Genomic DNA, 56583 nt, shown 5'->3' on the forward strand with positions numbered 1-56583 from the left:
CGAACAAGAGGCCGCCCACTACCTCGCGGCCGAACCTCCTGCGTCACTCCAGAAAGCCAGCTAACTCAGTCTCCACGAAACCCAGGGCTTGACACTTGGTGAGGTATCCGGACAGCAGGGTGCTGAAGGCGGGCTCGTCCCCTCACCCACCGCCTGCCACGGGCGACGGATCATCGATGCTTCGTCATGTTCGGGGCCGTCGACGGAGTTCCGTCTCGACGAAGTGGTTCATGTGGCGGCGGGCGTCCTGAGTGGTGAGCGGCGGGGCCTGGCGCAGCCGCTGCAGAGCCAGGCCGTCGGAGAGGGCGGCGAAGCGGACCGTGAAGCCGTCCAGGTCGTCGCAGCTGAACTCGCCGTCGGCGACGCCTCGTGCGGCCAGCGTGCGGATCTGCCGGTGCCAGCTCTCGTAGCGCCGGTCCTGACCGCGGGCGAACGCCGGATCGGGGTGGTGCTCGCCCGCGTTCCAGTACTCGAACCACATCCGCCAATGCCGGTCGGTATCCTCGGTGAACAGCGCGTCGACGAGCAGCCGCAGCCCCTCGGCACCGCTGGTCGCCCGGTCCGCGGCCTCGCTGAGGGCCGCGTAGTACCGCTCGATCTGCAGCACCATCGCCTCGGAGAGGATCTCCTGGACGCTGCCGAAGTGGTAGGTGACCGTGCCGACGGACACCCCGGCCGCGGCCGCGACGTCCCGCACACCGACCGAGGCGTAGCCCCGCTCGGCGATCAGCGGCACCGCGGCCTCGACGATGAGGCGGCGGCGCACCTCGGTGGGCTGCCGGGTGCGGTCGGCGGCGGCGACGGCGCGGCGCGGGCTCCGCTCGGCCTTCATCCCGACGTCCTCGGGGTGGTGCGGTGCCATGCGCGTTTGGCCACTGTCCCTCCGTTCGCCCGTGCTTCGAGGTGACTGTCCATCACGAACTCCGCTGCCGTGGCCCGAAGTTCCGTCCGCGCGACGATCTCCGCGTCCCAGTGCCGGCCTTCTTCCTGCTCGCCTGCTTCGCCGCGGGTCAGCCGGATCGTCCACGCGGAGACGGCCGAGGCGGACAGCGGGTCGTCGCTGCGGACACGGTAGGTCTCCCGGGCGTTCTCCTCGTAGCGCAGCCCGTCCGGGTAGGTGCGGGATCCGCCGTAGCGGGGGTCGACCTCCAGGGTCCACTCCCCCGCCGCGACGTCGTGGGTGACGAGCCGCTCGGGACGCGGCTCGGCCGGGACGTCGTACGTCACCGGGAGCGGTGGCGCCTGTTCGGGCTCCTCGAAGCGGACCGGCGGCTCCTCCCCGGCCGCCCGCACGGGCAGCAGGAGGGTGCTGTCGGCGGGCAGCAGGGTCAGTTCCCCGCGTTCGCCGTGCGGCCACACCCACGGCCAGTAGGCGTCGGAGACGGCGAGGCGGATGCGGTGGCCGGGCGGGAAGGCGTACCCGATGGCACTCAGCTCGAACTCGACGTCCTCGTACGTTCCCGGGCTCCATTCGACGGCCTTGTCCCGTCCGTGCCGGGCGAGCAGGTTCAGCACGCCCCGGGTGACGAGGGTGGACGAGCCGTCCGGGGCCACGTCGCACAGGCGGGCGATCACATGGGCGCGCGGGGTGGCGCTGTCCAGACGGAGCCGGACCTTCGGGCGGCCGAGGATCTCGACGCGTTCGGTCAGCGGTGCCGAGTCGAGGCACACCGCGCGGCCGTCCTCCTCCCGCTGGTCGGGCGGCAGATCGCTCGCGTTGCCGAAGGGGAAGAAGCGGCCGGCGTCGATGCCGGTGTGCTGCGGGGAGCGGACCAGGACGGGGGGTGTGCCGTCCGTGCCCAGCGGGCGCTCCTGCCAGGTGACCCGCGGCGAGGGCCAGACCGGGTCGCCGACCCAGCGGCCTGGCATGACGTCGTACGACGTGGCGGGCGGGACCGGGTCGTTGATCCAGGCCCGCAGCAGCGGCTCCCGCATCACCCCGGTGTCGGCGCCCTTGAGGTGCTGGTCCCACCAGCGCAGGGTCTCCTGGAGGAAGCCGATGGCGGGACCGGGGGGCAGCCCGCGGTCGGGGTACTGGTGGGACCACGGGCCGATCAGTCCTCGCACGCGGTCGTGCGGCAGGTGTTCGACCAACCGCAGCACCGCGTCGCGGTACGGGTCGTGCCAGCCGCCGACCGCGAGCACCGCCGCGTCGATCGCGCCGTAGTCCTCGCACACGCTGCCGTGCCGCCAGTAGTGGTCGCGCTGCTGGTGAGCCAGCCAGGTGTGCAGGAAGGGTTCGAGGGCGTCGAGGCGTTCACGCCACATCGGCAGCCAGCGGTCGGCGCCGACGTTCACCGGGTCCGGGGGGCGGGCGGCGAAGGCGAGCATGGTGCCGGCCCAGGCGAGCATGTCGATGCCGAGGACGGCGCCGCCGGTGTAGTGCACGTCGTTGTCGTAGCGGTCGTCGGTGGAGCAGACCGTCACGATCGCCTTGAGGGGTTCGGGGGCGAGGGCGGCGATCTGCAGGGAGTTGAAGCCGCCCCAGGAGATCCCGAACATGCCGACCTTGCCCGTGCACCAGGGCTGCGCGGCCAGCCAGTTGACGACGTCCACGCCGTCCGCGAGTTCGGTCGCGTCGTACTCGTCGCCGGGGACGCCCTCGCTGTCGCCGTGGCCGCGGATGTCGACGCGGACGGAGGCGTAGCCGTGGCCCGCGTACCAGGGGTGGCGCTGGGCGTCGCGGGGTGCGGTCCAGTCGCTCTTGCGGTACGGGAGGTATTCGAGCAGCGCCGGCACCGGGTCGTCCGCGGCGTCGGCCGGGCGCCAGACGCGTGCGTGCAGGCGGGTTCTGCCGTCCCGGGTGGGGATCCAGACGTCCTCGCGCACGACCTGGCGTTCGAACCGCTCGCGGTACTTCACGAGACTCCTTCGGTGACGGCGGTGACGGCGGTGACGGCGGTGACGGCGGTGTCGGCGGTGTCGGCGGGGCGCCAGCGGCGTACGCGGTGACCGCCGCCGTGGTCGGTCCATGTGTCGTCCGGCTGCGCCGCGTCGGTCCAGTCGGGTACGTCCTCCGCCAACGGGCGGGCGTCGGGGTCGGGTTCGAGGGCCGCCGCCATCAGCTCACGGGTGTAGGGGTGTCCGGGGTCGGCGAAGACGGCTTCGGTCGGGCCCTCCTCCACCACCACGCCGTGGCGCAGGACGAGCACACGGTCGGCGATGCCCTGTACGACAGCCAGGTCGTGGCTGATGAACAGGCAGGCCAACTGCCGTTCCCTGCGCAGGTCGTCGAGGAGTCGCAGTACCTCGGCCTGCACCGAGACGTCCAGGGCGGTGGTGATCTCGTCGGCGATCAGCACGTCCGGCTCGCCGGCCAGCGCCCGTGCGATGCCGATGCGCTGGCGCTGGCCGCCGGAGAGTTGTGCGGGCAGCCGGTCGGCGAGCGCCGGGTCGAGCCGTACGTCCCGCACGAGGTCGAGGGCGCGGGCGTGGGCCGACCGGCGGTCGGGGACGGTGCCGAAGAAGCGCAGGGGGCGGCGGATCGCGTCGCCGACCGTGCGGCGCGGGTTGAGCGAGGTGTCGGCGTTCTGGAACACCAGCTGCACCAGGCGCCGCAGCGCCGCGGGACGGCGGCGGGCGGGCCGGGCCAGATCGCCGGAGCCGTGGGTCATCGTGCCGCCCGAGGGGGCGCGCAGCCCGGCGAGGGACCAGGCGAGGGTGGACTTCCCGCTGCCCGACTCCCCCACCAGGGCGACGATCTCGCCCCGGCGGACGTCGAAGGTGACGCCGTGCACGGCGCGGGCCGACCCGTAGTCGACGGTGACGTCCTGCGCCGAGACGGCCACGGGAGCGTCCGCGTCCACCACGGCCCGCGCCCGCACCTCCCGCTCGCCGCTGTCCCCCACGAGCGCGAGCCCGTCGTCGGTCAGCCGTGGCACACTCGCCAACAGCCGCTTGGTGTACGGCTGTTCGGCCCCGGCGAAGAGCGCCCGGGTGGGCGCCGACTCCACGACCCGGCCCGAGCGCAGCACGCTCACCTGGTCGGCCATCCGGGCGACGACCCCGAGGTCGTGGCTCACCAGGACGGCGGCCAGGCCGAGTTCGTCGCGCAGGGCGGCGACGAGGTCGAGGATGCCGCGCTGGGTGACGACGTCGAGGCCGGTCGTGGGCTCGTCGAGGACGAGGACCTTGGGGCGGGCGGCGAGGGCCATGGCGATGGCGACGCGCTGCTGCTGGCCGCCGGAGAGTTCGTGCGGGTAGCGGCGCGCGAGGTCGGCGGGGCGCGGCAGCCGGACCTGCTCCAGCAGGTCGAGTACCGGGACGTCGCCGCCGGCCTCGGCGATCTGCCGGCCGACGCGCATGGACGGGGTGAGCGCGTGGCCGGCGTTCTGCGCGACCATGGCCACGGTCCCGCCGCGCAGCCGCCGCAACTCCCGGGCCGGCAGGGCGAAGACGTCGTGACCCGCCACCCGCACGACCCCGCCGTCCAGGCGCGAGCCGTGCCGCAGGTGACCGAGCAGGGTGGCGGCAACGGTCGACTTGCCGCTGCCGGACTCGCCGACGAGGGCGTGCGTGCGTCCCTCGGCGAGTTCGAAGGACACGTCGTGCACGACCGGCAGGTCACGCCCGCCCGAACGGTAGGAGACGGAAAGGGACTCGACGGAGACGACGGGGGTCGTCGGGGGCTCTCCCTGCCTCGAGGTCATCGGGGGCCCTCCCTGGGTCGAGGTCATCAGGAGCCCTCCCTGATCCGGTCCACGCCCCAGGCCTTGGACAGGCCGTCGGCCGCGAGGTTGAGCCCGACGACGAGCGTGGCCAGGGCGATGATCGGCGCGAGGCTCGCCATCGGGACGACGGTGATGGCGGTGCGGTTCTCGGCGACCATGAGCCCCCAGTCGGGGGTCGGCGGGTCGGCGCCGAAGCCGAGGAAGGACAGCGAGGAGATCAGCAGCACGACCCAGGAGGCCCGCATCGCGAACTCCACACCGACCACGTCGACGATGTTGGGCAGGATCTCCCGCCGCAGGATCGACCAGGTGCCCTCGCCGCGGGCGCGGGCCGCGGTGACGTAGTCGGCGGGCACGACGGCGAGCGCCGCGCCGCGCACCACCCGTACGACCTGGGGCACGAACACGACGGCGACGGCGCAGACGATGACCGCGGAACCGGTGCCCAGAGCGGTCACGACGACGAGGAGCGCGAGGATGGCCGGCACCGAGAGCACCGCGTCGAGCACCCGGCCCAGGACGTCGTCGAACCAGCCGCCGCGCAGGGCCGCCGCGCAGCCGATCACCGTGCCGAGGGCGACCGCCAGGACGGTGGAGACGACGGACACGCCGAGTGCGTACCGGCCGCCGTAGAGCACCCGGGCCAGGACGTCCCGGCCGTACTGGTCGGTGCCCGCCCAGTGCTCCCGGCTCGGTCCGAGGAGTACGTGCGAGGGGTCGTTGGCCACGGGGTCGTACGAGGTGAGCAGCGGGGCGAGCAGGGCGAGCAGCACGTGGAGCCCGACGACGGCGAGGCCGACGAGCGCGGTGCGTGAGGAGCGTAGGGTGCGCCAGGCCCGGGCGGTGCGGGCCCGGACGTCCGCGGCCGCGGGTGTGGCGGGCGGGACGGTGTCGAGGGTGGTCATCGGGTCCTCCCGCGCGTACGGAGCTTGGGGTTGAGGGCCATGGCGCCGAGGTCGGCGGCGAGGTTGCAGACGACGTAGACGACCGCGCTGATCAGCGCGACGGCCTGGACCACGGGCAGGTCGCGGTTCTGCACGGAGGTGAGCATCAGCTTGCCGATGCCCGGGTAGTTGAAGACGTTCTCGACGACGGCGACGCCGCCGACGAGCCAGGCCACGTTCAGGGCGATCACGTGCAGGGTGGGCAGCAGGGCGCTGGGCAGTGCGTGGCGGGTGACGACGCGCCATGTGGACAGGCCCTTGAGCCGGGCCGTGGTGACGTACTCGCCGGCCATCACGTCGATGACCGACGTACGGGCCATGCGGACGATGTAGGCGGCCATGACGACCGCCAGCGCGAGCGCGGGCAGCCAGACGGCGGGCAGCAGCTGACCGACGCTCGCGTCGGGGCCGTACAGGACGACGGCGGGGAACCACGGCAGCGCGACCGAGAAGCACAGCACCAGCACGGTGGCGACCACGAACTCGGGGACGCTCATGCCGACGAGGCTGACGGTGGAGATCAGGTGGTCGGCCCAGCGGTCGCGGTACAGGCCGGCGAGGATGCCCAGCACCAGCGAGCCGGTCACCGCGAACAGGATGGTGACGACGGCGATGAGGGCGGAGTTGGCGAGGTACTGCGCCACCTCGCCGCCCACGGGCTTCCCGGAGACCAGCGAGGTGCCGAAGTCCCCGTGCAGGGCGCCCTTGATCCAGTCGGCGTAGCGTTCCCAGGCGGGTTGGTCGAGTCCCAGCTGCTTCCGCAGGGCGGCCACGGCATCGGGCGTGGCGTCCTTGCCCAGGATCTGGGTGGCCACGTCGCCGGGCAGGGCCTGGAGGGCCAGGAAGACGAGCACGGACGACAGGAACAGGGTGCCGATGGCCGCCGCGACGCGGCGGGCGACGAACACGAGCATGCTCAGGCTCCCTTCAGGCCGATGCCGAGGTAGTCGAACTCGAAGCCGTGCTCGGCGTATCCGCGGACCTTGCGGGAGAGCCCGACGAGCCGGTCGGCGAACATGGGTGTCATCGCCCCGCCCTTCTCGATCACCAGGTTCTGTGCCTGGCCGTAGAGCTCGCGGCGCCGCGTGGCGTCGGTCTCGGCGCGGGCGCGGTCGAGGACGGCGTCGAAGTCCTTGTCGGACCACGCGGTCTCGTTGTACGAGGAGCCGCTGCGGAAGATCTGGGTGAAGAGCTGGTCGACGGGCCGGCCCGTGTACCAGTAGGTCGCCATCAGCGGTTTCTTCATCCAGATCTGCGTGTAGTACGAGTCCGCGGCGGCCGTCTTGACCCGGATGCGGATGCCCGCCCGCTTGGCGGACTCCTGGTAGGCGAGAGCCATGGGGGTGAGCAGCGGGTCGTAGGCGGAGGTGTAGAGGTCGACGGCCAGCCCCTCCTGCCCCGCCTGCTTCAGCAGGTGACGGGCCTGGTCGGGGTCGTGCGCGGGGTGCCCGGAGATGTGCAGTGGGTCGTCGGGCGGCACCGGGTTGTCCCAGCCGGGGGTGCCGGCGCCCTGGAGGGCGACCTTCACCACGTGCTCGGGGTCGTAGGCGAGCTTCATCGCCTGCCGCACGCGTACGTCGGTGAAGGGTTTGTCGGTGGTGAGCATCGGCAGCACGTACCACTGGGCGTTCTTCACCCGGGCGACGGTGGCGCGGTCCGAGGCGGCGACCACGCGGGCCGTCGCGAAGTCGAGGTTGGTCTGCGAGAGCAGGTCGACCTGGCCCGCCAGCAGGGCGTTGGCGCGGGCCGACATGTCGGCCACGGAGTAGAAGGAGACGGCGTCGAGCACGGGACGCCCGGCCCAGTGGTCCGCGTACGCGGTGACGCGGCCGGGGCCGGCGGGCGCGAAGGACTCCAGTCTGAAGGGGCCGGTGCCGATGCCGGTACGGCCGACCGACTTCGCGCTGCCGTCCGGGACGACGTAGCAGTTGTAGTGCGTGAGGAGGCTGGGGAACTCGGCGTTCGGGGACTTGAGCGGGACGACGAGCGTGTGGGCGTCCGGGGTGCGCAGGGTCTTGGGGTCGACGAGCGGGGCGAGGACGGCCGCCTGCGGGGACGCGGTCGCCTTGTCGAGGATGTGACGCAGGGTGTAGGCGGCGTCGGCGGAGGTGAAGGCGCGGCCGTCGTGGAAGGTGACGCCCTTGCGGAGGCGGAAGGTCCAGGTGCGGGCCTTGGGGTCCGTCTCCCAGGACTCGGCGAGATCGGGGGCGAGTTCGCCGTCGCTGCCGACGCGGACCAGGCGGTTGTAGAGGGCGCCGAGGTATTCGTACGCCGACAGGGAGCTCGCGGGGTCGAGGGTCTCGGCGTCCGACGCGGGCGGGCGGGCGATCCGCAGGGTGCCGCCGCGGTCCGGTTCGCCCTGGGGCGCCGACACGGGCAGGACGGCGGTCGAGGACGCCGTGCCCGAGCATCCGGACAGCAGCCAGGACGCACCGAGACCGGCGGCACCGGCGGCGAGGAACGACCGCCGTCCTGGGTGGTGGGTGTCGGTCATGGGCCGACCGTCCTTCTCGCTATTCGTTCAGTGGAACGATTGAGTGGAGTGCGTGAACGATAGCCATACGGCGGTTTCCCGCCAAGCCTCGGGCGCGGAAATTAACCGCGGAAACGGATCCGTAACCGGCCCGGCGGGGGCGCCGGGCCCCCGGGAGGGCGGCCGTCCGGCTGGCTATCCTTGCGCCATGACCGGCAACGGGAGGCCTCGCGACACCTCGGTGCAGTCCGTCGACCGCGCGGTGTCGATCCTCCAGTCGCTGTCCCGGCACGGCCCGTCCGGCGTCACCGAGATCGCCGAGGCGCTGGGCCTGCACAAGGCGACGGTCTTCCGGCTCCTCGCCACGCTGGAGTCGCGCGGCCTCGTCGAGCAGGACGCCGAGCGCGGCCGCTACCGCCTGGGCTTCGGCATGGTCGAACTGGCCGCGGGCGCCGGCCGGCAGAGCGACCTGTCGCTGCTGAGCAGGCCGGTCTGCCGGGAACTGGCCGCCGCCGTCGGCGAGACGGTGAACCTCGCGATCCACGATGGCATCGAAGTGATCACCATCGACCAGGAGATCGGCGGCGCGACCATCGCCAGCATCGACTGGGTCGGCAAGCGCAGCCCCCTGCACGCCACCGCCGCGGGCAAGGTCTTCCTGGCGTACCTGCCCGAGAAGGAGACCGACGAGGTGCTGGGGCGGGGGCTCGCGCAGTACACCCCGCACACGATCGTCGAACCGGCGCGCCTGAAGGAGCAGTTGCGGACGGTCCGCGAGCGCGGGTACGCCACCACGTCGGAGGAACACGAGATCGGGCTGGCCGCCGTCGCCGCGCCGGTCCGTTCCCCGGACGGCCGGGTCGTCGCTGCCGTCGCCGTCTCCGGTCCGGCCTTCCGCGTCAACGACGACACCGTGCCGGCCCTCGCGGAGCGGGTGCGGGAGGCGGGCGCCCGGATCTCCTGGCGCCAGGGCCACCGCAAGCACGGCTGACCGACGACACCTGGACCAGCCCTTGACGGCCGCGGGCCGACGCCCTCACCATTTGTCTCGCATCGCGAGTCTGTTTCGCAATGCGATACGCCGTCGCTGCCGCGCAGCCACCGACGCTCTGACGCGGCCGTCGGCCCCCCGCTTCCCGAGGAGTGGTCATGCCCTCCCAGAGTGTCGATCCCCTGCTCCAGCCCTTCCGCCTCAAGCACCTCACCCTGCGCAACAGGGTGGTCAGCACCTCCCACGAGCCGGCCTTCGGCGAGGACGGTCTGCCCAAGGACCGCTACCGCGCCTACCACGTCGAGAAGGCACGCGGCGGCGTCGGCCTGACCATGATCGGCGGCTCCGCCGTGGTCTCGCCGGACAGCCCGCCCGCCTTCGGCAACCTGCTGCTGTACCGGGACGACATCGTGCCGTGGCTGCGCCGGCTGGCCGACGAGGTGCACGACGCCGGAGCGGCGGTCATGTGCCAGGTCACCCACCTGGGCCGCCGTACGAGCAACTACTCCGGCGACTGGCTGCCGGTGCTCTCCGCGTCCCCGCTGCGCGAGCCCGCGCACAGGGCGTTCCCCAAGGCCGCCGAGGCCTGGGACCTCGACCGCGTCACGGCCGACTACGTCGCCGCGGCACAGCGCTGCCGGGAGGCCGGCCTCGACGGTATCGAGCTGGAGGCCTATGGCCACTTGCTGGACAGCTTCCTCTCCCCCACGACCAACCACCGCGACGACGCCCTCGGCGGCAGCCTGGACCGGCGCATGTCCTTCCCGCGACGGGTGATCCGGGCGGTACGGGAGGCGGTCGGCCCGGACTTCGTGGTCGGGATCCGGCTGATGCTGGACGAGGACCGCCCGGGGGGACTGACCTTCGACGACGCCCTGGTGGCCGCGCAGCGTTTCACCGACGACGGCATCGACTTCGTCAGCACCATCCGCGGCTCCATCGAGAGCGATGCCTCCCTGGTACGCACGATCCCGCCGATCGGCACCCCGCTGGGCCCCTTCCTGGAGTTCACCGGCGAGGTCCGGCGCCGGCTGCGGGTGCCCGTGATGCACGCGGCCCGGATCGCCGATCCCGCCACCGCGCGGTACGCCCTGCGCGAGGGGCTGCTCGACCTGGTCGGCATGACCCGCGCCCAGATCGCCGATCCCCATCTGGTCGCCAAGATCGCAGGTGGCCGTGAGGACCGCATCCGCCCCTGTGTCGGGTCGAGTTACTGCCTGGACGCGATCTACGACTCGGGCGACACCAAGTGCGTCCACAACCCGGCGACCGGCCGGGAGCTCCAGTTGCCCCACACCGTACCGGCCGCCACCGGCCGCCGGAGGAAAGCGGTCGTCGTCGGCGCCGGACCGGCCGGCCTGGAAGCCGCCCGGGTGCTCGGCGAACGCGGCCACGACGTCGTGCTGTTCGAGGCCGGCGACCTCCCCGGCGGGCAGATCCGGCTCGCCGCATCCAACCCGCGCCGCCGCGATCTGCTCGGCATCGTCGACTGGCGGGTCGCCGAGTGCAAGCACCACGGCGTCGACCTCCGCTTCGGCAGGTACGCCGAGTCCCGCGACGTGCTCGCCGAACACCCCGACCTCGTCGTCCTCGCCACCGGCGGCATGCCCGACCGGTCCTTCCTCGACGAGGGCGAGGACCTGGTCGCCGACACCTGGGACGTGCTCACCGGCTCACTGCGCCCACGGGGCGAGGTACTGGTCTACGACGACCACGGCGGTTACCCCGCACTCGACGCCGTAGAAGTTCTCGCCCCGTCCGGCGCCCGCCTGCACTTCGTGACACCGGAACGCACCCTCGCCCCCGACGTCGGCAGCATGAACTCCCCCGCCTACCTCAAGGTCTTCGCGGAACACGGCGTGACCACCACCCTCGCCCGCCGGCTGCGCACCGTACGCCGCAGCACGGAAGGCCGCCTGGCCGCCACCCTCCACAGCGACTACACCGGCACCGACACCGAACTGACCGTCGACCACGTGATCGTGGAACACGGCACCCTGCCCGCGGACGAGCTGTACCGCGAACTGCTGCCCGGATCCAGCAATCTCGGCGAGATCGACCACCGCGCCCTGCTGGACCACCGGGAGCAGACGGTGGTCCGCAACGACGCCGGACGCTACCGGCTGTTCCGCGTCGGCGACGCGGTCACCAGCCGCAACATCCACGCCGCCGTCTACGACGCGCTGCGCCTGTGCCTGCCGGTCTGACCCTCACCAACCCTCTGGAGACACCGAGTTGAGCACATTCGCCCCCGTGACGGACCCGGCCGGCCTCGTGGCCCGCCGTCCCGTCGGCCGAAGCCTGGAAGCCCCCTTCTACACGAGCCGGGAATTCTTCGACCTCGACATCGAGGCGGTCTTCGCCCGACACTGGCTGTTCGTCGCCGCGGAGGCCGAACTCCCCGAGCCCGGGGACTACGTGACCGTGACCCTCGGGCCGTACTCGGTCGTCGTTGTCCGGGACGACGACGAAGAGGTACGCGCCTTCCACAACGTCTGCCGCCACCGCGGTGCCCGCATACTCAACGACGAGCGCGGCTCGGTGGGCAACATCGTCTGCGGCTACCACCGCTGGACCTACGGCGTGGACGGCCGCCTGCTGCACGCGGAGTCACAACCGGCCGACTTCGACCCGTCCTGCTTCGGGCTGCGGAATGTGCACGCCCGCACGGTCGCCGGCCTGGTCTTCATCTGCCTCGCCGGGGAACCGCCCGCCGACTTCGACGAGGTGGCCGCCCGCATCGAGCCGTACATCCTGCCGCACGGCCTGCGCCGGGCGAAGGTAGCCACCCAGATCGACCTGGTGGAGAACGGCAACTGGAAGCTCACCATGGAGAACAACCGGGAGTGCTATCACTGCGGCGGCCACCCCGAGCTGCAGTGCTCTCTCTTCCCCGTGTACGGCTACGCCGAGCGGGACGTGCCGCCGGTGCTGCGGCCGGCGTACGAACGCTATCTGCAGGCCGACGCCGAGTCCCGCAGAACGTACGAGTCACTGGGGCTGCCGTACGAGGCGATCGAGGAACTGGACACCCGCACCACCGGCTTCCGCATCCAGCGCGAACCGCTGGACGGCGCGGGCGAATCCTTCACCGAGGACGGTAGGGCTGCCTGCAAGCGCCTGCTGGCCGACTTCCGCACGCCCCGCCTGGGCCGCCTCTCGATGCACCTGCAGCCCAACGCCTGGTTCCACTTCCTCTCCGACCACGCGATCACCTTCTCCGTGATCCCGCTCGCACCGGACCGCACCCTGGTCCGCACCACCTGGCTGGTGCACCCCGACGCGATCGAAGGGGTCGACTACGACCTCGACAGCCTGACGCGGGTGTGGACGGCCACCAACGACCAGGACGCGCTCCTCGTCGCCCGCGCCCAGCAGGGCATCGGCAGCCCCGCCTACCAGCCCGGCCCCTACGGCCCGACCGAGTACCAGGTCGAGGCGTTCGTCAACTGGTACGCAACCCGGCTGAAGGCGCACCTGGCACGATGACCGACACGCTCCCGGCCTGGGCCGGAACCCGTTCCTGGACCGACGAGGACACCGGCGGCGACACCGGCGGCCTGCTGGTCTGCAAGCAGGTCCACGCCCTGACCCCCGACGTCAGGACCTTCGTCCTCCAGCCCCCGCAGCCCCGCCTCTTCCACCACGACCCCGGGCAGTTCCTCACCGTCGGCGTCGACATCGACGGCCGGACCGTCGAGCGGTGTTACACCATCTCCTCGCCGCCGACCCGCCCCCACTCCGTCGCGATCACCGTGAAGAGGGTGCCGGGCGGCCTGGTGTCCAACTGGCTGCACGACCGTCTGCGGCCCGGAGACACGGTGCGGGCCAGGGGGCCGCTCGGGGATTTCACCCTCGCCCGGCACCCCGCGCCGAAGTACCTGTTCCTGTCCGGCGGCAGTGGCGCGACACCGGTGATGGCCATGACGAGGGCCCTGTACGACCTGGCGCACCCGGCCGACGTGGTGTTCGTCCACAGCGCCCGCACTCCTGCCGACATCCTCTTCCGCCGGGAACTGGACCTCATCGCCGCCACCGCCCCCACCGTCCGGGTGGTGCACGTCTGCGAGGAGGACGGCCCGACCGAGCCCTGGGGTGGCCACCGCGGCCGGCTGACCCTCGACATGCTCCGGCAGATCGCCCCCGACTTCCGGCAGCGGGAGATCTTCACCTGCGGCCCGACCGGCTACATGGCCGCCGTGCGCCACCTGCTCGCGACGGCCGGGGTCGACATGGACCGTTACCACGACGAGAGCTTCACCCTCGACACGCCGCCGGCCGCCGAAGCCGTCGCCGGCACCAGCGAAACCGCCCAAGGACGCGTCTTCACCGTCGAGTTCACCCGTAGCCGACGGACCCTCACCTGCGACGCGGACACCTCCCTCCTCGCGGCCGCCTCCCGGGCCGGCCTGAGCCTGCCCGCCTCCTGCGCCCAGGGAATGTGCGGCACCTGCAAGACCACCCTGCTGGCCGGATCCGTCGACATGCGGCACAACGGAGGCATCCGGCCGCGCGAGATCGCCCAGAACAAGATCCTGCTCTGCTGCTCCCGACCTCGGGAGAACCTCGTCGTCGACGCCTGACCGTCCGGCGACGGCTCAACCGAGCAATCGCCCACGTCTCGGCATGCTCCGAGCCGGCAGCCGCCCAGCCGTCGCGCGGCCCCGGTTTGCCGCGGATCGGCGTCGTTCCCTGCCTCCGCCCACGCCGCGGGCTGCACAGCAGATCGACCGTAAGAGCGCCCGGGTCAGTGGCCGGTCGGCAGCGTCGGCCGGTAGCCCCGATCGGCGAGCCAGGCCCGGGCCCGGCCGTACTGCCGTTCCGCGGAGAACAGCCAGTACCGCTGCAGCTGCGCCGGTGAGGTGGCCGGCATGTCCTTGAAGCGGCGGAACGCTCCTGGGCCCTGGATCGCGATGCCGAGGTAGTGGGCGAGGTCCTCGCCGTCGAGGGTGGTGATGAAGTCCTCCATGTCGCGGTAGGCGTCGCGTGATCCCTCGCGTGGAGCCACCGCTCGGTGCCGTCCGGTTCGTCCTCGTCCCATGACTCATCGGTGTCCGCGAGGGCGAGTCGGCACTCGCCGGTGTCCAGGTGGATGCGGCCACCGCCCCAGGCCGGATCGCCTTCGAGTAGACCGGAGAGTTCCTCCAGGTCGACCGGCAGCGGCCGCAGCACGCGGTCGGCATCGCCGCCCGCAGTGTCGAGTTGCCGGGCGAGGATCTCGTCGCCGGGCCAGCCCCGTTCGCGCAGGGTGGTGGTGCATGCGGTCGCTGTCTCCTGGGCGCCGGGCACAGCTCGGGAAACGGCTGCGGTGAGTTCGTCCCCGCACCAGCACGCTGGCGGGGTCATGCGTACGCAGCAGGGCGAGCAGGGACGGGCCGTTGGCGGTGTGGCAGGCGGCGCGGAGTGCCTTCAGCGCGTGGTCGGTCCATGCCTCGGTCATGCCCGCGAGGCTACTAACCCAAGTTCTCGGCTGTGCCGACCAAGGGACCCCCCATGGCGCCCTGCGAGAGCCATCATCTCCGGTGCGACGATGCGCTGGTGAGCACGGCAGACAAGTCTCCTTCCAGGCGTCGGCCGCCGACCTTCGGCCCGGAGCCGTGGCCTCATCTGGCGCCGTCGGGCGAGTGGTCGTACTGGGACGCCCTCGATACTCGCCTGACGCGAGAGAGGTCGAGCGGGGTGATACGCGGGGCGGATCTGGCGCCGTTGTGGAGTCATCTGCTGGATCTACGGAAGCGTCTTGCGGCGGACGGGCTCGATGCGGCCGAGCCGGCCCGAGGCGCGGCGCGTGATCCGAAGGTCGTCGCCCGAGCGCGTGCCAGGGTGTAGAAGCAGGCGCTGGAGGGGCGGGCGAATACGGCGCCGATGCGCCGGACTCATGGCCCGCCCGGTCCACACCGCCGCCATGGTCCACGCCTCCCCAAAATCGCTCGCCTCGGCTCACCCTAGGGCGTTTGAGTATGACGTCCCGTCAGCTCCCGCCGCCTTGCCCGCCATCCGTCCGAGCCCACCCACCCTCGGCGGCGATAGGGTCCGCCGTGTGAGCGAGTACCAGTACTACGAGTTCCAGGCCCTCGACCGGCCGCTCAGCCGCGAGGAACAGGACCAGTTGCGGGCCGTCTCCAGCCGGGCCCGGATCACCGCCACCAGCTTCACCAACACCTACAACTGGGGTGGCCTCAGCGGAAACCCACGCCGCATGGTCGAGCGCTACTTCGACGCCCACCTGTACGTCACCAACTGGGGCACCCACCGTCTGATGCTTCGCCTTCCCAGGCAAGCCCTGGCCCTGCCCACGGTGAAGCCGTACTGCCTCGACCACCACGTCGACGCCTGGACAACCCGCACCCACCTCCTGCTCGACCTCACCAGCGAGGACGAAAGCGGCGACTGGATCGAGGGCGCCGACGACTCACTGGCCGCCCTCATCGGCGTACGCGACGAACTCGCCACCGGCGACCTGCGCCCCCTCTACCTCGCCTGGCTCTCCGCGCTCGCCGCCTGGGAACTCGAAGACGACGAAGAAGAGGAATACCAGACCTGCCCCGAACCACCCGTCCCGGCCGGCCTCGGCGAACTGACCGCCCCGCAGCACGCGCTCGCGGACTTCCTCCGCGTGGACGCCGATCTACTCACGGCCGCGGCCCAGGACAGCCCACCGAGCCCTGGGAAGTCGGCCAAACCCATGAAGAAGGAACTCGCGCCACTGATCGCCGCTTTACCGCAGCAGGAGAAAGACGACCTGCTCCTGCGGCTCGCCCTCGGCCCCGAACCGCAACTGCGCTCCGAACTCCTGCACCGCCTGCGCGGCACCACCGCCCCCACTGCGATCCCCCGGCGCCGGTCCGCCGCCCACCTCCTGGACACCGCCCACACCCTGCGCACCCAACGCCGACAGCACGCCGAACACGAACGAGCCGAAGCCCGCGCCCGGCACCTGACCGCCCTAGCACGCGAGGCCGAGTCCGCCTGGCAGCGGATCGAGGCGCACATCGCCACCAAGAAGATCACCGCCTACGACCAGGCCGTCGCCCTCCTCGCGGAACTGCGCGACGCCTACGCGCACACCGGACGGGACACCGACTTCCACCAGCGCCTGATCCGCCTGCGCGAGGACTACCAGCGCCGCCCCGGCCTCATCCACCGCCTCGACCGCCACAGTCTCCGGTAACGCCCCCACTGCCACGGGGCCGAGGAAGCCGGGCAGAGCTCCTCAGGGAACCAGCGTGAACGCAGCAACGTGCTCGGGCACGAGCGCCCGGAAATGCCGGTGGTCGAGCGTCGCGACATCCGTCAGCTTCAGCCGCTCCGCCACAGCGACCACTGAAGCATCCGCGACGCCCAGCGGAAAGCCACGGTAGCGGTGCATCAGCTCGGCGATCCGGGCCATGTCCCGATCATCGGGAAACACCTGCACCAGATCACCGCCGACCACGGACTCCACCAGGTTGACCTCGGCCTCGGCGCCCAGATACTTCCCGACCAGATAACGGCATTCGGTCAGCACATACGGAGTGACCAGCAGGTCGCCGTCGTAGGACTCCAGCAGCTCGGCGCACCGCTCGTGATCGGGTCGTTGCGGTTGAGGAAGGCGACAAGCGGTCCGGTGTCAACGATCAGCATCGTCCTCGCCGATCTCCGCTCGCGCGATGTCCTTCGCCCGGGCGCCGAGATCGGTCGCCGGGCCGTCGAAGCTCCGTAGTATCCGGAACCGACTCGGCGCGGGTTTCACCAGACGCAGAGCGTGACGACGCAGCTCCTCCGCCTGCTCGGGCTCCAGGCGATCGATGAGCTCGTGCAGTTCTCTGTAGTCGTACGCCGAGGTCATGGCCGCTTCCTCTCCACCGCACTGTACGTCCACGCTAGCGGTGGCGTCCCGAGCCCGTGACCATGTCAGCACGGCTCCAGGTTGATCGTCCGGGTCGGGTTCCGCCGAGAGCCCTGCCCCGTCCGCGGCATCCGGGGTCGCGTCTGCCTCGCGCTCCGCGGCACCGCTTGCGGCGTCTCGCTCCCCTGAACCGTCGCTCTCGTCTTCCTCAGCCGGCTCCCCTCCCCGAACATGGGCAAAAAACACGCCTGCGCGAGCCCGGCCACGTGGAGAGGCAACGGCGGAGACAGGGCGCCGGGTAGTCCAGTGCCTGACGCAGATAGCCCCTGGCGGCGAGCCCGTCGAGGCAGGAGAAACCGGCTGGGATCCGACGCGTTCCGTCGTGTTGTAGAAGTGGGTTTGCGTCGACTCGCCAACCAATCTCGCCAGGCCACGGCCCACTCCGACGAAGTCGCTACCCTCGTTCCGCAATCACCCGACTACCGAAGGTCACCGCCCTCTTCTCCCCCAGGGAAGCCGTTGAGGCGGCCATTCAATGTGGCCGAGTCGCGCTCTCTCTCTGAGAGCGGTTTCTTGCTCTCCTGGTTGGACGAACACCGGCGGGCGGGGGCGCCGCGCCGCAGGTCGGCCAGGGGGATGGTGAGGCGTGGGTACGTCATCGCGGCGGCCGGGACCTGGTGGTCGCACAGGCTTGGCGGGTTGAGGTTCCCCCGCTGCGCGGGAGTGACTGACTAGCAGGTCAGGGCAGGTTGACGTGGTTTCAGGTTCACTTGTTCGACCGCTGAACGACCGGCGAGCGTCCCCCCGCTTGCCATCACGCCGCCATCACGTGTCACACGAACGCATCCAGCGGGTCTGCCGTTGTCGGCAAACCCGCTGGTGAACACCGTCGGGACGACAGGATTTGAACCTGCGACCCCTTGACCCCCAGTCAAGTGCGCTACCAAGCTGCGCCACGTCCCGATGCGCTTCCCGCGGTGGCCCGCGTGATCGCGCGGACAAGACCTTACCCCACGGCAGGGACTGCCCCTGGAGAGGCGGGAGGCGCGGGACAATCGGGGTATGAGCGACGCATCGGGAGTTCGGGCGGGGCAGGGGCGCGACCGGGACGCGGAAGGCCGGGCCCGCAACGCGCGGCCGCGGGACGGTCTTGGGCGGCCCCTGCCGTACGGTGCACAGGGCGTGGCGCGCCAGCCGGAGGGGGTCGTACGCACCCCGGAGGACAGCGTCGCGGAGGCGCAGACCCTGCTGGACGCCGGGAGGCCGTTCCATGCGCACGAGGTCTTCGAGGACGCCTGGAAGACGGGGCCCGACGAGGAGCGCGCCCTGTGGCGCGGGCTCGCACAGCTGGCGGTCGGACTCACGCACGCGGCCCGAGGCAACGCGACGGGCGGGGCCCGGCTGCTGCGGCGCGGCGCCGGGGCCGTCGAGGAGTGGGCGGCGGCCGAGGCGGGACGGGACCGGCCGTACGGCATGGAGTTGACGGAACTGATCGCCTGGGCAAGGGAGTTGGCCGGGGTGGTCGAGCGGGGGGCGGCCAGGGTCGACGCAGGGGCGTGGGCTCCCCGGCTGCGTGGGAAGCAGCCGTAGGGGGGCCGCGGCAGGGGCGGGCGCGGGCTGTCGGAGGCGTACGGCAGACTCGGGACGTGCGAAAGATTCATGTCATCGGCATCGGAGCGGGCGATCCCGACCAGCTGACCCTGCAGGCGGTCAAGGCGCTGAAGAGCACGGACGTGTTCTTCATCCTCGACAAGGGCGAGGTGAAGTCGGACCTGGTCCAGCTGCGCCGCGACATCCTCGACGCACACATACCGGAGGGGACGTACCGTCTCGTCGAGGCGCGCGACCCCGACCGTGACCGGTCCGCGGGCGGCGCCGCCTACTCCCCTGCCGTCGACGACTGGCGATCGGCGCGTGCCGGGATCTACGAACGGCTGATCGTGGAGGAGTTGGGCGAGGACGAGAGCGGTGCGTTCCTGGTGTGGGGCGATCCCTCCCTGTACGACAGCACCCTGGGCATCCTGGAGGAGGTCCTGGACCGGGGCGTGGTCTCGTTCTCGTACGACGTCGTCCCGGGCATCAGCAGCGTCTCGGCGCTGGTCGCGAAGCACCGCACGGGGCTCAACCGGGTCGCCCGCCCCGTCCAGATCACCACGGGCCGCCGCCTCGCCGAGGGCTTCCCGGACGGGGTCGACGACGTGGTCGTCATGCTCGACGCCCACCAGACCTTCCGGCAGTACGCGGACCAGGACATCGACATCTACTGGGGCGCCTACATCGGCACACCGGACGAGATCCTCGCCTCCGGCCCTCTCGCCGAGACGGCAGAGCACATCGAGCGACTGCGCGCGGAGGCGCGGGAACGCAAGGGATGGATCATGGACACCTATCTGCTGCGCAGGCGCCCGCAGGGGTAGCGGGAGCGGCCGGACGTGTGGGCCGCTCGTTCAGTCGGGGTACCGCGCGGTCCCGGCGGTCACCAGAGCCCCAGCCGTGACAGCGCTCCGGGTACGTCCGGCACCGCGATCACGCCCTTCGGCAGGGGTGGGCGACGGACGACCACCACCGGGAGTCCGAGGTCTCGCGCCGCCGTGAGTTTGGCCGCCGTCGCCGCTCCTCCGCTGTCCTTCGTCACGAGCACATCGACGCGGTGCTCGCGCAGCAGCGCGGTCTCGTCCTCGACCGTGAACGGCCCGCGAGCCAGCAGCACTGCGGTGTCCGGTGGCATGGGGGGCTCGGGCGGCTCCACCGACCGTAGGACGAAGTGGAGGTCCGACAGGTGAGCGAAGGCCGCGAGACCCAGTCGGCCGGTGGTGAGGAACACGCGTCGGCCGAGCGGCGGAAGCAGGTCGGCCGCGTCGGCGGGGGAGGCCGCCCCGTGCCAGCGGTCGCCGGGGACCGGGTCCCAGCCGGGCCGGCGCAGCACCACCGTGGGGACACCGGTGGCCGCCGCGGCCCGCGCCGCGTTCGCCGTGATGCCTGCGGCAAACGGATGCGTGGCGTCGACCACCGCGTCCACCCGGTGTTCGCGGAGCCAGGCGGCCAGCCCCTCCGCACCGCCGAAGCCGCCGAGGCGTACGTCCCCGTCGAGCGCGCCCGGCCGGGAGACCCGCCCCGCCAGGGACGTGGTCACCCGGACCCCGGGCCGGGAGACGAGCGCGACGGCGAGTTCGCGTGCCTCGGTGGTACCGCCGAGGACCAGGACGTGCGGGGACATGATGCCGAGGGTACGGGGGCGGCCGTCCCTCCGCCCGGAGGACCGGCGGCAGAGGTCGAGAGGACGGTCACGCCTGTCCCCCAGACCGAAAGGCGGTCCGGCACCGTGCTCGTTATCGTCCTGGCATGGATTCAGTGCGTGCGCTGCTCATCGACATCGACGGGGTCCTCACCGTCTCGTGGCAGCCACTGCCGGGCGCGGTCGAGGCGCTGCGACAGATCCGAGACTCCGGTCTCGCCGTCGCCCTGCTGACCAACACGACGTCCCGCACCCGCGCGTCGATCGCCGAGACCCTCTCCGCCGCGGGCTTTCCCGTGGCTGCGGAGGACATCCTGACCGCGCCCGCGGTCACCGCCGCTCATCTGGCCGACCGCTGCCCTGGGGCGCGCTGCTGGCTGCTCAACAGCGGCGACATCAGGGAGGACCTCGTCGGACTCTCGTTCGTGGACGACGCGGACACCACCCCGGACGTCGTGATCCTCGGCGGCGCCGGTCCCGAGTTCGACTACACGGCGCTGAACCGCGCTTTCGGCCACCTCCAGCGCGGTGCGCGGCTGGTCGCCATGCACCGCAACCTGTACTGGCGCACCGACCGCGGGCTGCAGCTCGACTCGGGGGCGTTCCTGCTCGGGCTCGAGAAGGCCGCCCACTTGGAAGCCGAGGTGACCGGCAAGCCGTCGCCCGCGTTCTTCGAGGCGGCCCTGGCCCATCTCGGGGTCGGCGCCGGTCAGGCGCTCATGGTCGGCGACGACATCGAGTCCGACGTCCTCGCGGCCCAGCGCGCCGGGATCACGGGGGTTCTCGTCAAGACCGGCAAGTATCTGCCGGAGACCCACCGGGCAGCGAGCGGCGCCCCCGATCACGTCCTCGACTCCTTCGCGGACCTCCCCGCGCTGCTCCGGTAGTCCGCCGGCCGCGCTCAGCGCAGCAGCAGCTGGACGGCGCCCACGACCGTCGCCGCGATCACCAACTGCTCGAACAGCCGCTGGTTGATCCTGTGCGCCGCCCACTTGCCGATGAACGCGCCCGGCACCACGAACACCGCGAGCGCCGCGTCCAGCAGCAGTGAGCGGCCGTCGATGAGACCGAGGCCCGCACTGAAAGGCACCTTGGAGACATTCACGATCAGGAAGAAGAAGGCGGAGGTGCCGAGGAAGCCGAGTTTGCGGAATCCGGCGGACAGGAGATACATCGACATCACCGGGCCGCCCGCGTTCGCCACCATCGTGGTGAAGCCGCCGAGGGCGCCGTACGAGCGGGCCTTGGCGCGGTCGGCGCGCGTGGTCACCGAGTCGGGTTCCTCGTTCTGGCCGGCGCTCCGGCGCCGCCACAGCGTGACCGCTGCCATCAGCAGCAGGATCGCGCCGATCGACGTCCGCACGATCCCGTCGTCGGCCCACACCAGGAACAGTGTGCCGAGGACCACACCCGCGGCGACCGCCGGGAACAGCCGCCACAACGTGGGCCAGTGGGCGTGCCGCCGGTAGGTGAGGACGGCGAGGACGTCACCGACGATCAGGACCGGCAGCAGGATGCCGGTCGAGGCGCGGGCCGGCAGGACGGCGGCGAAGATGGCGAGGCTGACCGTGTTGGCACCGCTCACGGCCGTCTTGGAGAAGCCGACGAGCAGCGCCGCGAAGGCCAGCGCGGCGAACCCCCACAGGGAGATGTCCCAGAGCGTCATCGTGTTCATGCGGGGACCGATGGTATGCCCACGCATGTGATCGCGTAAGGAGTGTCTCGCCAGGTGGCTACGGCTGGTGGCGTTCGACGAGCACGGAACTGCCCTGCCCGACGCCCACGCACATGGTGGCGAGGCCGCGGGCCGCGCCGGTGCGGCGCATGCGGTGGAGCAGGGTCGTCAGGATGCGTGCGCCCGAGCAGCCGAGCGGGTGGCCGAGGGCGATGGCACCGCCGGTCGGGTTGACCAGCTCGGGGTCGATGCCGAGGCGGTCGACGCAGGCGAGGGCCTGGGCCGCGAACGCCTCGTTGAACTCGGCCTCCTGGATGTCGCCGATCGTCCAGCCGACCCGTGCGAGCGCCTTCTCGGTGGCGGGGACGGGGCCGATGCCCATGATGTCCGGGTGGACGCCTGCCGAGGCACCCGCGACGTACCGGCCGAGGGATTCGAGGCCCAGCTCGTCCAGGGCCTCCTCGCTCACGAGGAGGAGTCCGGCCGCGCCGTCGTTCATGGGCGATGCGTTGCCCGCGGTGACGGTGCCGCCCGCGCGGAACACCGGCTTGAGGCGGGCGAGCTTCTCGTACGACGTGTCCTCGCGCACGCCTTCGTCGACGGTGACGACGACGCCGTCCGGCCTGGACACGGGCAGGAGTTCGGCGTCGAAACACCCGTTCTTGCGGGCATCCGCGGCACGACGGTGGCTGCGTAGCGCGAAGTCGTCCTGGCGCTCACGCGAAATGCCGTACCGCTCGGCGACCTCCTCGGCGGTCTCGCCCATGGACAGCAGGCCGTGGAGGTCCTTCATCGCCGGGTTGACCAGGCGCCAGCCGAGGCGGGTGTCGGCGGTCTCGATGCGGTGCGGCAGGGCCTCGTCGGGGCGGGGCAGCACGAACGGTGCGCGGCTCATGGACTCCGAGCCGCCCGCGAGCACGATGTCGGCCTCGCCCGCGGCGATGGTACGGGCCGCCGTCGTGACCGCCTCCAGGCCGGAGGCGCACAGCCGGTTGACCGTGGCACCCGGAACGGACTCGGGCAGCCCGGCGAGCAGGGCCGCCATACGGGCGACGTTGCGGTTGTCCTCGCCGGCCTGGTTGGCGGCGCCCCAGTAGACGTCGTCGATGCGGGCCGGGTCGAGCGCGGGCACGTCGGCGACCAGGCCGCGGATCACGCCCGCCGCGAGGTCGTCGGGCCGTACGGAGGAAAGGGCGCCGCGCAGCCGGCCGATCGGGGTGCGGCGGGCTGCCGCGAAGTGGACGGTACGCACGACGGAACTCCTGAGCGCCCTCGACGATAATTAGCACTGCTAGTTTTGGACTATAGACCGCCGGACGACCTCTCTGGAAGATCCCCGGCCGCCGTGCGAGGCCTGCTTGTCTCCGGGTTTCACCCCATCCGTCCCGGGCACCCGGGCGCGCATGGAGTGGTTGCGGCACGCGGCGTGCGTGGATGAGGACCCTGAGCTGTTCTTCCCCGTCGGGACGACGGGGCCGGCCCTGGTGGAGGCCGCCGGCGCCAAGCGGGTGTGCCGCCGCTGTCCGGTGATCGCCGAGTGCCTGGCCTGGGCCCTGCACACCGGACAGACGGCAGGTGTGTGGGGCGGCACCGATGAGAAGGAGCGCGCCGCACTGCTCCGGACCACGAGGAACCGACCGACGACAAGGAGAAGCACACGATGACCGTGGTGCACAGCACCCTGCCCGAGGCCGCACGGCGGGTCACCGGCAACGCCCTGCAGGAGACCCTGGTTGATCTGCTCGGTCTCTCCCTCATCGGGAAGCAGGCCCACTGGAACATCGTCGGACCGAGGTTCCGCTCGATCCACCTGCAGCTCGACGAGGTGGTGACCACGGCACGCTCGTACGCGGACACCGTGGCCGAGCGGGCGGCCGCGCTCGGCGTCCCGCCGGACGGACGGCCGGAGACCGTGTCCTCCGCCTTCGGCCTGCCGGGCGCGAAGGAGGGCTGGCTGCGCGACAACGAGGTCGTGGGGCTGATGGTGGAGTCGTTGGAGACCGCGATCGGTCGGCTGCGCAAGCGGATCGAGGACACCGAGAAGCCCGATCCGGTCACCCAGGACCTGCTGATCGGGCTCACCGCGGAGCTGGAGAAGCAGCGCTGGATGTTCGAGGCCGAGAACTGGCCGCGTAAGGACTGAAGTACACGGAGAGCGGAGCGGAACCACCGAGGGCGAGAGGAGTACGCCATGACCGACGCCCTGGAGCTGGACGCGTTGTGGGACGAGTTCCACCACGTGGTGAACATGACCTCCACGGAACTCGCGGCCTGGCTGCGGGTCCAGGACGCCGACGAGGACACCGAGCCGCTGCCCGACCAGGCCGGCCCCCCGACGGGGCGGCACCTGCTGGCGATCCTGCAGAAGCGGCGCATGGACCTCACCGACGACGACATCCGGGTGATGCGCGAGGTCGTGGAGACCGTCACGGCCCGGCAAGACCTGGAGAACGAACCCGAGGCCGAGGACGACGAGCGCCGCCACCAGTTGATGACACTCGGCCACGACCCGCTCAAACCGCCGCGGTGATGTCACCGTGAACCGCGAAGAGCGCGCGGCCCGCGTCCTCGAAGAACTCGTCAAGGAGCATGGCCGCACCTACGCCGAAGAGGCGGGCATCCGGCTCAAGGACGCGCCGCAGCCGCTCTACCGGCTGCTGCTCATGGCCATGCTCCTCAGCGCCCGCATCCGCACGTCGATCGCCCTGGCCACGGTGCGGGCGCTCCACGAGGCGGGCCTGCGGGATCCTCGTCGCATGGCCGAGGCGGACTGGCAGGAGCGTGTCGACGCGCTGGGGCGGGGCGGCTACCGGCGCTACGACGAGCGGACGGCGACCCAACTCGGCGACGGCGCGGAGCTGCTGCTGGAGCGATGGGGAGGCGACCTGCGGCGCATGCGGAAGGAGGCCGACGAGGACGTCTCCGCTCTGCACGGGCTGCTGCAGGAGATACCGGGGATGGGTCCGGCCGGCGCCGACATCTTCCTGCGCGAGGTGCAGCGGGTCTGGCCGGAGGTGGCGCCCTTTGTGGACGCCAAGGCCCTCTCCGGAGCGGAACGGCTCGGGCTGCCCAAGGACCCGGAGAAGCTGGTGGAACTCGCCAAAAGCACCGAACCGGCCGTACTGGCAGCCGCGTTGGTGCGGGCCGCCCTGGACAAGAAGGTGGCGGAGGACGTGCGGAAACGCGCCGAGTGACGGCAGTCGGGCAACGGCGGTCGCGGCCACCTCTGCCATCGGCCCCGACGGCGGTCGCGGCGGACGCTGCGGCGACCACCAGATGAAGTTTCGCCCGAACGGCAGAAAGCGCGTTCATCCACAGAGTTCGCCGCTAGGTTTTGTCATGCGCGCAACACCCCCGACCACGACCCGATCACCGCGACGTTCAGCTGGGCGCGCAACTCCGCCTTCCAGCTCAGCGACCAGTTCGGCGGGCCGCACGGCGACTACTACAACGACATCGACAGCGTCCCGGCGGCCGCCCGTGCCACGGTGATATCGCTGCGCAGCGGCTCCCGCGTCGACCGGATCGGCCTGACCCTGAGCAACGGCACCACGCTCGCCCACGGCGGCACCGGCGGTACGGCGTCGTCGCTCACGCTGGGCAGCGGCGAGTACGTGACGAGCGCGCAGCTCTGTGAAGGCCAGTACAGCGGCCGCACGAGGATCTTCTACGCGAAGTTCACGACCAGTCTCGGCCACAGTCTGGCCGGCGGAACCACGACGTCCGACTGCGTGACGCGCACGGCGCCCTCCAGCTGGCAGATCGCCGGATTCCACGGACGCTCCGGCGACGAGGCCGACAAGATCGGCTTCATCTACACCAGGCGCTGACGCGCCACGGCAGCGGGGAAGGGCCGCTGACCCATGTCGGGCAGCGGCCCTTCGTATGGCGCATCGCAGGGCTCGGGTTAGTCTTGCGGCCGTACCTGACACGGGGTGCCCCACCTGCGGGCTGAGATCACACCCGTTGAACCTGAACCAGTTCGTACTGGCGGAGGGATGTCTTTCATGCCATTGGCGCATGTATCCGGTGGGCTGCCCGCCGACGGCCGACGGGGCGTCTTCGACGGACGGATGCCCACCGCTCCCGGTGACCTCAGGGTCGAGGGGCACGGCATCGAACCGGTGCCGGAGAACAATCGCTACGGCGGCGCGGGCCGGCTGTTCACCGTGTGGTTCGCCCCGAACCTGACCATGACCGGTGTGTTCACCGGGACCATCGGCATTTCTCTCGGCCTCGACTTCACCACCGCGCTCGCCGCCGTCGTCCTGGGCACGGTGCTCGGTGCGGTGCCCACCGCCTATATGGGCACCTGGGGCAGCCGTACCGGCGCCGGTCAGCTCCCTCTGGCCCGGCTCGCGTTCGGGCGTGCGGTGGTGCTGCCCGGGGTGCTGCAGTGGCTGTCGTCGGTCGCCTGGGACGCGCTGATCGGACTGTTCGGCGGGGACGCGCTGGCGCGGCTGTGCGGCTGGCCGTTCTGGCTGGGCGTCCTGGTCATGATGCTGGGGCAGGGTGCCCTCGGGGTCCTCGGCTACGAGGCGATCCACCGGCTCCAGATCGTCATGACCTTCGTGCTCGCGGCCGCCTTCGCCCTGATCGCCGTGCGCATGCCGGAGGGCGTCCACCTCGCCACGGCGGGCAGCGCGCACGGTGCCGACCGGGTGGGCGCGTTCGTGCTGACCAGCACCATCGCGCTCAGTCTGGCGCTGTCCTGGGCCCCGTACGCCAGCGACTTCAGCCGCTATCTGCCGCGCGCCACCTCACGGTCCCGGATGTTCTGGTGCACGCTGCTCGGTCTCGTGGTGTCCTTCGTGGCCGTGCAGATCCTGGGTCTGTGGGGCGCTTCGGTGCTCACCGACCAGACGGCCGCGGGGGTGGACGAACTGCTGGGCGGGGGCACAGCGGGCGCGTTCGGGCTGCTGGCCGTGGCGCTGGCGGCGTTGTGCAGCAACGCCATGAACGACTACAGCGGGTCCCTGGCGCTGCAGACCGTCGGCGTGCGCGTGCCGCGTCCGGCGGCCGCGGCACTCGCCGCGGTGCTCGGCTTTCCGCTGGTGCTGTGGATGCACGCGGCCGACACCACGGCCCGCTTCCAGAACGTGCTGCTGTTCGTGGGCTACTGGATCCCCGGGTTCGTGGCGATCGTGGTCGTCGACTGGCTCGTGCGGCGCGGTTCCGTCACCGATCTGGCCGCAGCGACGGCCCGGCCGCGCTCCGTGTGGCCGCCGCTGCTGGCGTTCACCGGCGCCTTCGCCGCGGCGGTGCCCTTCATGGACACCGGCCTGTACGCGGGCCCGGTCGCCCACGCGCTGCACGGCGCGGACGTCTCGTACTACGTGGCGTTCCTGGTGGCCCTCGCCGTCTACGCCCCACTGCGTGTCCGAGAGGAGGGGCGGGCATGACCGCGCCGCCGCGCGTCCTGACGATCGCCGGGTCCGACTCCGGGGGCGGCGCCGGTATACAGGCCGACCTGAAGACCATGCTGGCGCTCGGCGCCCACGGGATGAGCGTCGTCACCGCGGTCACGGCGCAGAATTCCGTCGGTGTGCAGGGCGCCTGGGAGCTGCCCGTGGAGGCGGTGCGCGCCCAGTACCGCAGCGTCGTCGACGACATCGGCGTCCAGGCGGTCAAGACCGGCATGCTCGCCTCGCCCGCGCTGGTCACGACGGTGTCCGAACTGCTCGCGGACGTGGCGGCCCCGGTCGTCGTGGACCCGGTGAGCGTCTCCAAGCACGGCGACCGGCTGCTCGCCGACGACGCGCTGGAGGCCGTACGGACCCGGCTGCTGCCGCGGGCCACGGTGACCACGCCGAACCTGGACGAGGTCGCCGAGCTGACCGGCATCACGGTGACCGACGAGCCGGGCATGCGCCGTGCGGCCGCGCGGCTGCTGTCGTACGGGCCCAGATGGGTGCTCGTGAAAGGCGGTCATCTCTCCGGTGAGGCCGTTGACCTGCTGACCGACGGCCACGAGGAACACTGGCTGCGCGCTCCGCGCCACGACACCCGTCACACCCACGGCACGGGCTGCACCCTCGCCTCGGCCGTCGCCGTCGGGCTCGCGCAGGGCCTCGCGGTGCCGGAGGCGGTGCGGCGGGCCAAGGACTACGTCACGTCGGCGATCGCGGCGGGCTTCGCGCTGGGCGCCGGCATAGGGCCGGTGGACCACGGGTGGGCGCTGCGGGTGCAGGCGTGAAGGGGCACGGAACTTCGTCCGCCGCCTAGAATCGAGGTTTCACCGTCCGGCCTGATGTGATGGAGGGGCACCACCGCACCAGCTCAGGAAGGACCGAGCCCTGAACACCCCGCTCGCCGAGGCTCTCTCCATCGTCCTGCTCGTCGCCGTACTGGCCGCCGCGGTGGTGCGTCCGTTCGGGCTGCCGGAGTCGGCCGTGGCGGTTCCGGCAGCGGGAATCGCCATCGCGACCGGCGCCATCTCCCTGGATCACGCACGGGCCGAGGCCGAGCGCCTGGGCCCCGTGGTCGGCTTTCTGGCGGCCGTCCTGGTGCTGGCCCACTTCTGCGACGTGGAGGGGCTGTTCCGGGCGTGCGGCGCTTGGATGGCGCGATGGGCCGCGGGCAGTACCGGACGGCTGCTGACTGCGGTCTTCGCGCTCGCCTCGGCGATCACCGCGGTGCTCAGCCTGGACGCCACGGTCGTGCTGCTCACGCCCGTGGTGTTCGCCACGGCGGTCCGGATGGGCGCCCGTCCGAAACCCCACCTCTACGCCTGCACCCATCTGTCGAATACGGCGTCCCTCCTGCTGCCGGTCTCCAACCTCACCAACCTGCTCGCGTTCGGTGCGGCCGGGCTGAGCTTCACGCGCTTCGCCGCGCTGATGGCCCTGCCGTGGCTGGTGGCCGTCACCGCCGAGTACGTCGTCTTCCGGCGCTTCTTCCACCACGACCTGGACGCCGGAGCCACGGCCCCGGACCAGGGCGAGCCGCCGCGGCTTCCGCTGTTCGCGCTGGCGACGGTGGCCTGCACACTGGCGGGGTTCGTCATCGCTTCCGCTCTGGGTATCGACCCGGCGTGGTCGGCGCTGGCGGGGGCGCTGGTGCTGGCCGTGCGTGCACTCGTGCGGCGCCGGGCCACCCCGGTCACGGTGCTGCGTGCGGCGGCGCCGTCCTTCCTGGCGTTCGTGCTGGCCCTGGGCATCGTGGTGCGGGCGGTGGTCGACAACGGGCTCGCGGGCGCTCTCGGCCGGGTACTGCCCGACGGGACCACGCTGCCCGCCCTGCTCGGAGCCGCGGCCTTGGCGGCCCTGCTGGCCAACCTGATCAACAACCTGCCGGCCGTCCTGGTTCTGCTGCCGATGGCCGCCGCATCGGGCCCGGGCGCGGTGCTCGCCGTCCTGCTCGGCGTGAACATCGGCCCCAATCTCACCTACGCCGGCTCCCTGGCCACTCTGCTGTGGCGCCGCATCGTCCACCAGCACGAGCACACCGTCGACCTCAAGGAGTTCACCCGGCTCGGAGCGATCGCCGTACCGATCGCGCTGGCGGGCGCGGTGGTGGCGCTGTGGCTGTCCCTCCGCCTCATCGGAGCATGAAACGCCCGCCCGCCCCGGTCGGCGACGGAAGGTCCCGCTGCCTGCGCTGAGCAACTCCCGCCCCGCCGTCCGTACCTGAGCGGGACAGCGGTAGGAGCCGCACCGAGCGACATCCGCTCCGCCCGGGAGACACACGGGCGCGGCGGATCCTGGACCCAAGGAGCACAGCATGCAGGCGACCGCGCAGATCGGCGTCACCGGGCTCGCGGTGATGGGCCGCAACCTGGCCCGGAACTTCGCTCGACACGGGTACACCGTCGCCGTGCACAACCGCACCCCGACCAGAACGAAGACGCTGGTCGAGGAGTTCGGGCACGAGGGCGCGTTCGTGCCCGCCGAGACGGCCGAGGAGTTCGTGGCGGCGCTGGAGCGGCCCCGCCGCCTGATGATCATGGTGCAGGCGGGTGCAGCCACGGATGCCGTGATCGAGGAGTTCGCACCACTCCTGGAACCCGGCGACATGATCATCGACGGCGGCAACGCCCACTTCGCCGACACCCGGCGCCGTGAGCGGTCGCTGCGCGAGCGGGGCATCCACTTCGTCGGCGCGGGGGTCTCAGGCGGCGAGGAGGGCGCGCTGCACGGGCCGAGCGTCATGCCCGGCGGTTCACCGGAGTCGTATGCCTCGCTCGGGCCGATGTTCGAGAAGATCAGCGCAAAGGTGGACGGCGAGCCGTGCACCACCCACGTCGGCACCGACGGCGCCGGGCACTTCGTGAAGATGGTCCACAACGGCATCGAGTACGCCGACATGCAGCTGATCGGCGAGGCGTACGACCTGCTGCGCCAGGTGGCCGGGTTCTCCCCCGCGGCGATCGCCGAGATCTTCCGCGAGTGGAACAAGGGACGCCTCGACTCGTATCTGATCGAGATCACGGCGGAGGTGCTGTCCCATGTGGACGCCGCGACCGGCAATCCGTTCGTGGACGTCGTCGCCGACGCGGCCGGGCAGAAGGGCACCGGGCGCTGGACCGTGCAGACCGCGCTGGAGCTGGGCTCCCCGGTGACCGCCATCGCCCAGGCCACCTTCGCCCGCGCCGCTTCCGGCCAGTCCGCCCTGCGCGCCGCCTACGGGGGCCTGCCCGGCGGCACCAGCTGGGACCTGACCTCCTACGAGGCCGAGCGCTTCACCGCGCAGGTGGAACAGGCCCTGTACGCCTCGAAGGTGATCGCCTACGACCAGGGCTGGAAGATGATCCTGGACGCCGCCGACGAGTTCGGCTGGAAGATCGATCTCGGGTCGGTCGCGAAAATCTGGCGCGGCGGCTGCATCATCCGTGCGGCCTTCCTCGACCACATCCGCGCCGCGTACGCCGCCGATCCGGGTCTGGTCAGCCTGCTGTCCGACGCGGGGTTCGCGGCGGAGATCGCGGACGCCCAGGTGCCGTGGCGCGAGGTGATCGCCACCGCGGCTCGCCGGGGCGTGCCGGTGCCCGCGTTCTCCGCCGCGCTGTCGTACTACGACTCGCTGCGCGCCGACCGCCTGCCGGCCGCGCTCACCCAGGGGCAGCGCGACTACTTCGGCGCCCACACCTATCGGCGCGTCGACCGCGAGGGCAGCTTCCACACGCTCTGGGGCACGGCCGACCGCACGGAGACGGAGGCCTGAGGCCAACCACCACCGGTGCAGGAGCCGGGCTCCCGAGCAGGAGCCCGGCGCTCCCCCTTCGACGGACACTCGGGTACGTCGTACGACACTTACCCCCATGACTGACGTTCCGCAGAAGGCCAAGGTCCCCGCATGGCGGCGGCCGACCGACGGTGAGCACCGCTGGCAGGTTGCCGCGGTCATCGTGCTCATCATCGCCGCACAACTCGCGGAGCCCAGACGGTTCACCATCCACCCCCACTGGCTGCTGCCCGCAGTGGAGGGCGCCTTCCTGGCGGTGCTGCTGCTCAGCAACCCGGGCAGGATCAACCGTGAGTCCGTCGCCCTGCGGGCCGCGTCCCTGACCCTCGCGGCGGTCGCCAGCCTGGCCAACGCGTGGTCCCTGACCCTGCTCATCGCCGCTCTGCTCGCGGGGCACGAGGGGAGCTCAGCGGGCCCGCTGCTCCTCGTCGCCGCCGGTATCTGGGGCACCAACGTCGTGGTCTTCGCCCTGTGGTACTGGGAGTTCGACCGCGGCGGTCCCGTCGCACGGGCACACGCCCACCGCGCCCATCCCGACTTCCTCTTCCCCCAGATGCAGGCGCAGGAGTTGGTCAGCCGTAACTGGGAGCCGGCCTTTTTCGACTACTTGTACGTCTCCTACACCAACGCGACCGCCTTCAGCCCCACCGACACCATGCCCATGTCTCGGTGGGCCAAGCTGCTGATGCTCATGCAATCGGCCGTCTCCATCGTCACGGTCGTCCTGGTCGTGGCGCGCGCGGTGAACATCATGCGCTGACGTCCAGTACCGCCCGTGCCCGGGCCGCAGCGCCGAGGGCCACCGCGTCGCCGCCCAGGCGGGACGGCAGAGCGCGGACAGGGTGGCCGCTGACGGGAGGTTCGGCGACCAGAGCCTTATGGAGGACCGGTTCGAGCAAAGGCCAGGACCCGCTGACGCCGCCGCCGATCACGAAGGTCGAGACGTCCAGCAGGCCGGCCGTGAGCAGGATCGCGCGGGCGACGGCCGTCCCTGCGGCCTCATACACGGCGAGCGCGTCCAGGTCGCCCCGCCGTGCCGCCCCGGCGATCTCGCGGGCGGTGGACTCCCGCCCGGTGCGCTCGGCATAGCGCGCGGCGAGGGAGCGGCCGGAGGCCAGGGTCTCCAGGTGGCCTCGGCCGCCGCAGGTGCAGGGCAGGTCTCCGAAGCCGGGCACGTGGCCGATCTCGCCGGCCGCGCCGTGGGGTCCGTCGTAGAGCGCGCCGTCCAGCCACAGCGCTCCGCCGACCCCCGTGCCCAGCGTCATGCCGAGCACGTGTGCCTCGCCCGCGACGGCGCCCCGCGCCACCTCACCACGCAGGAACGCGTTGACGTCGTTGTCCAGGAACGCCGGGACACCGAAAGCCCGTTCGACCGTCGCCGTCACCGGGAAACCGGCCCAGCCGCGGAAGGAGTCGCTGGCCACCAGCACCTTCCCGGCCCGCGCGTCCACGACGCCCGCCGCGCCCACACCGACGCCGAGCAGCCGCGCAGGTGTACGGTCCAGCAGCCGTCGTAGCGCATCGAGCGCGGCGCCGACCATCGCCTCCCCGCCCTCGGCGGCAGGGGTCGGCACCCCCGCGCGGTCGACGACGTCCAGTTCCGGCGAGCACAGGACAGCCTGCGTGGTCGTACCTCCGATGTCGATTCCGGCGACAACAGCGGTCTGATGTCGGGGAGTTCGGCCCGGACCGGGCATCTCGTGCGTCACGCGGTGGCCCCCTGTCCGCCGGCGATCACGGACCCCGGGCGCTCCGTGCGGCGCCGGCGCTGGAGCACCGGATCCGGTACGGGCACGGCGGCGATGAGCCGGCGCGTGTACTCCGTCTCCGGGCGCAGGAGGGTGGTCATGGTCGGTCCCTGCTCCTCGACCCGCCCGGCCCGCAGGACGACGACCCGCTGGGCGAACCGCTGCACCACGGCCAGGTCGTGCGAGACGAACAGGCACGCGAACCCGAGCTCTTTCTGCAGTTCGCCGATGACCTCCAGCACCGTCTTCTGCACACTCACATCGAGCGCGCTGGTCGGCTCGTCCGCCACGAGCAGCCGCGGTTCGAGCACCAGGGCCCGGGCCAGGCTGACCCGCTGCCGCTGTCCCCCGGACAGCTCCCGTGGTCCCCGTCCTGCCAACTCCCCGGACAGCCTGACGAGTTCCAGCACCTCCGCGACCCGCGCCCGCCGCTCCACCGCCGTCATCCCGCGTCGGTGCACGCGCAGCGGCTCTGCCACGCACTCGGCGACACTCATCCGTGCGTCCAACGACGCCACGGGATCCTGGAGCACGACGCCCACCCCGGCCAGCAGTGCGCGGCGCGCGCGTCCCCGGGCCCGGCGCAGGTCCGTGCCGAACAGCGACACCGAGCCGGAGTCCGGCGCCACGAGACCCAGCGCGACCCGGGCCGCCGTCGACTTGCCGGACCCGGACTCGCCGACGAGGCCGACGGTCTCACCGGAGTGGACGGTCAAGGACACCTCCTGAAGTGCCTTGACGCTCCGTCGTCCCCGGCCGAAGTTCACCGAGATGTCCTGGAGCTGGACCACCGGCTCGGCGTCGGCCCGCGCCACCGGCGGCATCTCGTCGTCCTCCGGCCCGGTGACCGCCAGCCGGGGCACCGCCGCCAGCAGCCGCCGGGTGTACTCGTGCGTCGGCCGCAGCAGCACCTCGTCCACTGGACCGGTCTCCACGATCTCGCCGCGCAGCATGACGGCGACCCGGTCGGCGAAGTCGGCGACGACACCCATGTTGTGGGTGACCAGCAGCACGCCGGTGTCGGAGTCGGCGGCCAGCCCCCGCAACAGGTCGAGGATGTCGGCCTGCACGGTGACGTCCAGCGCCGTGGTCGGCTCGTCGGCGACCAGCAGACGGGGCGAGTTGGCGATCGCCATGGCGATGACCACCCGCTGCCGCTGCCCGCCCGACAGCTGGAACGGGAACGCGGACGCCCGCCGCTCCGGCTCCGGAATGCCGACCCGGCGCAGGAGTCCGACCGCCTCGTCGGCGGCCTCCTGGGCGGACACCCGCCGATGGTTGCGTATGACCTCGGCGATCTGCCTGCCGACCCGGGTCAGCGGATCGAGCGCGGTTGCGGGCTCCTGGAAGACCATGGAGGCCGTACGGCCGCGCAGTCGCGCCAGTTCCGCCTCACGGGCGCCGACGACCTGCGTCCCGTCGACCGTCACCCGCCCCGACGCCCGCGCGTTGCCGGGCAGCAGCCCCATCGCCGCGAGCGCAACCGTCGACTTGCCGGACCCTGACTCGCCGACCAGCGCGAGGGTTTCGCCGGGACGCACGTGCAGGGACACGTCGCGCACCGCCGGCACGTCGCCCGTGTCGGTCGCGAAGGTGACCGACAGGCCCTCCATGTTCAGGATGTTCATCCGCGTCCCCTGACGTCGAAGGCGTCGCGCAGCCCGTCGCCGATCGCGTTGAACGCGCATACGACGAGGATGATCGCGAGGCCCGGCGGAACGATCAGCCACCAGCGCCCGGAGTACGCGGCCGTCAGACCGGCCGACAGCATGCCGCCCCAGTCGGTCGACGGCGGCTGGACGCCCAGGCCCAGGTACGACACATAGGCGACGAGCAGGATCGCGTCGGCGACCTGGAACGTCGCCGCGACCACGATCGTCGACACCGAGTTGGGCAGGATGTGCCGCGCGATCGCGCGGCCGTGGGTGCCGCCGATCGCGCGCAGGGTGAGGACGTAGTCCCTGTTCTTGAGCGTGAGTGTTTCCGCCCGCACCAGCCGGGACGGCACCAGCCATGACACCAGCCCCAGGATGACGATCAGCCCGAGGGTGTCCGGGGTGGTGATGGCGGAGACGACCAGCAGGATGAACAGGGCGGGGATGGCGATGCCTGCGTCGACCACCCGCATCATCACCGCGTCCACCCAGCCGCCCGCATAGCCCGCGACCGCGCCCCACAGCGTGCCGATGACGGTCGCCAGGATCCCGGCCGCGAGCCCCACGAGCAGCGAGACCTTCCCGCCGTACATGAGCCGCCCCAGCTCGTCGTGTCCGACGGCGTCCGTGCCCAGCCAATGCTCCCCGCCGGGCGCGAGGTTGACCTGGGTCAGGTCCGTGTGGGTCTGGTCCGTCGAGTACAGCAGCGGGCCGACGAAGCAGAACAGCAGGAAGAGGACGACCACGACGAGCCCGGCGACCGCCAGCCGGTTGCGCGCGAAACGCCGCAGCGAGAGGCGATGACCGGAGGCCAGCTCCAGGGAGGGTGCCTGCACTACCGCGCTCATGTCCGGCCCGCCTTGACTCGGGGATCGACGATCCGCTGTACGACGTCCGCCAGCAGCGTGCCGACGACCGTCGCGACGGAGATGACGAGGACGCAGCCGAGCAGCACCGGATAGTCGGAGGACTGCGCGGCGCTCCAGAACAGAAGCCCCATTCCCGGGTAGTTGAAGAGCTGCTCGACGACGAGCGCGCCGCCGAACAGCACGGGCACGTAGTAACCAAGCATGGCGATCACGGGGGTCAGGGAGTTGCGGAACACGTGCCGCCACAGGATCGCGCGCGGGTGGGAGCCGCCGGCGCGGGCGGTCCGGACGTAGTCCTCGGCGAGGTTTTCCAGCGTGGCGGCCCGCATGTAGCGGCTGAACACGGCGACCATGGAGGCTGCCCCGGTGACGACCGGCAGCACGAGCGCGACGGGGTCCGTGAACACCTGGGCCAGCGTGTCCCCTTGGGGCGCCTGGGAGGGGAACCAGCGCAGGGTCTGGGTGAACACCAGGACCAGGACGAGGCCCAGGAAGTACACCGGCGTCGAGTAGGCGACGAAGCTCAGTGTGGTGACGACGTAGTCCACCGGCTTGTTGCGCCGCACTGCCTGCCACATACCGAGCGGGACCGCCAGCAGGAGGCCGACCAGCGCGGACAGGAGTGTCAGCACCAGGGTCTTCGGCAGGCGCTGTTCGATCAGCCGGGACACCGCCTCGTTCAGGGTGTACGAGGTGCCGAGGTCGCCGTGCAGAAGGGTGCGCAGGTAATAGACGTACTGGACAGGCAGCGGCCGGTCCAGGCCCTGGTCGTGGTTGAACGCGGCGATCTGCTGGGCCGTGGCCTGCGGGCCGAGGATCCCGCGCGCGGGACCCCCGGGCAGCGCGTGCAGCAGGCAGAACACCACGACCGTGACGATCAGGATCACCACGAGGGCCTGGAGTAGCCGCCTGGTCAGATAGAGGAAGGTGTCCATGCGGGCGGCCTCAGTCGGTCCACTTCCACTGCGCCGGGTGGAAGTTGGCGAGTGAGTCCTGCGAGAAGCCTCCCAGGCCGTTCCTGATCACCGAGATCTGGTAGACGGGCTCCGGCAGCCAGATCACCGGCAGGTCCTTGGCGAGGAGTGCGCTGTAGTCCTGGACCGCCTGGTCCGAGGTCGACGTCGTCGAGGCGGAGATGAGCTTGTCGACCTCGGGGTTGGAGTAGTTGCCGAAGTTCGAGCCGCCCTTGCTCTGGAAGAGCGAATCACCGGTCGGGAAGGCGGGGAAATACCAGCTGCCCGCCGTGCCGAAGAAGGACAGCTGCCACTTGCAGATCGCCTGCTTCGCCGTGCACTGCGGAGTCTGCGACAGCACGGAGTTGACCGGAGCGGTCCTGATCGAGAACTTGATCCCGGTCTTCGCGAGCGAGGACTGAATCGCGCTCATCATGTTGTCGGTGACCGTCGAGCCGGACTGCGACAGCACCTGCATCTCGAACTTCGCGCCCCGGCCGACGCCTTCACCGCACTGCGAGGCGCCGGTGCCGGGGTCCGTGCACACCATCACGCCGCCCTGCTCCGTCCAGCCGTGACCGGTGAGCAGCTCTCGGGCCGCCGCGGTGGAGAACGGGTACGGGTTGTTCTTCTGCGTCGGCGAGACGAAGGACGACGATTGCGCCTGCGGGACCGGACCGTACCCGGGCACCGCCGTCCCGTTGAAGATGACCTTCGCCAGGCTCGTCTGGTCGATGGACCGCTGGACCGCCTGGCGGGCGTAGAGCTGCTTGAACACGGCTCCCATCCCCGGGTTGTTGAAGTTGTACGGCATGTACGTGATCGCCCAGCCCGACCACGGCTTCACCGTGTAGCCCTGCGCGGTGAAGCGGTCCTTCTGGTCGAGGTCGCCGGCCTCGATGTAGCCGTAGTCCACGCCACCGGAACGCAGCGCGTTCTTCTCGGCGTCCGCCGTGGTGAAGGGGAGCAGGTTCACCGTCGGGATGGCGGGCTTCTCACCGCCGTCGTACTTCTTGTTGGCGGTGAGGACCACCTTCCCGGCCGTGGAGAACGACTTGACGGCATAGGGACCGCTGATCGTCTTCCACAGGGCGTCCTTCTCGTAACCGGCGATGTTCTTCGCCGCGTTGTTGAGGTACGTCCATACCTGCTTGGCGCCCGCGGCGGTGCGGTCGGCGTCGGAGACCTGGGCCGAGGCGCCGGTCCTGTCCCAGACGTGCTGCGGCAGCGGGATGATGCTCTGCAGCTCGTTGGCCAGCATCCACTGGGAGTTGTAGGCCTTGTCGAAGGCGATCGTGAAGTGGCGGTCGTCGACGGTCTTGAAGGACGTCCAGTTGTCGGGCGCCTTGCCGGGGTTGTAGCCGGCCCACTGCGCCTTGTTCGCCTTGATGAGGTTGAACCAGAACTCGACGTCCCGGGAGGTGACCGGCTTGCCGTCGCTCCAGTGCCGGTCACCAAGGGTGATCGTCACACTCTTGCCGTCGTTCGCGAAGTCGGCGGCGGTGGCGACGGATCCGGCCTTGTTCCAGGCGATCCGGCCGGTCGAGCCGTCGTAAGCGACGAGCGGCTCCCAAAGCGTGTTCGCGATGGAGATGTTGTTGGTGTTGAGATGCGCCGCGGTGCCGATCGGGAGGATCCAGTTCGGGGTGAAGTTCGCGGGCAGCGCGTAGTCGATCGAGTCGCGGGACGCGGAGGACGTGTCGCTCGTCCCGGAGCAGCCCGCGAGCAGCAGCGTGCCCGCGGACAGGGCGGCACCGACGAGGAGTCGCGGACGAGCGGGGGACGTGGCTCTCCTCGGAATCATGGCTGTCCTCTGGGACATGGCTCTCCTCGGAAAAAAGGGGGGAACTGAGGCGGGGTGAAGACAGTCAACGACCCGACTGTTCGAAGAAACAGGCGTGTTCCTGTAAAAAGCCTGTTACTGCCGTTCTGAAAAAAGCGATCCGCCACCATCTGGGGCTTACGCTCGACGCCTCCACCGCCGACGCCGGAAGTAACTTCGTCCATGACTGAAAAAAGTCCGCCGCGACGGAAGAACACCGCGGGCCTCTCCTCGCTGACCGAACGCGTCCTCGAACTCCTCGCCTCCGGCCGGGCGGCGACGCGGACGGAGATCGCAGGGCTGCTCGGCGCGGCGCCGTCGACAGTGTCGTTCACGGTGAGCCAGTTGATGGCCCATGGCCTGGTCGCCGAGGAAGGCACGGTGTCCTCGGCCGGCGGGCGCCCGCGCAAGGTGCTGCGGCTCGGCGGCAGCGACGGCTTCGCGGTGGCGGCCGAACTCGGCGGGCGGCACGCCCGCGTGGGCGTCGTCCTGCCGGGCGGCGGCCTCACCGACGTCTCCACGGTGCCGTTCGCGACCGCCGACGGACCCGAGGCGGCCCTGCCGGGACTGGCAGGGACGCTGGAGGCACTCGCCGAACAGCACGGTCGGCACCTCCTGCGCGGCGTCGGCCTCTCACTGCCCGGTCCGGTGGACGTGGTCTCCGGCGTCGTGACTCTGCCCTCCCGCATGCCCGGCTGGAACCGCTTCCCCGTACGTGCCTGGCTGGAGGACCGGTTCAGCGTGCTGGCCGCTATCGAGAACGACGCCAACTGCATGGCCGTCGGCGAACACACCGTCCAGCCGCCCGAACGCCGGCAGTCGATCATGGTCAAGACGGGCACGGCGATCGGCGCCGGCGTCATCGCCGACGGCCGCCTCTACCGGGGTGGCTCAGGCGCCGCGGGCGAGATCACCCACGTCCGCGTCGAGGCGGCCCACGACATCCCCTGCTCCTGCGGCAACACCGGCTGCCTGGAGACCGTCGCCTCCGGCGCCGCGCTCGTGCGGATCCTGCACCGGCGCGGCCTCGAGGTCACGTCCACCGAGGACGTCGTACGCCTCGCCTCCGACGCCGACCCCGAGGCCACCCGCGCCGTCCGGCAGGCCGGCCGCTACCTCGGCCAGGTACTGGCCGCCAACGTCAACTTCTTCAACCCGGACGCCGTGTACCTCGGCGGCATCCTCTCGACGCTGGAACCCTTCGTCGCCGCCGTACGCAGTCAGCTCTACGAGGGCTGCCATCCCCTCGTGACCGAGCACCTGGTCATCGAGCGGGCCAGCCTCGGCGCCGACGCGGGTCTGGTCGGCGCGGGCCAGTTCGCCCTGCAACGGGCACTGGCGCACGCGCTGCGGGCGGTCACCGGCAACCACTCCTGACATCCGGAGGACTCATGTCACATCCCCGTCCCGTCATCGCGATCGCCGGTCTCGGCATCGAGTCGTCCACCTTCTCCCCGGCCCGCACCACAGCCCTCGCCTTTCACCCTCAACGCGGCGCCGACGTACTCGCCCGCTACCCGTTCCTCGCCCCCGGCACCCCCCTGCGGACGGCCGCCGACTGGCGCGGCGCACTGGTCGGCAAGGCACTGCCGGGCGGCACGGTGACGGCGGCCGCGTTCGCCGACCTCGCGGCCGAACTGCTCGACCGGCTGAAGGCGTTGGGACGCATCGACGGGCTCTGGTACGACATCCACGGCGCGATGACCGTCGAGGGGCTGGACGACGCCGAGGCACTCCTGCTCGCACGCATCCGCGAGACCGTCGGCCCGGACCTACTCGTGTCGACGTCGATGGACCTGCACGGCAACGTCTCGCGCGAACTGGTCCACCGCAGCGACCTGATCACCTGCTACCGCATGGCGCCGCACGAAGACGCCATGGAGACCAAGGAGCGCGCGGCCCGCAACCTGGTCGACCTGCTGGCGAGCGGCGAGCCTCGCCCGGTCAAGGCATGGGTCCCGGTGCCGGTACTGCTGGCCGGAGAGCAGACGTCGACCCGGATCGAGCCCGCGAAGAGCGTGTACGCGGCGGTCGAAGAGGTGGAGGCACTGCCCGGTGTCGTCGACGCGGCGATCTGGGTCGGGTACGCCTGGGCGGACGAGCCGCGCAACCGGGCCGCGGTGGTCGTCACCGGGCAGGATACGGACGCGGTCACGAAGGGTGCCGAGCGGCTGGCCCGCGCATTCTGGGACGCGCGGCGCGACTTCGCCTTCGTCGCCCCGACCGGCACGCTCGACGAATCCCTCGACGAGGCGCTGGCGTCCACCGCCCGCCCGTACTTCATCAGCGACACCGGCGACAACCCGACCGCGGGCGGCGCCGGAGACGTCACCTGGAGCCTCGAACAGGTGCTGTCCCGCCCTGAGTTCAAGGAGCCGTCCGGGCCGGTCGTCATCTACGCCTCCCTGCCGGGCCCTTCCGCCGTCGACACGGCGGTGCGGGCGGGGGTCGGCGCGACCGTCACCGTTACCGCGGGCGCCGAGGTGGACGACCGGCACGCCGGACCGCTCACCCTGACGGGCGTGGTCCACGCGGTCCGGCACGGCGACCGGGACGCGCAGACGGAAGTGGTGCTGCGGGTGGGGAGCGTGTACGTGATCCTGACCCGGCTGCGGAAGCCGTACCACTACGAACACGATTTCACGCGGCTGGAGTTGGCCCCACGGGAGGCGGACGTCGTCATCGTGAAGATCGGCTACCTGGAGCCCGAGCTGTACGCGATGGCCGCCGGCTGGAAGATGGCCCTCACGCCGGGAGGGGTCGACCAGGACCTCGTGAGGCTCGGCCATCACCGCATCCGTCGGCCGATGTTCCCCTTCGACCCCGACATGCCCGACACGGACCTCCGCGCCCGGCTGATTGCGTCTTCGAACGAGCCGCTCACCGGGGCCGACGAGTAAGCCCGATGCATGCTCGCGGATGTAGCACGCCAGCACCTCGGCGTGCTCGGCCGGCGCCAGGGAGAGCCCCGTTTCCCCGGGCGCCGGTCAGGGGCTCCTCGGCGCAGGATCCCCGTCGTCCACGCCGGCTTCCGCCGCCATCGCGTCAACGCAGTCTTCGACCGTGGCCGAGACCGAGCTGATGCGGCTTTCCGACGTGCCGCTGCACGATCCGTTCATCGTCGCCGGCCCCTCGCGGGTTCCGGGGCACGAGAGTCACACCGGCATTGACGCGCGCGGTCGCGACCTCGACCGTGTGCTTGCGCCCGCCGCCAGCCACTCACCAACAGCCCGCGGCGGCCCACCGTTCAACGCCGGCGCGCCAAGGCTCGGGCTTGGGACCGTCAGAGCTTTCCGCCGATCTCACACGCCCGGCACGGCGGCCGGCCGCAGGTGCACTGCATGATGGCGTCGAGGACGTCGCGGTCGTGGTAGAGGCACTCGTCCTTGCACGTGTGGCGCGGGACGAATCCTGCCGGGATTTCACCTGGCCACGGCTCGTGCCCGTCCCTGCAGCGGGCGAACCGCTCGGGGTCGGTGGCGTGCAGGTCGTGCATGCTCGACCGCGCCTCGTCCTCCAACTCCCGCACCCGCTCCACCAGGCTCTTCAGCTCGGCGGCGATGCTGGAGTACCGGTCGGCGCCGGTCCTTACGTGCGCGGCCCGCAGTGCCATCGCCGCGTTACCCAAAAACCTGCCGGCATCCTGGAGATCGGTCACGTGATGCAACTGAATGCCGTTCACGCCTCGTACCCACACGGCGTTCATTTTGCTCACTGATCCGCCCTCCCGACGTTGCCTTGGATTTCTCGCGAGACAGTATGCGCGGCGCCGGTGCGTCCGCTTAAGGAAAAGTCAATCTATTTAAGAAACTAAAGGTCTCGGTCGCAACCGTCCAGCAAATTCTGAGGTGAGTCGGCTCACAGCAGAGGTGCTGGATCTTCCAATCAGTCTCTTGCTGATTGTTCGTCCGCCGCTGTCGGCGTTATCCGGTGACCGTGCAGGAGCGCGCTCAGGTCCCGGCAAGCCCACCGTCCTCGACGATCATGTACTCCGAGGGGGCTGGGCATCACCGCTCGTTCACGCTGAGGCTTCTGATGGGCCTCGGCGCACACTACGGGCTGCCGGAGCAGGTCGTGACAACTGTCGGCGTCAGTTCTGGCCCGGCACCCGTAGGACGTTCTCCACATGCGGTTACGAGTTGGTCCGCCCGTGCGAAAAAAGACGGGTGGGAAAATCCGTGCAGTACGTCGCACCGAGCGTCGCCGTGGGTCTCTTTGGAGCAGCGCCGGGCTTGCCATCAGGCCGTTCCGGGGGGAGGGCCCAGCCGTCCGGGACTTGACACGTGCATTTACGAGACGTCTCCTTGAAAGGAGGAAACGGACTGGCGCGTGCGCTTTTCGGGCGCCGCACAGATTCGGGTTGGCCAGCGTCCACCGGCTTCCGGAGTGGTGATGGCGACCTACGAATATCTATGCAGCCACTGTGGGCCTTTCGACGTGAAGTTGGCAATCGGAACGGCGCCCACGTCTTACGGCTGTCCTGCTTGCGCAGGCGCGGCAAGACGTCTGTACTCCGCGCCCGGCCTCGCGTTGACCTCGAGCGCGGCCGCCGCCCTCCATGACCGGGAGGAGCAGGCCCGGGAGGCCCCAGCAGTAGTTTCCGAAGTGCCGCCACGCAGAAGGATGGAACAGCACCCGCACCCCTCGCTCTCGCGGTTGCCGCGTCCCTGAGGGAGGTGGTTGACGGGGCAGAAGAACGTCTTGTGCGGGTTTTCGACGTCAGAACCCGGACACCGTTTGGAGGTGCGTCCCCGTGGGCAACGTGGGACTGCTCTTTGTCGGTGCGGTGCTGTTCATGAACGGGCTGTTGCTGCTGGGGAAGGTCGACGCCAAGTCCGCAGCAGTGTTCAACCTCTTCGTGGGTGGATTGCAGGTACTGACACCGACCTACCTCATCTTCACGGCCGGCGATGACCAGATGAAGATTCTGGCGGCATCCGGGATCTACCTGTTCGGATTCACCTACCTTTATGTGGGAATTGTCCTGCTCGCCGACATCGAAAAAATATGCGTCGGCTACTACTCCCTCTTTGTGGCGATCGTGGCCCTGGGGTATTCGTTCGTCAATTTCCACCTCTTCAAGGACTACCCCTTCGGAGCCATCTGGCTCTACTGGGCTTTTCTGTGGTTCCTGTTCTTCCTGCTGCTCGGTCTCAAGAAGACGGAGTTGTCCGACTATGTGGGCTGGGTGACGGCGATCGAGGGCTGGGTCACCGGTGTCATTCCCGCGGCGCTGCTGCTTTCCGGCTACTGGAAGCACACCTCGGAGATCGCCATCGCCCTCGGGGCCTTCGGTGTCGTCGTGTTCGCGGCGCTGTGGACGCTCACCAGGAGACCGCGGCAACCGGCCCCGGCCGGATCGGCCGGAGGTACGGGCACAACGTCCTGACCGGATCAGAATGAGAGGCTGTCATGCCCGAAGTCGTATTCAGTGTCGACCAGAGCAAGTCGATGCGTGACCAGGCCGTTCCCGGACACAACAGGTGGCACCCGGACGTCCCCAGCGTCACCATGGTGAAGCCGGGAGCGGAGTTCCGCATGGAGTGCCGCGACTGGACCGACTGCCAGATCGGCAACAACGACACCGCCAACGATGTACGCGACATCGACCTGAGCATCCCTCACATGCTCAGCGGCCCGATAGGCGTGGAGGGCGCCGAACCCGGCGACCTGCTCGTCGTCGACATACTCGACCTCGGCCCCGTGCCGCAGCAGACCGGGGACGCGGCGGGCCAGAGCTGGGGCTACACGGGCATCTTCGCCAAGGCCAACGGCGGTGGCTTCCTGACCGACTACTTCCCGGACGCCTACAAGGCGATATGGGACTTCCACGGACAGCAGGCCACGTCCCGTCATCTGCCCGGTATCCGCTTCACCGGGATCACCCACCCCGGGCTGTTCGGAACGGCACCGTCGGCCGAGATGCTCACCCGCTGGAACGCCCGCGAGAAGGCGCTGATCGACACCGACCCGAACCGGGTCCCGCCCCTCGCCCTACCGCCGGAGGGCACCAACGCACTCGCCGGCACGGCCACCGGCGACCTCGCCAAGCGCATCGCCGCGGAGGGCGCACGCACGGTTCCGGCCCGCGAGAACGGAGGTAACCAGGACATCAAGAACTTCACGCGTGGTTCGCGGGTCTTCTTCCCGGTGCACGTCAAAGACGCCAAGCTCTCGGGAGGCGACCTGCACTTCAGTCAGGGCGACGGAGAGATCACCTTCTGCGGCGCCATCGAGATGGGCGGCTTCATCGACTTCCACGTCGAGCTGATCAAGGGCGGCATGGAGAAGTACGGCATCTCGACCAACCCGGTGTTCATTCCGGGCAACGTCGAGCCGAGGTACACGGAGTTCCTCACCTTCATCGGAATCTCCGTCGACCACGACACGGACACGAACTTCTACATGGACGCGACACTGGCATACCGCCGGGCCTGCCTCAACGCCGTCGAGTACTTCAAGAAGTTCGGCTACAGCGGTGAGCAGGCCTACCTGCTGCTCGGCTCCGCACCCGTAGAGGGGCGCATCAGCGGCATCGTCGACATCCCCAACGCCTGCTGCTCGCTGTACGTACCCACCGCCATGTTCGACTTCGACGTCCGGCCCACCACCGCCGGCCCGATGAAGGCCGACCGCGGCCAGTGCGCGCTGACCACCGCCTGACCGGACAATGGCGGCCCCGCGGCCACGCACTGCGGGGCCGTACGATGCGGCGCCCGCTCCCCCAGGAGTCGGGGTTGCCACATTGCTCCCACTCACACGTGAGGGCGCTCCGAAGAGCGCCCTCACATGCGAATACATCCGACACTTCGGTCGGGACGACAGGATTTGAACCTGCGACCCCTTGACCCCCAGTCAAGTGCGCTACCAAGCTGCGCCACGTCCCGTTGCCCGCCTGACCTGGGATTTCCCCGGGCCCCACGCGCACAGAAACAATACCGCACTCGGGACGGTGGTCGCGCACCCGTTTGTGGGCCGTTCACTCTCTGTGTCAGTCCCCGGGCGCGAGTCCCAGCTCCGGATGGTTGTCGAGGAGGCGGGGCGGGGCGGCCTGACGCCACGAGTCGGCGAGGATGTCGTGCAGTTCCGCCTCGTCCTCCAAGGTGGCAAGGCGCACCCGGATCCAGGCGAACTGCGCCTCATGGCCGGCGACCCAGAACTTCCCGGGCTCGGCCAGGACCAGCTCGTCCCGCTCCTCCTTGGGGCAGCGCACCGCCATCGACGTCTCGTCCTCGGGCAACGTGGCGAACATCTTCCCCGCCACCCGGAACGTGGGCATGCTCCAGGCAGTCTTCTCCGTCGTGTCCGGCAAGGACAGGGCGATACGGCGTACGTCTTCGGCGTCCGGCATGTCTGGCACCGTAGCCAAGGCCACTGACAATCACCGCTCGCTCAGCGGATGAGAACCCCCACGCGCTTGTAGAAGATCGTCGTGGGATGGAGGGCGCCGGTCGGGGTCGCCGCGTAGTCCGGTATCACCCCGAGCCGGGTCCAGCCGGCCGAACTGTACAGGGACTCGGCCGGGCTGCCGGTCTCCGTGTCCAGGTGGAGCAGGGTGATGCCCGCCTCGGCGGCTGCCTGCTCGGCGGTGGTCAGCAGTCTGCGTCCCAGGCCCTGGCCGCGGGCGTCCCGGTGCACCATGAGCTTGACCAGTTCGGCCCGGTGGCGGCTGTTGGCCTTGTCCGGGTAGGCGAGGCTCACCGTGCCCGTCACCCGGTCCCCGGCCCGCGCCGCCCAGACCGCGAGAGTGCCCGTGTCGATCGCGGCCGCCCGTGTCCTCCACCAGGCGAGGGCCTCGGCCCGGTCGAGCGACGCGAGAAAGCCGATCGAGGCCCCGCCGTGCACGGTGTCGGTCAGCAGCTCGGCCAGCTCCACGGCCCGGGCGAGCACATCGGGCCCGTTCAGCCTGACGATCGCGGTCACGGGAGCACCACCACCAGTGCGTACCGAACGCCGTCGGGCCCAGGACAACGGAAGCGCGTCGGCCCCCACACCCGCAGCCGCAGACAGTCACCGGCGGCGAGCAGCTGCTCCCCGTCCTGTGCGGTCACCTCCAGCGTGCCGTCGAGGACCCAGATGTGCTGTTCGAGTCCGGGCACGGGCGGACGGTCGTAGGTGATGTCGGCACCCGCCGCGAGCCGTCCCTCGACGAGCTCGCCGCGCAGCCCCGGGTGCGGAGGGGACACGGACCGTCGTACGAAGCCGGAGGCCGTGTCCTCCCAGACGCTCTGGTCAGCGGTGCGCACCACCTGCGCGTGCTCCGCCTCGACCTCGCTCAGCAGCTGGGACATGGTGCGGCCGTAGACGCCGCACAGGCGGTTGAGCATCGAGGCCGTGGGGCTGATCTCGGCGCGTTCGGCCCGGGAGAGTGTCGAGCGGCTCACGCCGCTGCGCTCCGCCAGGTCACCCAGGGACCAGCCGCGTTCGGCGCGCAGCTCCGCGAGGCGCGTGGCCAGCCGTACGTCCACGGTGTCGGTCGTTTCGCTTCCCATACTCGGGACGCTATCCCGGATTCGGGATGCGAGTCCCGGATGTGAGAGGAATTTCCCAGAAATGAAACATGGCCCCCGGCGTTCAGTCCTCGGTCGCGGCCTCTGCCAGCGCGTCGAGCACCGGGCGGATCAGCGGGTGATCCTCCGTGCCCCGGCGCACGGCAGCGAAGACCCGGCGCGTGGGGGCGGCACCGTCGACCGGGCGGACGACCACGCCGGTGAGGTCCATGCCCCGCAGGGCGGAGCGGGGCACCAGGGCCACGCCCGCGTCGGCCGAGGCGAGCGCGACCACCGCGCGGAAGTCGTCCGAGGAGTGTTCGAGGCGGGGCTGGAATCCGGCGTGCTCGCAGGCCAGGACGACGACGTCATGGCAGGGATTGCCGGGGTACGGGCCGATCCACGGGTCCTTGGCCAGCTCGGCGAGCGGGACCTCGTCCGTGCCGGCGAGGCGGTGGGTGACCGGCACGACCGCATCGAAGGGCTCTGCGTACAGCGGGATGTGCGTGAGCCTGGGGTCGTCCGCGTCCGGCGCGCCCCGGTACTCGACGGCGACCGCCACGTCCACCTGCCGGTCGAGGACCATCGGCAGGCTCGCGTCGCCCTCGGCGTCATGGACGCGGACCCGGATGCCGGGTGCCGTGTGCGTGAGCCGGGCCAGCGCGGGGGCCACGACCAGGCCGATGCCGGTGGCGAAGGAGGCGAGTGTGACCGTGCCCGCCGAACCCGCGCCGTACGCCGCGAGCTCCGCCTCGGCCCGCTCGAGCTGGGCGAGGACGGCGTTGGTGTGGCTGAGCAGGATCTCGCCGGCCGGGGTCAGCCGTACGCCCTTGGCACTGCGCTCGACGAGCCGGTGACCGGTCTCCTGCTCCAGGGCGGTGAGCTGCTGGGACACCGCGGAGGGGGTGAGATAGAGCGCGGCGGCAGCGGCCGTCACCGTGCGGTGGTCGGCCACCGCACGGAGGATGTGGAGCCGCCGCGCTTCGATCATGCGGACGATTATCGCAAGAGGTCCGGCGGGTCAGCCGTCCAGCTCGGCCCTCGCCGCCACGAACGCGTCGACCGCGCGGTTGACGTCGTCCGTGGAGTGCGCGGCGGAGAGCTGCACCCGGATGCGGGCCTGGTCCTGCGGCACCACCGGGTAGGAGAAGCCGATGACGTAGACGCCGCGCTCCAGCAGCAGCTCGGCCATGCGGCCGGCCTTCGCGGCGTCGCCGATCATGACCGGGGCGATGGCGTGGTCGCCGGGCAGGATGTCGAAACCCTCCTCGGTCATACGGCGCCGGAAGAGAGCGGTGTTCTCGGCCAGCCTCTCGCGCAGGTCGCCGGCCGACTCCAGCAGATCGAGCACCTTGAGCGAGGCCGCCGCGATCACCGGCGCGAGCGTGTTCGAGAAGAGATACGGACGCGAGCGCTGGCGCAGCAGGGCGACGATCTCGGCTCGGGCGGCGACATAACCGCCGGAGGCGCCGCCGAGCGCCTTGCCGAGGGTGCCCGTGATGATGTCGACGCGGTCCATGACGCCGTGCAGTTCGGGGGTGCCGCGGCCACCGGGGCCGACGAAGCCGACGGCATGCGAGTCGTCGACCATGACCATGGCGTCGTGACGGTCGGCGAGGTCGCAGATCTCGCGCAGCGGGGCCACATAGCCGTCCATGGAGAAGACGCCGTCGGTGACGATCAGCTTGCGGCGGGCGCCGCCCTCGGAGGCCTCCTTCAGCTGACGCTCCAGATCCGCCATGTCGCGGTTGGCGTAGCGGAAGCGGCGGGCCTTGGACAGACGGATACCGTCGATGATCGATGCGTGGTTGAGGGCGTCGGAGATCACCGCGTCCTCCGGGCCGAGGAGGGTCTCGAAGACGCCGCCGTTGGCGTCGAAGCACGAGGAGTACAGGATCGTGTCCTGCTGGCCGAGGAACGCGGACAGCCGCGCCTCAAGCTCCTTGTGCACCTCCTGCGTACCGCAGATGAAGCGCACGGACGCCATGCCGTACCCCCAGCGGTCCAGCGCCTCATGGGCGGCGGCGATCACCTCGGGGTGGTCGGCGAGGCCCAGATAGTTGTTGGCACAGAAGTTGAGCACTTCGCCGCGGCGGCCGCCCGCGGTGACGTGCACGGTCGCGGACTGCGGGCTGTCGATCACGCGCTCGGGCTTGTGCAGCCCGGCGGCGCGGATCTCGTCGAGGGTCGCGCGGAGGTCGTCGCGCACGGAGTCGAACATCAGGAAGCTCCTAAAGTGCTTGCACCGGAAGAGAGTCACGCATTCCAGTCGAGGATGACCTTGCCGCCCTTGCCACTCGCCGCGTCCGCGAACGCCGCCTCGTGGTCGCGGTAGTCGTACCGGCCGGTGATCACCGGCGAGAGGTCGAGCCCGCCCTCCAGCAGGACCGACATGGCGTACCACGTCTCGAACATCTCGCGGCCGTAGATGCCCTTGATCGTGATCATGGAGGTGACGATCCGGGCCCAGTCGACGGGGAACTCCTGGGACGGCAGGCCGAGCACGGCGATCCGGCCTCCGTGCGTCATGTTGGCGATCATGTCGCGCATCGCCTCCGGGCGGCCGGACATCTCCAGGCCGATGTCGAAGCCCTCGCGCAGTCCGAGCTCGCGCTGGCCCTCGGCGATCATGGCGTCCGAGACGTTCAGCGCGAGGCTCACCCCGATCTTGCGCGCCAGCGCCAGGCGCTCCTCGCTGACATCGGTGACGACGACGTTTCGGGCGCCCGCGTGCCGGGCCACGGCGGCGGCCATCAGCCCGATCGGGCCGGCGCCGGTGATCAGGACGTCCTCGCCGACCAGCGGGAAGGAGAGGGCCGTGTGGACGGCGTTGCCGAACGGGTCGAAGATCGCGGCGACGTCGAGGTCGACGGGGACCCGGTGCACCCATACGTTCGAGGCGGGCAGCGCCACGTACTCGGCGAACGCACCGTCGCGCCCGACGCCGAGCCCGACCGTCGCCCGGCACAGATGGCGGCGCCCGGCCAGACAGTTGCGGCACTTGCCGCACACCAGGTGACCCTCGCCGCTGACCCGGTGGCCGACCTTGATGTCGGTGACGTCGCGACCGGTTCCGACGACCTCGCCGACGAACTCGTGCCCGACCACGAGCGGCGTGCGGATGGCCTGCTGCGCCCAGCCGTCCCAGGACCGGATGTGCAGATCGGTGCCACAGATCCCCGTCCTGAGGACCTTGATCAATACGTCGCCGGGGCCGACCTGCGGCTCCGGGACGTCCGTGAGCCAGAGCCCCGGTTCCGCCTTCTCCTTGACCAGCGCCTTCAAAGCTACGGCTCCTGTGGGTGAAATCCCGGAACAAGGCATGACGAAGGGGCCCGTACCGGGGAGAGGGGTGGGATCGCCTAGAAATCTGCCGTACGGGGGCGCCACGGTCCATCGAGGATTTCTTAAGCTCGGCCGCAGCTTTCCTTCACGCCACGTACCGCACCACCCCGGTCCGCCCCCGCTCGAAGCAGGCCACTGACTCCGGATCCAGCGGCGGTACCTCGTACGGCGCGCCGCCCACACGCAGTGACTCGGTCGCCCGGAACCCGGCGGCCACCGCCGGATCGTGCTCGGCGACGACGGTCATTCGGGAGCCGCGGTCGGGACGGTGGGCGAGGCGGACGAGGCGGGCGAGCGGCCGCGCAGGCCGAAGCCGAGGACACCGATGCGCAGATCGGTCATGGTGTGCCCTTCCCTCGGCGGTTCAGGGGGTGCGGACGACGCTGCGGGGGGCGGACACAGCCTCAGATGCCGTCGTTCTCCCTCCCTTCGATCCGCTCGACCAGCTCGGCGGCCAGCGCCTTGATGGTCTCCAGGCCCGCCCGGCCCCAGGGGCGCGGTTCGACGTCGGCGGCGCAGACCGTGCCGAGGGCTATGCCCGTGCGGTCGACGAGCGGGGCGCCGAGGTAGGAACGGACGCCGAGTTCGTCGACGACCGGGTTGCCGGCGAAGCGGGGGTAGTCGCGGACGTCCTCCAGGACGAGCGCCTTGCGGCGGACGACCACATGCGGGCAGAAGCCGTACTCACGGGCCAGGTGGCGGACCGGTTGCGCATGCGGGCCGTCCGGACCGGCGAGGGAGATGAGCGGACGGTCGTCGGGCTGATGGAGTCCCGCGAAGAACTGCCCGTGCTCGTCGATGAAGTTCACCATCGCGTAGGGCACCGCGGCGAGGGCGGCGATCCGGTCCGCGAAGGCGTCGAACTCCGGTTCCGCGCGCTCACCGAGGCCGAGCCCGCGCAGTCTGCGGACGCGTGCGGCGACGTCCTTGTCCTCGGGCGTCAGCAGCAGCCGGCCCAGGGTCATGGGTGGGCTCCGTGGCTCGGGGCCGCCGCCGGGGCGTGGGCGAGGAGATGGCGGACGAGTGTGAGCAGGGTCTGCACCCCCGAGCTGGAGATCCGGGCGTCGCAGCACACGACGGGGATCTCGGGGTCGAGGTCCATGGCGGAGCGCACCTCCTCGGGGTCGTAGCGGTGAGCGCCGTCGAACTCGTTGATGGCGACGACGAATCCGAGGCCGCGCTGCTCGAAGAAGTCGACGGCCGCGAAGCAGTCCTCCAGGCGGCGGGTGTCGGCGAGGATCACCGCACCGAGTGCGCCCTCCGACAGCTCGTCCCACATGAACCAGAACCGTTCCTGTCCGGGGGTGCCGAACAGATACAGCACGTGCTGCGGGTCGAGGGTTATGCGGCCGAAGTCCATCGCGACGGTCGTCTCGACCTTGTTCTCGATGCCTTCGAGACTGTCGGTCGCGGCGCTGACCGTGGTGAGCAGCTCCTCCGTGCTCAGCGGCGCGATCTCGCTCACCGCGCCCACGAAGGTCGTCTTGCCTACTCCGAACCCTCCCGCCACCAGGATCTTCAGCGCGGTGGGAAAGGGGTCAGAGCTGTCGTCGTAATCCATCGAGCACTGCCTCCAGAAGAGACCGGTCAGTGGGGTTGTCGTGGAACTCGGGGGGTTTGGTGGTCAGCGCCCCGCAGTCGACGAGGTCGGACAGCAGCACTTTGGTGACCACCGCCGGCAGCTTCAGGTGGGCGGCTACCTCGGCGACCGATACGGGTGCCCGGCACAGGTCGAGTGCCTTGGCGTGCTCGGGGCCGAGGTAGCCGAGGGGGGCGGCACCGGTGACCATCAGCTGCGAGAGGAGATCGAGCGCTGTGCTCGGCCGGGTGCGGCCGTTGCTGACGGTGTAGGGACGCACCAGCCGTCCGGCCGCGTCGTCGAGCCAGGGGCCGTCGCCGGCCGCGGTCACGCTCAAGACCTGATCGCCGTGGGCCGGCGGGGCGCGGTCATCAGGTAGGGCCGCACGCTCTTGACGAGCATCGCCATCTCGTAGCCGAGGACGGCCGCGTCGGCCTCACGGCGGGCGAGGACGGCCAAACAGGTGCCGGAGCCCGCGGTGGTGACGAACAGCAGCGTCCGGTCCAGCTCGACGACGACCTGCCGGACGTCGCCGCCGTCTCCGAAGCGGACACCCGCGCTGCGGCCGAGGGAGTAGAGGCCGGAGGCCAGGGCGGCCATGTGGTCGGCGCTGTCCGCGTCGAGGCCGTGCACGGACTTCACGAGCCCGTCGCTGGACAGGAGGACCGCGCTCGTGGTGTGCGGTACGCGCTGGACGAGGCCGCTCATCAGCCAGTCGAGGTCGGAAACATGGGCGGTCGGCACTTCGCTCGCCATGGTGGATCGACTCCTTGGGGTACGCGGGTCTGCGGGAGCGGGCGGGGTCGTTGCGGTCATCCGGGCGGTGCGCTCCCGTCGTGCCGGGCGGTCGGGTCCTGGTCGGGCACGTGCGGGGCGCGTGCTTCGGCTGTGCGCGCCGGGTCCCCGGCCGGTGCGCCGGGGGAGGGCGCCGGTGCCTCACAGGTGGGCGCCGTGTCGAGGTGCACGGTGTCGCGAGGCCCATCGGTGTGCCTGGAAGCGGCGGTTCCCCGGCGGGTGTCCTCCTCGGTGCGCTCGGGCTCCGGCTGCTGCTCGGCCTCCGCGAGGCCGATGCCCCGTTGGAAGGCGGCCATCAGGCCCGGGTCGTGGCCGATGTGCTGGTCGGAATCCTGGCGGGCGAGCGGCGTGGGGCCACCGCGCAGTTGGGGTGCGATGTGCTCCTGAGCGCGGCGCCGGGGCAGTCGAGGCTTGCCGATGGTGCCGCGCACGGTGCCGACCAGCGGCATCGTCGGTCTGCCCGCGTTCTGCTCGGCGGTCGCCCGGCCGCCGGGACGGATGCCGGGCAGCGCCTCGGCGGGATTGGCCCGTGAGGTGTCGGCGTCTCGTAGGGGCAGCGGGGACGGGCCGTGATCGCCCGGGATCGCGTCGCTCTCGGGCTGCCCCGGCCCGGGGTGCGCGCAGTGGTCGAAGGCGCCGGGCGACGGGCGCACGGGCGGGGTGCCTCGCGGTGGCGGGACCCGGGTGTGGGAACTCCCGGGGGCCACCCCCTGCGGGCCGGAGGCACCGGGCGTCGCAAGCGGTCCCGTGCCCGGGTTCCCCTGCGGCACCAGCGGTGCCAGGGTCATGTCCCTGTTGGCTGCCGGCCCGAGCAGCCCCTGCGGGACGACGAGCACCGCCTGCACGCCACCGTAGATGTTGGTCTGCAGCCGGACGTGAATGCCGTGTCTACGGGCGAGCTGGGAGACGACGAACAGGCCGATGCGGCCGTCTGCCAGCAAACTGGCGACGTTGACCTGGTCGGGGTCGGTGAGAAGGGCGTTCATCCTGCTCTGTTCGGCCGGCGGCATGCCGAGCCCGCGGTCCTCGACCTCGACGGCGAGCCCCGAGGTGACGAGGCCAGCCCGCAGCAGGACCTGGGTGTGCGGCGCCGAGAACACCGTGGCGTTCTCGACCAGTTCGGCCAGCAGATGGATGACGTCGGCGACGGCGTGGCCGCGCAGGGTGCCGTCGATCGGCGGCACGAGCCGAACCCGCGAGTACTGCTCGACCTCGGCGATCGCCGAGCGCAGCACCTCGGTCATGGACACCGGGTGGCTCCACTGGCGGCGCGAGACCGCGCCGCCGAGCACGGCGAGGTTCTCGGCGTGGCGCCGGATCCGCGTGGCCAGGTGGTCGACGTGGAAGAGGCCCTTGAGCAGGTCGGGGTCCTCGATCTCGTTCTCCAACTCGTCGAGGATCGAGATCTCACGGTGCACGAGGGACTGAAGGCGCCGTGCGAGATTGACGAAGACTTCGAGCTTCTGTTCGCTGCCCGTGTGGCTGGAGAGCTGTGAGGCCTGGACGACGGCGGCGACGGCACCGTCGTGGGCGCGCGCCAGCTCGGCGGCGAACAGTTCGAAGGCGTCGGCGTCCGCGGCGGGTTTGCCCCGCGGTTTGCGCACGGGCGGCACCTCGCCGCGGCGAAGCGCCTCGACCAGGGCACGCAGGTCGGCCTCGCCACGGGCGCCGGCGCGGCGCAGTGCCTCGATCCGGGCCGCCACGGATGCGGCGGCGCGTCCGGCAGCCACGGCGGCGATCACGATGCCGACGACGGTCACTCCGAAGGCGCCCGCAAGCACGGCCCAAAGCGTGAGGGTAGGGCGTGCGCCGGTGGAGCGAACGGTGAAGAGCACGGAGGCGCAGGCGCTGAGGGCCACCGCGACGGGCGGCAGGATCGCCAGGCGCAGCAGCTGGGGCCGTATCCCGGTCTCGGGCGGTGAGGGGACGGTGCGGGCGACCGGCCGCCCGTGCCGCCCGCCCTCACGGCGGTCTGCGCGTGCGGCCGGTGCGCGAAGGTGAGACATCGGCGTCCTCGTACTGGTGCGTCGGGGCGTGGGGGCTCCCGCGGGTCTGCGCGACTCGGGCATGCGCCATCGCGGTGCCGGTCGAAAGAGCCGAAGAAATCGGCCACTGCATCGCCCGGCGGCAACTCAGAGTAGTCGCCCATGAGGCATGTGCGGTGGGCTGTTGACAAAGTCCTCCGGAGAGCTTCCCGCTCTGGTATGAGGCGTCGTACGGCAGACCGATAACCGCGCCGAAGAGGCGCTCCCGTACGTGAACGAACCGATCAGAGCTGGTCAGAAGCGGTCGTGGCCAAAAAGAGGGCCGAGGAGCCAATGCTTCCCCGGCACTCGCCGACGGTCGAAGCCGACCGGGTACTCGGCCCGCCGGGACCGCTCCGGCTCCCCCGAGTCCCCGGCGCCCTCTCTGGAAAAGTCACCCCGCGTGTCGGCGGCCGTCGCCGGCTCGGGTCGATCGCCACCCCGCGCCACCACGGCTCGGATGGTCTCGGCCGTGGGCCCGAAGGGCTCGCCGAGGTGCGTCGGCGCGAACCGCGCACCGGCCGCCCGTCCTGGAAGTCGAGGGTGGCGCGCGCCCTCCTCGGTGGGCATGTGGATGATCCGGACAATGCGGGCGACGACGGCATCACCTGTGCCGACAGCAACTGCAACAGGACCCCTATGTGGCGGTGAGAACCAGTGCGGCCTGATCGTCGAGGGTGGCATTGCCGGCGAACGCGGTGACTGCGGCGGTGACGGACTCGATCAGGCCGACGGCGGTGGGCGTCGTGGTGGGGAGCGCGGCAAGGGAGTCAGCCAGGCGGTCCTCACCGAAGAACTCGCCGTCGGCGGAGCGCGCCTCGGTGACGCCGTCGGTGGCCAGGACCAGACTGTCGCCGGGGCACAGGTCGACGCTGCACGGGCACAAGTCGGGGTCGGGACCGATGCCCAACAGCAGTCCCGAGGCGGCGAGTTCCTCGACCCGGCCGTCGGCGCGGCGGACGAGAGGCGGTACGTGGCCCGCGCGAATCAGGGAAAGCGCGAGGTGGGACGCGGTGTGCCGCAGCTCGCCGTAAACGAGCGAAACGAACTGGCCCTCAGCGCCGCTGCTCTCCCTCAGCGCGTCGTTGATGGCGGCGACCACCGCCGCCGGCTCGCTCAGGAGGCGGGCGGCGGCGCGTGCGGTGTGGCGGACCATGCCGGTGGTGGTGGCGGCCAGCGCGCCGCGTCCGCACACATCGCCGATCATGAACGCCCAGCGGTCGTCGGGCAGCGGGAAGACGTCGTAGAAGTCGCCGCCGACGTCGAGCCCTTCACCGGCCGGATGATACGAGGCCGCCAAGGTGGCGCCGGGAATCCTGGGCAACTTGGGAGGCAGCAGGCCCGTCTGCAGATCGCGCGCCAGCCGGACCCGGTCGGTGAACTGGTGGGCGTTGTCGGCACTCGAAGCGGCCCGGCGGGCGAGCTCCTCGGCCAGGGCGATCGTGTGGCCGTCCAGCGGCAGATCGGTGGCCAGGAGAGTGAGCACGCCGAAGGTGCGGCCCCGAGTGGCCAGCGGCACGCAGACGTAACCGGTGATGCCGACCTGCGCGCCGAGACCGCCCACACGGGCGGTTTCAGTGGTGCCGGAGGCCAGCACGCGTGCGACGGCGGCGTCCACCTCCTCGCGCAGTGCGGAGGAATCCAGGAGCTCCTCCCCCGCCCCGGTCGAGGCGGCGACGGCGATGCGCCGGGTCTGCCCACGCTCGACCACATGGACGGCACACAGCGGCGCGAGGGCCGGCACGGTCAGCCGGGCCATGCGCTGCAGGCAGTCGGAATAGTGTGGCTCGCTCGTGACGGCGGTGCTGGCTTCCAACACGAAGGCCAGATCCTCAAGGGCTGCCTTCTCGCGTTTCTGGGCGGCGTGGCTCGCCTCCACCGTGCGGTGGCGTTCGATGGCCAGCGCGGCTATGCGGGCGAACGCGGCGCTGAGCGCCAGGTCCTTCTCCTCGGGAGCCTTCGGAGTGCGGTGGTACATCGCGAAGGTGCCCAGCAACCGGCCGTCCGAGTCCTCGATCGGCGTGGACCAGCACGCCGCGACCCCGGCCTGCAGGGCCAGGTCGCGGTAGTCGTTCCACAGGGGGTCGGTGGCGATGTCGGTGACGATCACCGGTTCGCGCCGGTAGGCGGCCGTGCCGCACGAACCGACACCCTCGCCGATGGGCGCCCCGTGGACCGCCTCGTTGTAGAAGTCGGGCAGGCACGGAGCGAAGCCGTGCAGCAGGTGCTCTCCGTCGGGATCGCTGAGCAGAACCGAGACGATCGTGTCCGGGGAGACCTCCTCGATCGCCTTGGCCATGCCGCA

Annotated in this window: 52 protein-coding genes, 2 tRNA genes, 2 pseudogenes and 1 riboswitch (1 of these 57 only partly in view); of the genes and pseudogenes, 23 read left to right on the forward strand and 33 right to left on the reverse strand. The window is 71.0% G+C overall.

The features are described 5' to 3' along the window. Nucleotides 1-184: 184 nt before the first annotated feature. From ACZ3TS_RS26750 to ACZ3TS_RS26775, 6 genes are read right to left on the reverse strand one after another with little or no spacing between them, the layout of a single operon-like run. Nucleotides 185-862 (reverse strand): TetR/AcrR family transcriptional regulator, encoded by a 678-nt coding sequence (locus tag ACZ3TS_RS26750; protein WP_467622571.1) that lies wholly within the window; start codon nt 860-862, stop codon nt 185-187. Further along, on the reverse strand, nt 829-2862 hold the full coding sequence (locus ACZ3TS_RS26755) for a CocE/NonD family hydrolase (protein ID WP_467622574.1): 2034 nt from the start codon (nt 2860-2862) through the stop codon (nt 829-831). Before ACZ3TS_RS26755 ends, ACZ3TS_RS26750 begins: the two co-directional genes overlap by 34 nt. Beyond that, nucleotides 2859-4649: a dipeptide ABC transporter ATP-binding protein gene (locus tag ACZ3TS_RS26760; RefSeq protein ID WP_467622577.1), complete on the reverse strand. Its 1791-nt coding sequence runs from the start codon at nt 4647-4649 to the stop codon at nt 2859-2861. The genes ACZ3TS_RS26755 and ACZ3TS_RS26760 overlap by 4 nt, the downstream gene beginning before the upstream one ends. 26 nt (nt 4650-4675) lie before the next feature. Beyond that, the gene (locus tag ACZ3TS_RS26765; protein ID WP_467622580.1) at nt 4676-5575 is read right to left on the reverse strand and encodes an ABC transporter permease; all 900 of its coding nucleotides are present in this window, start codon (nt 5573-5575) and stop codon (nt 4676-4678) included. Next, nucleotides 5572-6528: an ABC transporter permease gene (locus ACZ3TS_RS26770; protein WP_467622583.1), complete on the reverse strand. Its 957-nt coding sequence runs from the start codon at nt 6526-6528 to the stop codon at nt 5572-5574. The genes ACZ3TS_RS26765 and ACZ3TS_RS26770 overlap by 4 nt, the downstream gene beginning before the upstream one ends. Before the next feature lie 2 nt (nt 6529-6530). Next, the gene (locus ACZ3TS_RS26775) at nt 6531-8108 is read right to left on the reverse strand and encodes an ABC transporter substrate-binding protein (protein ID WP_467622585.1); all 1578 of its coding nucleotides are present in this window, start codon (nt 8106-8108) and stop codon (nt 6531-6533) included. A 187-nt stretch (nt 8109-8295) separates the two neighbouring features. Here ACZ3TS_RS26775 and ACZ3TS_RS26780 point away from each other — a divergent pair, with 187 nt between their 5' ends. The 4 genes from ACZ3TS_RS26780 (at nt 8296) to ACZ3TS_RS26795 (ending at nt 13661) form a co-directional block, all read left to right on the forward strand. Beyond that, the gene (locus tag ACZ3TS_RS26780) at nt 8296-9078 is read left to right on the forward strand and encodes an IclR family transcriptional regulator (protein WP_467622588.1); all 783 of its coding nucleotides are present in this window, start codon (nt 8296-8298) and stop codon (nt 9076-9078) included. Between the two features lie 158 nt (nt 9079-9236). Further along, nucleotides 9237-11285, forward strand: coding sequence for an oxidoreductase (locus ACZ3TS_RS26785; protein ID WP_467622590.1), 2049 nt, complete (start codon nt 9237-9239; stop codon nt 11283-11285). A gap of 46 nt (nt 11286-11331) precedes the next feature. Beyond that, a complete protein-coding gene (locus tag ACZ3TS_RS26790) occupies nt 11332-12567 on the forward strand; it encodes an aromatic ring-hydroxylating oxygenase subunit alpha (protein ID WP_467622593.1) in 1236 nt (411 codons plus the stop codon). Next, complete coding sequence (locus ACZ3TS_RS26795; RefSeq protein ID WP_467622596.1) at nt 12564-13661, forward strand: FAD-binding oxidoreductase; 1098 nt, start codon at nt 12564-12566, stop codon at nt 13659-13661. Before ACZ3TS_RS26790 ends, ACZ3TS_RS26795 begins: the two co-directional genes overlap by 4 nt. A gap of 164 nt (nt 13662-13825) precedes the next feature. On the opposite strand, the gene ACZ3TS_RS26800 is transcribed toward ACZ3TS_RS26795, so the two are convergent. Continuing rightward, nucleotides 13826-14119: a hypothetical protein gene (locus ACZ3TS_RS26800; RefSeq protein WP_467622600.1), complete on the reverse strand. Its 294-nt coding sequence runs from the start codon at nt 14117-14119 to the stop codon at nt 13826-13828. 999 nt (nt 14120-15118) lie between these two features. Between ACZ3TS_RS26800 and ACZ3TS_RS26805 the strand changes: the two genes are divergently transcribed. Then, on the forward strand, nt 15119-16249 hold the full coding sequence (locus tag ACZ3TS_RS26805) for a hypothetical protein (protein ID WP_467622602.1): 1131 nt from the start codon (nt 15119-15121) through the stop codon (nt 16247-16249). Between the two features lie 42 nt (nt 16250-16291). On the opposite strand, the pseudogene ACZ3TS_RS26810 reads toward ACZ3TS_RS26805, so the two are convergent. The 3 genes and pseudogenes from ACZ3TS_RS26810 to ACZ3TS_RS26820 all read right to left on the reverse strand — a co-directional run. Further along, a pseudogene (locus ACZ3TS_RS26810) lies at nt 16292-16642 on the reverse strand (PIN domain-containing protein); the annotation flags it as partial. 45 nt (nt 16643-16687) lie between these two features. Then, nucleotides 16688-16906 (reverse strand): hypothetical protein, encoded by a 219-nt coding sequence (locus tag ACZ3TS_RS26815; protein ID WP_210589781.1) that lies wholly within the window; start codon nt 16904-16906, stop codon nt 16688-16690. A gap of 889 nt (nt 16907-17795) precedes the next feature. Then, nucleotides 17796-17869: transfer RNA gene (locus ACZ3TS_RS26820), tRNA-Pro, on the reverse strand. Between the two features lie 99 nt (nt 17870-17968). Here ACZ3TS_RS26820 and ACZ3TS_RS26825 point away from each other — a divergent pair. Continuing rightward, nucleotides 17969-18496, forward strand: a complete 528-nt coding sequence (locus ACZ3TS_RS26825; RefSeq protein WP_467622605.1) for a DUF309 domain-containing protein — start codon at nt 17969-17971, stop codon at nt 18494-18496. A gap of 56 nt (nt 18497-18552) precedes the next feature. Next, nucleotides 18553-19323, forward strand: coding sequence for a precorrin-6A synthase (deacetylating) (gene cobF / locus ACZ3TS_RS26830; RefSeq protein WP_467622608.1), 771 nt, complete (start codon nt 18553-18555; stop codon nt 19321-19323). A gap of 59 nt (nt 19324-19382) precedes the next feature. Here the strand turns inward: cobF and ACZ3TS_RS26835 are convergent, their stop codons facing one another. Beyond that, nucleotides 19383-20123, reverse strand: coding sequence for a cobalt-precorrin-6A reductase (locus tag ACZ3TS_RS26835; protein WP_467622611.1), 741 nt, complete (start codon nt 20121-20123; stop codon nt 19383-19385). Nucleotides 20124-20248: 125 nt separating this feature from the next. Between ACZ3TS_RS26835 and ACZ3TS_RS26840 the strand changes: the two genes are divergently transcribed. After that, complete coding sequence (locus tag ACZ3TS_RS26840) at nt 20249-21028, forward strand: HAD-IIA family hydrolase (RefSeq protein ID WP_467622614.1); 780 nt, start codon at nt 20249-20251, stop codon at nt 21026-21028. Between the two features lie 14 nt (nt 21029-21042). On the opposite strand, the gene ACZ3TS_RS26845 is transcribed toward ACZ3TS_RS26840, so the two are convergent. Further along, complete coding sequence (locus ACZ3TS_RS26845; protein WP_467622617.1) at nt 21043-21816, reverse strand: sulfite exporter TauE/SafE family protein; 774 nt, start codon at nt 21814-21816, stop codon at nt 21043-21045. A gap of 58 nt (nt 21817-21874) precedes the next feature. Continuing rightward, nucleotides 21875-23068: a thiolase family protein gene (locus ACZ3TS_RS26850; RefSeq protein ID WP_467622622.1), complete on the reverse strand. Its 1194-nt coding sequence runs from the start codon at nt 23066-23068 to the stop codon at nt 21875-21877. 151 nt (nt 23069-23219) lie between these two features. On the opposite strand from ACZ3TS_RS26850, the gene ACZ3TS_RS26855 reads away from it, so the two are divergent. From ACZ3TS_RS26855 to ACZ3TS_RS26900, 10 genes and pseudogenes are all read left to right on the forward strand, one after another. After that, on the forward strand, nt 23220-23480 hold the full coding sequence (locus ACZ3TS_RS26855) for a WhiB family transcriptional regulator (RefSeq protein WP_467622625.1): 261 nt from the start codon (nt 23220-23222) through the stop codon (nt 23478-23480). Further along, nucleotides 23477-23959 carry a Dps family protein gene (locus tag ACZ3TS_RS26860; protein ID WP_467622628.1) on the forward strand — a complete coding sequence of 161 codons (483 nt, stop codon included), beginning with the start codon at nt 23477-23479 and terminating at the stop codon, nt 23957-23959. The genes ACZ3TS_RS26855 and ACZ3TS_RS26860 overlap by 4 nt, the downstream gene beginning before the upstream one ends. A gap of 48 nt (nt 23960-24007) precedes the next feature. Continuing rightward, nucleotides 24008-24346, forward strand: coding sequence for a DUF3140 domain-containing protein (locus tag ACZ3TS_RS26865; RefSeq protein ID WP_467622630.1), 339 nt, complete (start codon nt 24008-24010; stop codon nt 24344-24346). 7 nt (nt 24347-24353) lie between these two features. Beyond that, nucleotides 24354-25010, forward strand: coding sequence for an HhH-GDP family DNA glycosylase (locus ACZ3TS_RS26870; protein ID WP_467622633.1), 657 nt, complete (start codon nt 24354-24356; stop codon nt 25008-25010). A gap of 162 nt (nt 25011-25172) precedes the next feature. Then, nucleotides 25173-25646: pseudogene (locus ACZ3TS_RS26875) on the forward strand (jacalin-like lectin); the annotation flags it as partial. Between the two features lie 91 nt (nt 25647-25737). Beyond that, nucleotides 25738-25832, forward strand: a riboswitch (TPP riboswitch). Beyond that, nucleotides 25824-27218, forward strand: coding sequence for a purine-cytosine permease family protein (locus ACZ3TS_RS26880; RefSeq protein ID WP_467622635.1), 1395 nt, complete (start codon nt 25824-25826; stop codon nt 27216-27218). It overlaps the preceding riboswitch by 9 nt. Then, on the forward strand, nt 27215-28012 hold the full coding sequence (gene thiD / locus ACZ3TS_RS26885) for a bifunctional hydroxymethylpyrimidine kinase/phosphomethylpyrimidine kinase (RefSeq protein WP_467622638.1): 798 nt from the start codon (nt 27215-27217) through the stop codon (nt 28010-28012). Before ACZ3TS_RS26880 ends, thiD begins: the two co-directional genes overlap by 4 nt. Before the next feature lie 100 nt (nt 28013-28112). Continuing rightward, nucleotides 28113-29369, forward strand: coding sequence for an SLC13 family permease (locus ACZ3TS_RS26890; protein WP_467622749.1), 1257 nt, complete (start codon nt 28113-28115; stop codon nt 29367-29369). Nucleotides 29370-29538: 169 nt separating this feature from the next. After that, complete coding sequence (gndA, locus tag ACZ3TS_RS26895; protein ID WP_467622640.1) at nt 29539-30978, forward strand: NADP-dependent phosphogluconate dehydrogenase; 1440 nt, start codon at nt 29539-29541, stop codon at nt 30976-30978. Between the two features lie 97 nt (nt 30979-31075). Continuing rightward, complete coding sequence (locus tag ACZ3TS_RS26900) at nt 31076-31759, forward strand: hypothetical protein (protein WP_467622642.1); 684 nt, start codon at nt 31076-31078, stop codon at nt 31757-31759. Here the strand turns inward: ACZ3TS_RS26900 and ACZ3TS_RS26905 are convergent. From ACZ3TS_RS26905 to ACZ3TS_RS26925, 5 genes are read right to left on the reverse strand one after another with little or no spacing between them, the layout of a single operon-like run. After that, entirely contained in the window at nt 31749-32696 is a 948-nt protein-coding gene (locus ACZ3TS_RS26905) for an ROK family protein (RefSeq protein ID WP_467622752.1), read from the reverse strand. The two genes, ACZ3TS_RS26900 and ACZ3TS_RS26905, sit on opposite strands and share 11 nt — an antisense overlap. 8 nt (nt 32697-32704) lie before the next feature. Next, nucleotides 32705-34375, reverse strand: a complete 1671-nt coding sequence (locus ACZ3TS_RS26910) for a dipeptide ABC transporter ATP-binding protein (RefSeq protein ID WP_467622644.1) — start codon at nt 34373-34375, stop codon at nt 32705-32707. Next, a complete protein-coding gene (locus ACZ3TS_RS26915; protein ID WP_467622647.1) occupies nt 34372-35250 on the reverse strand; it encodes an ABC transporter permease in 879 nt (292 codons plus the stop codon). The genes ACZ3TS_RS26910 and ACZ3TS_RS26915 overlap by 4 nt, the downstream gene beginning before the upstream one ends. Then, a complete protein-coding gene (locus tag ACZ3TS_RS26920) occupies nt 35247-36206 on the reverse strand; it encodes an ABC transporter permease (RefSeq protein WP_467622649.1) in 960 nt (319 codons plus the stop codon). Before ACZ3TS_RS26920 ends, ACZ3TS_RS26915 begins: the two co-directional genes overlap by 4 nt. 10 nt (nt 36207-36216) lie before the next feature. After that, complete coding sequence (locus ACZ3TS_RS26925; protein WP_467622755.1) at nt 36217-38028, reverse strand: peptide ABC transporter substrate-binding protein; 1812 nt, start codon at nt 38026-38028, stop codon at nt 36217-36219. Between the two features lie 201 nt (nt 38029-38229). On the opposite strand from ACZ3TS_RS26925, the gene ACZ3TS_RS26930 reads away from it, so the two are divergent. Then, nucleotides 38230-39423 carry an ROK family transcriptional regulator gene (locus ACZ3TS_RS26930; RefSeq protein ID WP_467622652.1) on the forward strand — a complete coding sequence of 398 codons (1194 nt, stop codon included), beginning with the start codon at nt 38230-38232 and terminating at the stop codon, nt 39421-39423. 14 nt (nt 39424-39437) lie between these two features. After that, the gene (locus ACZ3TS_RS26935) at nt 39438-40946 is read left to right on the forward strand and encodes a M81 family metallopeptidase (RefSeq protein WP_467622655.1); all 1509 of its coding nucleotides are present in this window, start codon (nt 39438-39440) and stop codon (nt 40944-40946) included. A gap of 383 nt (nt 40947-41329) precedes the next feature. Here ACZ3TS_RS26935 and ACZ3TS_RS26940 read toward each other — a convergent pair whose 3' ends face one another. Next, on the reverse strand, nt 41330-41752 hold the full coding sequence (locus ACZ3TS_RS26940; RefSeq protein WP_467622758.1) for a hypothetical protein: 423 nt from the start codon (nt 41750-41752) through the stop codon (nt 41330-41332). A 686-nt stretch (nt 41753-42438) separates the two neighbouring features. Between ACZ3TS_RS26940 and ACZ3TS_RS26945 the strand changes: the two genes are divergently transcribed. From ACZ3TS_RS26945 to fmdA, 3 genes are all read left to right on the forward strand, one after another. Further along, nucleotides 42439-42717 (forward strand): FmdB family zinc ribbon protein, encoded by a 279-nt coding sequence (locus ACZ3TS_RS26945; RefSeq protein ID WP_467622658.1) that lies wholly within the window; start codon nt 42439-42441, stop codon nt 42715-42717. An 82-nt stretch (nt 42718-42799) separates the two neighbouring features. After that, entirely contained in the window at nt 42800-43435 is a 636-nt protein-coding gene (locus tag ACZ3TS_RS26950) for an AmiS/UreI family transporter (protein WP_467622660.1), read from the forward strand. Between the two features lie 23 nt (nt 43436-43458). Next, entirely contained in the window at nt 43459-44709 is a 1251-nt protein-coding gene (gene fmdA / locus ACZ3TS_RS26955) for a formamidase (protein ID WP_467622663.1), read from the forward strand. A gap of 150 nt (nt 44710-44859) precedes the next feature. Here fmdA and ACZ3TS_RS26960 read toward each other — a convergent pair. The 14 genes from ACZ3TS_RS26960 to ACZ3TS_RS27025 all read right to left on the reverse strand — a co-directional run. Then, nucleotides 44860-44933 (reverse strand) — tRNA-Pro (locus ACZ3TS_RS26960). Nucleotides 44934-45037: 104 nt separating this feature from the next. Beyond that, nucleotides 45038-45397, reverse strand: coding sequence for an MmcQ/YjbR family DNA-binding protein (locus tag ACZ3TS_RS26965; RefSeq protein ID WP_467622665.1), 360 nt, complete (start codon nt 45395-45397; stop codon nt 45038-45040). Between the two features lie 41 nt (nt 45398-45438). Further along, complete coding sequence (locus ACZ3TS_RS26970; protein WP_467622667.1) at nt 45439-45969, reverse strand: GNAT family N-acetyltransferase; 531 nt, start codon at nt 45967-45969, stop codon at nt 45439-45441. Then, a complete protein-coding gene (locus ACZ3TS_RS26975; RefSeq protein WP_467622669.1) occupies nt 45966-46538 on the reverse strand; it encodes a helix-turn-helix domain-containing protein in 573 nt (190 codons plus the stop codon). The genes ACZ3TS_RS26970 and ACZ3TS_RS26975 overlap by 4 nt, the downstream gene beginning before the upstream one ends. Before the next feature lie 82 nt (nt 46539-46620). Then, on the reverse strand, nt 46621-47526 hold the full coding sequence (locus ACZ3TS_RS26980) for a LysR family transcriptional regulator (protein WP_467622672.1): 906 nt from the start codon (nt 47524-47526) through the stop codon (nt 46621-46623). Nucleotides 47527-47556: 30 nt separating this feature from the next. Next, complete coding sequence (locus ACZ3TS_RS26985) at nt 47557-48756, reverse strand: glycine C-acetyltransferase (RefSeq protein WP_467622675.1); 1200 nt, start codon at nt 48754-48756, stop codon at nt 47557-47559. A gap of 35 nt (nt 48757-48791) precedes the next feature. Further along, on the reverse strand, nt 48792-49820 hold the full coding sequence (gene tdh, locus ACZ3TS_RS26990; RefSeq protein ID WP_467622678.1) for an L-threonine 3-dehydrogenase: 1029 nt from the start codon (nt 49818-49820) through the stop codon (nt 48792-48794). Nucleotides 49821-49965: 145 nt separating this feature from the next. After that, nucleotides 49966-50127 carry a hypothetical protein gene (locus tag ACZ3TS_RS26995; protein ID WP_467622680.1) on the reverse strand — a complete coding sequence of 54 codons (162 nt, stop codon included), beginning with the start codon at nt 50125-50127 and terminating at the stop codon, nt 49966-49968. A 157-nt stretch (nt 50128-50284) separates the two neighbouring features. Continuing rightward, a complete protein-coding gene (locus ACZ3TS_RS27000) occupies nt 50285-50845 on the reverse strand; it encodes a GAF domain-containing protein (RefSeq protein WP_467622683.1) in 561 nt (186 codons plus the stop codon). Beyond that, entirely contained in the window at nt 50842-51441 is a 600-nt protein-coding gene (locus tag ACZ3TS_RS27005; protein WP_467622686.1) for a GTP-binding protein, read from the reverse strand. The genes ACZ3TS_RS27000 and ACZ3TS_RS27005 overlap by 4 nt, the downstream gene beginning before the upstream one ends. Beyond that, nucleotides 51419-51790 (reverse strand): DUF742 domain-containing protein, encoded by a 372-nt coding sequence (locus ACZ3TS_RS27010; protein ID WP_467622689.1) that lies wholly within the window; start codon nt 51788-51790, stop codon nt 51419-51421. Before ACZ3TS_RS27010 ends, ACZ3TS_RS27005 begins: the two co-directional genes overlap by 23 nt. A 2-nt stretch (nt 51791-51792) precedes the next feature. After that, nucleotides 51793-52215, reverse strand: a complete 423-nt coding sequence (locus ACZ3TS_RS27015) for a roadblock/LC7 domain-containing protein (protein WP_467622692.1) — start codon at nt 52213-52215, stop codon at nt 51793-51795. 56 nt (nt 52216-52271) lie between these two features. Next, complete coding sequence (locus tag ACZ3TS_RS27020) at nt 52272-54260, reverse strand: sensor histidine kinase (RefSeq protein ID WP_467622695.1); 1989 nt, start codon at nt 54258-54260, stop codon at nt 52272-52274. 655 nt (nt 54261-54915) lie between these two features. Then, nucleotides 54916-56583, reverse strand: the 3' portion of a protein-coding gene (locus tag ACZ3TS_RS27025; RefSeq protein ID WP_467622698.1) for a SpoIIE family protein phosphatase. Its footprint extends 504 nt past the window's final position; 1668 of the gene's 2172 nt are visible here — the last part of the coding sequence; its start codon lies off the right edge, out of view; the stop codon is at nt 54916-54918.

Source organism: Streptomyces sp. NPDC022910, from assembly GCF_055561075.1.

Bases quoted from the DNA above. Each gene is read 5' to 3' on its own strand.
- ACZ3TS_RS26775 (WP_467622585.1), bottom strand. From the start codon at position 8,108: ATGACCGACACCCACCACCCAGGACGGCGGTCGTTCCTCGCCGCCGGT.
- ACZ3TS_RS26910 (WP_467622644.1), bottom strand. From the start codon at position 34,375: ATGAACATCCTGAACATGGAGGGCCTGTCGGTCACCTTCGCGACCGAC.
- ACZ3TS_RS26840 (WP_467622614.1), top strand. From the start codon at position 20,249: ATGGATTCAGTGCGTGCGCTGCTCATCGACATCGACGGGGTCCTCACC.
- ACZ3TS_RS26795 (WP_467622596.1), top strand. From the start codon at position 12,564: ATGACCGACACGCTCCCGGCCTGGGCCGGAACCCGTTCCTGGACCGAC.
- ACZ3TS_RS26935 (WP_467622655.1), top strand. From the start codon at position 39,438: ATGTCACATCCCCGTCCCGTCATCGCGATCGCCGGTCTCGGCATCGAG.
- ACZ3TS_RS26995 (WP_467622680.1), bottom strand. From the start codon at position 50,127: ATGACCGTCGTCGCCGAGCACGATCCGGCGGTGGCCGCCGGGTTCCGG.
- ACZ3TS_RS26985 (WP_467622675.1), bottom strand. From the start codon at position 48,756: ATGTTCGACTCCGTGCGCGACGACCTCCGCGCGACCCTCGACGAGATC.
- ACZ3TS_RS26770 (WP_467622583.1), bottom strand. From the start codon at position 6,528: ATGCTCGTGTTCGTCGCCCGCCGCGTCGCGGCGGCCATCGGCACCCTG.
- fmdA (WP_467622663.1), top strand. From the start codon at position 43,459: ATGCCCGAAGTCGTATTCAGTGTCGACCAGAGCAAGTCGATGCGTGAC.
- ACZ3TS_RS26815 (WP_210589781.1), bottom strand. From the start codon at position 16,906: ATGACCTCGGCGTACGACTACAGAGAACTGCACGAGCTCATCGATCGC.
- ACZ3TS_RS26865 (WP_467622630.1), top strand. From the start codon at position 24,008: ATGACCGACGCCCTGGAGCTGGACGCGTTGTGGGACGAGTTCCACCAC.
- ACZ3TS_RS26900 (WP_467622642.1), top strand. From the start codon at position 31,076: ATGACTGACGTTCCGCAGAAGGCCAAGGTCCCCGCATGGCGGCGGCCG.
- ACZ3TS_RS26825 (WP_467622605.1), top strand. From the start codon at position 17,969: ATGAGCGACGCATCGGGAGTTCGGGCGGGGCAGGGGCGCGACCGGGAC.
- ACZ3TS_RS26835 (WP_467622611.1), bottom strand. From the start codon at position 20,123: ATGTCCCCGCACGTCCTGGTCCTCGGCGGTACCACCGAGGCACGCGAA.
- ACZ3TS_RS26915 (WP_467622647.1), bottom strand. From the start codon at position 35,250: ATGAGCGCGGTAGTGCAGGCACCCTCCCTGGAGCTGGCCTCCGGTCAT.
- ACZ3TS_RS26785 (WP_467622590.1), top strand. From the start codon at position 9,237: ATGCCCTCCCAGAGTGTCGATCCCCTGCTCCAGCCCTTCCGCCTCAAG.
- ACZ3TS_RS26980 (WP_467622672.1), bottom strand. From the start codon at position 47,526: ATGATCGAAGCGCGGCGGCTCCACATCCTCCGTGCGGTGGCCGACCAC.
- ACZ3TS_RS26750 (WP_467622571.1), bottom strand. From the start codon at position 862: ATGGCACCGCACCACCCCGAGGACGTCGGGATGAAGGCCGAGCGGAGC.
- ACZ3TS_RS26940 (WP_467622758.1), bottom strand. From the start codon at position 41,752: ATGAACGCCGTGTGGGTACGAGGCGTGAACGGCATTCAGTTGCATCAC.
- thiD (WP_467622638.1), top strand. From the start codon at position 27,215: ATGACCGCGCCGCCGCGCGTCCTGACGATCGCCGGGTCCGACTCCGGG.
- ACZ3TS_RS27020 (WP_467622695.1), bottom strand. From the start codon at position 54,260: ATGTCTCACCTTCGCGCACCGGCCGCACGCGCAGACCGCCGTGAGGGC.
- ACZ3TS_RS26945 (WP_467622658.1), top strand. From the start codon at position 42,439: ATGGCGACCTACGAATATCTATGCAGCCACTGTGGGCCTTTCGACGTG.
- ACZ3TS_RS26930 (WP_467622652.1), top strand. From the start codon at position 38,230: ATGACTGAAAAAAGTCCGCCGCGACGGAAGAACACCGCGGGCCTCTCC.
- ACZ3TS_RS26855 (WP_467622625.1), top strand. From the start codon at position 23,220: ATGGAGTGGTTGCGGCACGCGGCGTGCGTGGATGAGGACCCTGAGCTG.
- ACZ3TS_RS26925 (WP_467622755.1), bottom strand. From the start codon at position 38,028: ATGATTCCGAGGAGAGCCACGTCCCCCGCTCGTCCGCGACTCCTCGTC.
- ACZ3TS_RS26760 (WP_467622577.1), bottom strand. From the start codon at position 4,649: ATGACCTCGAGGCAGGGAGAGCCCCCGACGACCCCCGTCGTCTCCGTC.
- ACZ3TS_RS26780 (WP_467622588.1), top strand. From the start codon at position 8,296: ATGACCGGCAACGGGAGGCCTCGCGACACCTCGGTGCAGTCCGTCGAC.
- ACZ3TS_RS27000 (WP_467622683.1), bottom strand. From the start codon at position 50,845: ATGACCCTGGGCCGGCTGCTGCTGACGCCCGAGGACAAGGACGTCGCC.
- ACZ3TS_RS26845 (WP_467622617.1), bottom strand. From the start codon at position 21,816: ATGAACACGATGACGCTCTGGGACATCTCCCTGTGGGGGTTCGCCGCG.
- ACZ3TS_RS26920 (WP_467622649.1), bottom strand. From the start codon at position 36,206: ATGGACACCTTCCTCTATCTGACCAGGCGGCTACTCCAGGCCCTCGTG.
- ACZ3TS_RS26965 (WP_467622665.1), bottom strand. From the start codon at position 45,397: ATGCCGGACGCCGAAGACGTACGCCGTATCGCCCTGTCCTTGCCGGAC.
- ACZ3TS_RS26800 (WP_467622600.1), bottom strand. From the start codon at position 14,119: ATGGGACGAGGACGAACCGGACGGCACCGAGCGGTGGCTCCACGCGAG.
- ACZ3TS_RS27015 (WP_467622692.1), bottom strand. From the start codon at position 52,215: ATGGCGAGCGAAGTGCCGACCGCCCATGTTTCCGACCTCGACTGGCTG.
- ACZ3TS_RS26765 (WP_467622580.1), bottom strand. From the start codon at position 5,575: ATGACCACCCTCGACACCGTCCCGCCCGCCACACCCGCGGCCGCGGAC.
- ACZ3TS_RS26880 (WP_467622635.1), top strand. From the start codon at position 25,824: ATGCCATTGGCGCATGTATCCGGTGGGCTGCCCGCCGACGGCCGACGG.
- ACZ3TS_RS26975 (WP_467622669.1), bottom strand. From the start codon at position 46,538: ATGGGAAGCGAAACGACCGACACCGTGGACGTACGGCTGGCCACGCGC.
- gndA (WP_467622640.1), top strand. From the start codon at position 29,539: ATGCAGGCGACCGCGCAGATCGGCGTCACCGGGCTCGCGGTGATGGGC.
- ACZ3TS_RS26860 (WP_467622628.1), top strand. From the start codon at position 23,477: ATGACCGTGGTGCACAGCACCCTGCCCGAGGCCGCACGGCGGGTCACC.
- ACZ3TS_RS27005 (WP_467622686.1), bottom strand. From the start codon at position 51,441: ATGGATTACGACGACAGCTCTGACCCCTTTCCCACCGCGCTGAAGATC.
- ACZ3TS_RS26905 (WP_467622752.1), bottom strand. From the start codon at position 32,696: ATGCCCGGTCCGGGCCGAACTCCCCGACATCAGACCGCTGTTGTCGCC.